Origin of the sequence: Segatella copri (assembly GCF_003465495.1) — a bacterium.
GTDB classification, from domain to species: domain Bacteria; phylum Bacteroidota; class Bacteroidia; order Bacteroidales; family Bacteroidaceae; genus Prevotella; species Prevotella copri_G.
Map to the genome: position 1 here is coordinate 410 of NZ_QSAV01000016.1, position 57,671 is coordinate 58,080.

The 57,671-nt window shown below is 47.1% G+C and carries 49 protein-coding genes and 1 pseudogene (1 of these 50 cut by a window edge); 17 read left to right on the forward strand and 33 right to left on the reverse strand.

Going from position 1 to position 57,671, the window contains the following annotated elements:
* Window positions 1-398: mobilization protein (locus DWV53_RS06245; protein WP_259318928.1), on the forward strand; the 398-nt coding region annotated here is incomplete at its 5' end.
* Window positions 399-490: 92 nt separating this feature from the next.
* Here DWV53_RS06245 and DWV53_RS06250 read toward each other — a convergent pair.
* A complete protein-coding gene (locus DWV53_RS06250) occupies window positions 491-1,456 on the reverse strand; it encodes a CfxA family broad-spectrum class A beta-lactamase (protein WP_004339683.1) in 966 nt (321 codons plus the stop codon).
* 109 nt (window positions 1,457-1,565) lie between these two features.
* Between DWV53_RS06250 and DWV53_RS16440 the strand changes: the two are divergent.
* A pseudogene (locus DWV53_RS16440) lies at window positions 1,566-1,673 on the forward strand (IS982 family transposase); the annotation flags it as partial.
* Between the two features lie 270 nt (window positions 1,674-1,943).
* Here DWV53_RS16440 and DWV53_RS06260 read toward each other — a convergent pair.
* From DWV53_RS06260 to rho, 5 genes are all read right to left on the reverse strand, one after another.
* Window positions 1,944-3,026, reverse strand: a complete 1,083-nt coding sequence (locus tag DWV53_RS06260) for a site-specific integrase (protein ID WP_118119345.1) — start codon at window positions 3,024-3,026, stop codon at window positions 1,944-1,946.
* 124 nt (window positions 3,027-3,150) lie between these two features.
* Window positions 3,151-4,083: a helix-turn-helix domain-containing protein gene (locus DWV53_RS06265; RefSeq protein ID WP_118152420.1), complete on the reverse strand. Its 933-nt coding sequence runs from the start codon at window positions 4,081-4,083 to the stop codon at window positions 3,151-3,153.
* A 310-nt stretch (window positions 4,084-4,393) separates the two neighbouring features.
* On the reverse strand, window positions 4,394-5,794 hold the full coding sequence (mnmE, locus tag DWV53_RS06275) for a tRNA uridine-5-carboxymethylaminomethyl(34) synthesis GTPase MnmE (RefSeq protein ID WP_118152424.1): 1,401 nt from the start codon (window positions 5,792-5,794) through the stop codon (window positions 4,394-4,396).
* 11 nt (window positions 5,795-5,805) lie between these two features.
* A complete protein-coding gene (locus DWV53_RS06280) occupies window positions 5,806-6,678 on the reverse strand; it encodes a nucleoside phosphorylase (RefSeq protein ID WP_006846571.1) in 873 nt (290 codons plus the stop codon).
* Between the two features lie 261 nt (window positions 6,679-6,939).
* Entirely contained in the window at window positions 6,940-9,138 is a 2,199-nt protein-coding gene (gene rho, locus DWV53_RS06285; protein WP_118152426.1) for a transcription termination factor Rho, read from the reverse strand.
* Window positions 9,139-9,288: 150 nt separating this feature from the next.
* Between rho and DWV53_RS06290 the strand changes: the two genes are divergently transcribed.
* The 6 genes from DWV53_RS06290 (at window position 9,289) to DWV53_RS06315 (ending at window position 15,492) form a co-directional block, all read left to right on the forward strand.
* Window positions 9,289-11,112, forward strand: a complete 1,824-nt coding sequence (locus tag DWV53_RS06290; RefSeq protein WP_118152428.1) for an ABC-F family ATP-binding cassette domain-containing protein — start codon at window positions 9,289-9,291, stop codon at window positions 11,110-11,112.
* Between the two features lie 91 nt (window positions 11,113-11,203).
* Window positions 11,204-11,809: a ribosome biogenesis GTP-binding protein YihA/YsxC gene (gene yihA, locus DWV53_RS06295; protein ID WP_022120663.1), complete on the forward strand. Its 606-nt coding sequence runs from the start codon at window positions 11,204-11,206 to the stop codon at window positions 11,807-11,809.
* A 29-nt stretch (window positions 11,810-11,838) separates the two neighbouring features.
* Entirely contained in the window at window positions 11,839-12,822 is a 984-nt protein-coding gene (locus DWV53_RS06300) for a Gfo/Idh/MocA family protein (protein ID WP_118152430.1), read from the forward strand.
* A 155-nt stretch (window positions 12,823-12,977) separates the two neighbouring features.
* Complete coding sequence (locus DWV53_RS06305; protein ID WP_118152488.1) at window positions 12,978-14,051, forward strand: DUF4421 domain-containing protein; 1,074 nt, start codon at window positions 12,978-12,980, stop codon at window positions 14,049-14,051.
* A gap of 18 nt (window positions 14,052-14,069) precedes the next feature.
* The gene (locus tag DWV53_RS06310; protein ID WP_118152432.1) at window positions 14,070-14,930 is read left to right on the forward strand and encodes an N-acetylmuramoyl-L-alanine amidase-like domain-containing protein; all 861 of its coding nucleotides are present in this window, start codon (window positions 14,070-14,072) and stop codon (window positions 14,928-14,930) included.
* A 25-nt stretch (window positions 14,931-14,955) separates the two neighbouring features.
* Entirely contained in the window at window positions 14,956-15,492 is a 537-nt protein-coding gene (locus DWV53_RS06315; RefSeq protein WP_117694203.1) for a hypothetical protein, read from the forward strand.
* 62 nt (window positions 15,493-15,554) lie between these two features.
* On the opposite strand, the gene DWV53_RS06320 is transcribed toward DWV53_RS06315, so the two are convergent.
* The 6 genes from DWV53_RS06320 to dnaN form a co-directional block, all read right to left on the reverse strand.
* Window positions 15,555-17,201 (reverse strand): tetratricopeptide repeat protein, encoded by a 1,647-nt coding sequence (locus DWV53_RS06320; RefSeq protein ID WP_118152434.1) that lies wholly within the window; start codon window positions 17,199-17,201, stop codon window positions 15,555-15,557.
* A gap of 4 nt (window positions 17,202-17,205) precedes the next feature.
* Window positions 17,206-18,879, reverse strand: coding sequence for a DNA repair protein RecN (recN, locus tag DWV53_RS06325; RefSeq protein WP_118152436.1), 1,674 nt, complete (start codon window positions 18,877-18,879; stop codon window positions 17,206-17,208).
* Between the two features lie 98 nt (window positions 18,880-18,977).
* Window positions 18,978-19,907 carry a DUF4835 family protein gene (locus DWV53_RS06330; RefSeq protein ID WP_259297376.1) on the reverse strand — a complete coding sequence of 310 codons (930 nt, stop codon included), beginning with the start codon at window positions 19,905-19,907 and terminating at the stop codon, window positions 18,978-18,980.
* Window positions 19,843-21,099, reverse strand: coding sequence for a bifunctional phosphopantothenoylcysteine decarboxylase/phosphopantothenate--cysteine ligase CoaBC (gene coaBC / locus DWV53_RS06335; RefSeq protein ID WP_118152438.1), 1,257 nt, complete (start codon window positions 21,097-21,099; stop codon window positions 19,843-19,845). Before coaBC ends, DWV53_RS06330 begins: the two co-directional genes overlap by 65 nt.
* Before the next feature lie 81 nt (window positions 21,100-21,180).
* Window positions 21,181-22,044, reverse strand: a complete 864-nt coding sequence (locus DWV53_RS06340) for a 3'-5' exonuclease (RefSeq protein ID WP_118152440.1) — start codon at window positions 22,042-22,044, stop codon at window positions 21,181-21,183.
* A 51-nt stretch (window positions 22,045-22,095) separates the two neighbouring features.
* Window positions 22,096-23,223 (reverse strand): DNA polymerase III subunit beta, encoded by a 1,128-nt coding sequence (dnaN, locus tag DWV53_RS06345; RefSeq protein ID WP_118152442.1) that lies wholly within the window; start codon window positions 23,221-23,223, stop codon window positions 22,096-22,098.
* Window positions 23,224-23,433: 210 nt separating this feature from the next.
* Here dnaN and DWV53_RS06350 point away from each other — a divergent pair, with 210 nt between their 5' ends.
* Entirely contained in the window at window positions 23,434-23,880 is a 447-nt protein-coding gene (locus DWV53_RS06350; protein WP_117727805.1) for a DUF3127 domain-containing protein, read from the forward strand.
* A 112-nt stretch (window positions 23,881-23,992) separates the two neighbouring features.
* Here DWV53_RS06350 and DWV53_RS06355 read toward each other — a convergent pair whose 3' ends face one another.
* The 3 genes from DWV53_RS06355 to DWV53_RS06365 form a co-directional block, all read right to left on the reverse strand.
* Entirely contained in the window at window positions 23,993-25,168 is a 1,176-nt protein-coding gene (locus tag DWV53_RS06355; protein ID WP_259318929.1) for an MFS transporter, read from the reverse strand.
* Window positions 25,169-25,193: 25 nt separating this feature from the next.
* Window positions 25,194-25,967, reverse strand: coding sequence for an NAD(+) diphosphatase (gene nudC / locus DWV53_RS06360; protein WP_022121236.1), 774 nt, complete (start codon window positions 25,965-25,967; stop codon window positions 25,194-25,196).
* Between the two features lie 72 nt (window positions 25,968-26,039).
* Window positions 26,040-27,803, reverse strand: a complete 1,764-nt coding sequence (locus DWV53_RS06365) for a bifunctional metallophosphatase/5'-nucleotidase (RefSeq protein ID WP_118152446.1) — start codon at window positions 27,801-27,803, stop codon at window positions 26,040-26,042.
* Window positions 27,804-27,951: 148 nt separating this feature from the next.
* Between DWV53_RS06365 and DWV53_RS06370 the strand changes: the two genes are divergently transcribed.
* Window positions 27,952-28,767 carry a J domain-containing protein gene (locus DWV53_RS06370; RefSeq protein ID WP_118152448.1) on the forward strand — a complete coding sequence of 272 codons (816 nt, stop codon included), beginning with the start codon at window positions 27,952-27,954 and terminating at the stop codon, window positions 28,765-28,767.
* A gap of 159 nt (window positions 28,768-28,926) precedes the next feature.
* On the opposite strand, the gene DWV53_RS06375 is transcribed toward DWV53_RS06370, so the two are convergent.
* The 6 genes from DWV53_RS06375 to DWV53_RS06400 form a co-directional block, all read right to left on the reverse strand.
* On the reverse strand, window positions 28,927-30,240 hold the full coding sequence (locus DWV53_RS06375; protein WP_118152450.1) for a double zinc ribbon domain-containing protein: 1,314 nt from the start codon (window positions 30,238-30,240) through the stop codon (window positions 28,927-28,929).
* Between the two features lie 116 nt (window positions 30,241-30,356).
* The gene (locus DWV53_RS06380; RefSeq protein WP_118152451.1) at window positions 30,357-31,043 is read right to left on the reverse strand and encodes a glycoside hydrolase family 25 protein; all 687 of its coding nucleotides are present in this window, start codon (window positions 31,041-31,043) and stop codon (window positions 30,357-30,359) included.
* A gap of 116 nt (window positions 31,044-31,159) precedes the next feature.
* Window positions 31,160-31,855 (reverse strand): hypothetical protein, encoded by a 696-nt coding sequence (locus DWV53_RS06385; RefSeq protein ID WP_118080082.1) that lies wholly within the window; start codon window positions 31,853-31,855, stop codon window positions 31,160-31,162.
* A 100-nt stretch (window positions 31,856-31,955) separates the two neighbouring features.
* Entirely contained in the window at window positions 31,956-33,266 is a 1,311-nt protein-coding gene (locus DWV53_RS06390) for a Na+/H+ antiporter NhaC family protein (protein ID WP_118065058.1), read from the reverse strand.
* 19 nt (window positions 33,267-33,285) lie between these two features.
* Window positions 33,286-34,782, reverse strand: coding sequence for a UxaA family hydrolase (locus tag DWV53_RS06395; RefSeq protein ID WP_118152453.1), 1,497 nt, complete (start codon window positions 34,780-34,782; stop codon window positions 33,286-33,288).
* Window positions 34,783-34,873: 91 nt separating this feature from the next.
* Entirely contained in the window at window positions 34,874-35,938 is a 1,065-nt protein-coding gene (locus DWV53_RS06400) for a LacI family DNA-binding transcriptional regulator (RefSeq protein WP_118080085.1), read from the reverse strand.
* 395 nt (window positions 35,939-36,333) lie between these two features.
* Here DWV53_RS06400 and DWV53_RS06405 point away from each other — a divergent pair, with 395 nt between their 5' ends.
* The 5 genes from DWV53_RS06405 (at window position 36,334) to DWV53_RS06425 (ending at window position 42,879) form a co-directional block, all read left to right on the forward strand.
* Window positions 36,334-37,356, forward strand: coding sequence for a sugar kinase (locus DWV53_RS06405; protein ID WP_022121227.1), 1,023 nt, complete (start codon window positions 36,334-36,336; stop codon window positions 37,354-37,356).
* 93 nt (window positions 37,357-37,449) lie between these two features.
* On the forward strand, window positions 37,450-38,121 hold the full coding sequence (locus tag DWV53_RS06410; RefSeq protein ID WP_006846600.1) for a bifunctional 4-hydroxy-2-oxoglutarate aldolase/2-dehydro-3-deoxy-phosphogluconate aldolase: 672 nt from the start codon (window positions 37,450-37,452) through the stop codon (window positions 38,119-38,121).
* Window positions 38,122-38,170: 49 nt separating this feature from the next.
* On the forward strand, window positions 38,171-41,518 hold the full coding sequence (locus DWV53_RS06415; protein WP_181992433.1) for a sensor histidine kinase: 3,348 nt from the start codon (window positions 38,171-38,173) through the stop codon (window positions 41,516-41,518).
* Between the two features lie 20 nt (window positions 41,519-41,538).
* Window positions 41,539-42,264: a DUF5932 domain-containing protein gene (locus DWV53_RS06420; protein ID WP_006846602.1), complete on the forward strand. Its 726-nt coding sequence runs from the start codon at window positions 41,539-41,541 to the stop codon at window positions 42,262-42,264.
* Window positions 42,265-42,291: 27 nt separating this feature from the next.
* Complete coding sequence (locus tag DWV53_RS06425; protein WP_118080090.1) at window positions 42,292-42,879, forward strand: AbgT family transporter; 588 nt, start codon at window positions 42,292-42,294, stop codon at window positions 42,877-42,879.
* Window positions 42,880-42,925: 46 nt separating this feature from the next.
* Here the strand turns inward: DWV53_RS06425 and DWV53_RS06430 are convergent, their stop codons facing one another.
* The 8 genes from DWV53_RS06430 to DWV53_RS06470 form a co-directional block, all read right to left on the reverse strand.
* Window positions 42,926-43,480 carry a hypothetical protein gene (locus DWV53_RS06430; protein WP_006847179.1) on the reverse strand — a complete coding sequence of 185 codons (555 nt, stop codon included), beginning with the start codon at window positions 43,478-43,480 and terminating at the stop codon, window positions 42,926-42,928.
* Window positions 43,481-43,522: 42 nt separating this feature from the next.
* A complete protein-coding gene (locus DWV53_RS06435) occupies window positions 43,523-43,711 on the reverse strand; it encodes a hypothetical protein (RefSeq protein ID WP_040552569.1) in 189 nt (62 codons plus the stop codon).
* Between the two features lie 378 nt (window positions 43,712-44,089).
* Window positions 44,090-44,311, reverse strand: coding sequence for a DUF4248 domain-containing protein (locus DWV53_RS06445; RefSeq protein ID WP_117586186.1), 222 nt, complete (start codon window positions 44,309-44,311; stop codon window positions 44,090-44,092).
* Between the two features lie 16 nt (window positions 44,312-44,327).
* Window positions 44,328-45,347, reverse strand: coding sequence for a CHC2 zinc finger domain-containing protein (locus tag DWV53_RS06450; RefSeq protein WP_118152459.1), 1,020 nt, complete (start codon window positions 45,345-45,347; stop codon window positions 44,328-44,330).
* Window positions 45,344-46,837 carry a hypothetical protein gene (locus DWV53_RS06455; RefSeq protein WP_118152461.1) on the reverse strand — a complete coding sequence of 498 codons (1,494 nt, stop codon included), beginning with the start codon at window positions 46,835-46,837 and terminating at the stop codon, window positions 45,344-45,346. Before DWV53_RS06455 ends, DWV53_RS06450 begins: the two co-directional genes overlap by 4 nt.
* A 299-nt stretch (window positions 46,838-47,136) precedes the next feature.
* Entirely contained in the window at window positions 47,137-47,532 is a 396-nt protein-coding gene (locus DWV53_RS06460; protein ID WP_259318930.1) for a hypothetical protein, read from the reverse strand.
* A gap of 372 nt (window positions 47,533-47,904) precedes the next feature.
* The gene (locus DWV53_RS06465; protein WP_118152465.1) at window positions 47,905-48,369 is read right to left on the reverse strand and encodes a hypothetical protein; all 465 of its coding nucleotides are present in this window, start codon (window positions 48,367-48,369) and stop codon (window positions 47,905-47,907) included.
* A gap of 41 nt (window positions 48,370-48,410) precedes the next feature.
* Window positions 48,411-49,691 (reverse strand): hypothetical protein, encoded by a 1,281-nt coding sequence (locus DWV53_RS06470; RefSeq protein ID WP_118152467.1) that lies wholly within the window; start codon window positions 49,689-49,691, stop codon window positions 48,411-48,413.
* Window positions 49,692-50,126: 435 nt separating this feature from the next.
* Here DWV53_RS06470 and DWV53_RS06475 point away from each other — a divergent pair, with 435 nt between their 5' ends.
* Window positions 50,127-52,202: a protein-disulfide reductase DsbD family protein gene (locus DWV53_RS06475; protein ID WP_118152469.1), complete on the forward strand. Its 2,076-nt coding sequence runs from the start codon at window positions 50,127-50,129 to the stop codon at window positions 52,200-52,202.
* A gap of 462 nt (window positions 52,203-52,664) precedes the next feature.
* Here DWV53_RS06475 and DWV53_RS06480 read toward each other — a convergent pair whose 3' ends face one another.
* A complete protein-coding gene (locus DWV53_RS06480; RefSeq protein ID WP_118152471.1) occupies window positions 52,665-54,263 on the reverse strand; it encodes an OmpP1/FadL family transporter in 1,599 nt (532 codons plus the stop codon).
* 123 nt (window positions 54,264-54,386) lie between these two features.
* Entirely contained in the window at window positions 54,387-55,379 is a 993-nt protein-coding gene (locus DWV53_RS06485; RefSeq protein ID WP_118152490.1) for a hypothetical protein, read from the reverse strand.
* Window positions 55,380-55,650: 271 nt separating this feature from the next.
* Between DWV53_RS06485 and prmA the strand changes: the two genes are divergently transcribed.
* On the forward strand, window positions 55,651-56,523 hold the full coding sequence (gene prmA, locus DWV53_RS06490; protein WP_118152473.1) for a 50S ribosomal protein L11 methyltransferase: 873 nt from the start codon (window positions 55,651-55,653) through the stop codon (window positions 56,521-56,523).
* A 111-nt stretch (window positions 56,524-56,634) separates the two neighbouring features.
* Here prmA and DWV53_RS06495 read toward each other — a convergent pair whose 3' ends face one another.
* Entirely contained in the window at window positions 56,635-57,486 is an 852-nt protein-coding gene (locus tag DWV53_RS06495) for a glycoside hydrolase family 25 protein (RefSeq protein ID WP_118152492.1), read from the reverse strand.
* Between the two features lie 66 nt (window positions 57,487-57,552).
* Window positions 57,553-57,671, reverse strand: the final stretch of a protein-coding gene (locus tag DWV53_RS06500) for a diphosphate--fructose-6-phosphate 1-phosphotransferase (RefSeq protein ID WP_118152475.1). Its footprint extends 1,531 nt past the window's final position; 119 of the gene's 1,650 nt are visible here — the last part of the coding sequence; the start codon falls outside the window, past its right edge; it ends in the stop codon at window positions 57,553-57,555.

The window sequence follows — 57,671 nt, forward strand, 5'->3', positions numbered from 1 at the left end:
GCCCACAGGCAGGGTTCGCAAGCTGTCGAAGTCTGTCACGGCTCGCCAGAATCATAGACAAGGCTTTCAGGTGGTTTCCGATGTTCAGGGAAATGCTGCGCATGGAAAAGTTTTGTGCCATGCTGGGATTCTCTAAAGAAATGACTGAAAGTCTTATAGTCAAAAAAGAAGCCCTGAAATGTAGCGGTAAAATCTATTCCGAGCAACACAGGCGGAACTTTGATATAAAGGATGATATTTTAAGGGTGGAAAATGACCCTGACGATGAAAGCAGGCTGAACCTGACAATAAACAGGAAGCCGATTGCCGACTGGTTCAGGGAGCAATGGCACAGGCTTAGATATGGAGCAAGAGTGCCGCAACAGGAAGAAAGAAAAAGTAGAGGATTCAAATTATAATAGAAGCAATTTGATTAGTAATCTAAAAGCACTCCGATAACGATTAGAGTGCTTTTAGATTGTTTATCATTAATTATCAAAGCAAGTGCAGTTTAAGATTTTACTGAAGTTTGCATTAATAAAGAATATACTACAGCTGATATATGCGCAACATATTGTGACGCTTGTGATTCATTTCCCTTGAAATCCTTAACAAATACCGCTAAGGTATAACTGATATTATTAGGCAGACATATATAGGCAACATCATTGTGAGCTGCAAGAACACCATTTTCATTAACATAACCTGAACCTGTCTTATGCGCTATAACAACCCCTTCTTTATCAAGAAGTGGAGCTGCTATCCTATCTACACCTGTTTTGCATTCTTTTAACGTATTCTTAATGAAACTTTGTTTCTCATCATCGATAAGACCTTCAGTAAACAAACGATTCATCAACATTGCAGCACCAAGAGGAGATGTATAGTTAGAGTAAGCCTTGTTATGGTCAGCCGACATTTCCTCTTCCGTATAAGCTATCTGAAAACTTGAACGAGGAATGAGTGTAGCTATAAAACTATCTGTTTGAGCGACATTAACCATATCCTTAAACATAAGGTTGCTTGCATTGTTGTCACTCTGAGTAAGAGTATAACGCAGCAAATCTCTCACTGTCAATGATATGACTGGCCCTGAATAATCTTTCAGCATAGGACTCCAAGTCTTTGGGTCAAGTTTATCCCTATTTATATTTACTAAGGTATCAAGTGAAATTCCTTTATTGTCAAAGTCATTACAAAGAGCTAATGCCTGATGAACCTTAAACACACTCATCATAGGATAAACACTCTTATTATTGACCTTAACCGTATCTCTGTTATTAACAATAACCGCCACACCAATTTCGCCAGGACAAGCTGAGACAATTTGAGAAATGCTATCAGTCAAAACATTTGTTAAAGGAGGATTTGCGCTATCTTTTGTCGCTGATTTATGGAACAATGAAAATACCAAGATGAAAATGCAAACTAAAGCTATACTCAAAACTACGATTTGTTTTTTTCTGTTTTTTTCCATGTTTATATTATTTATATTTGTTTGACGAGAATATCTTTATTTGCCGACAAAGGTACATAATTTTACGGAAAAAACCCGTTGGCGGAATTAAAATAATAGTTAAATTTATATGAAAGAAAAGTTGTACATACAAGAATTTATTTGTAACTTAGTGTTGCTCAATACATTAAGTTATAAAATCAGTATGCACAACTTATATACAAATTTCGTAAAAATCCCTTGAATATCTGCTGTATTCCGTCGTAATTTAGACAAAATAGAAATATAATCTGCAAAAATGGAACTAAGCAATTGATTTCCCAATATGGGAAGATACATATATGCGTTTATGAATATGTTCTTTTTGCCATACTCTTAAAATGACATTACATGAAAATTACTGTTGGTAACTACTCTTTTACCTTTGCAAAGACTAATCTTAATATTTTGTAAAATCACAGCATAAAATGTTGTTTTTCAGAAATTAGATTTAACTTTGCACTCGAAATCAAAGCGTTCTTTGTATATTGCAAAGTTGTGAAAGAAAAAGAATATAGCTCGTTTCTAAATCGTTAGCAGTCACATTCTTTAAAATACTCAACTCGCTGATATTCAATAAATAAAAGAATTTACTGTGACTCAAGCAATGGAATGAAAATGGCTTGGTGATTCCTGCCTTCTTCAACCATGCTTTAAGGGGATGGTTAATCATGCTGCGCTTCAATCCCTTGAACACGATACCCGTGCTTGGTTCACCACATAGTTCGTATGCCTCGTTGCTGATAGGCAAGGTTGCCTCGGTCTGAGTCTTCTGGGTACGAATACGCAAGCAATAGCCTTGGTCGGGAGCTATCTCGAAGTCTTCCCAACGCAATTTTAAGATGTCGCTGATTCGCAATCCTGTGAGGCAAGCAAAGAGGGAGGCAGACTTCAGTACAGGTATATCGCAAGGAGTAGCTGCCAACTGCTTTACTTCATCGAGGGTAAGAAACTCCTTCTTTACATCTTGTGGCTCAATCTTGTCCAGATAGTCATTGATGTTCTCACGCAGCCACTTGTCACGATAGGCGATTTTTAAGAGACCACGGAAAGTAGAGTAGTAACCTGCTGCAGAGTTGAGAGATACCTTTTGTTTTGTTCGATTCAACTGATTTGCATTCAGAAGATACTCTCTGAACTTTTTGCAAAGTTCCACTGTCACATCCCCAAATGTACAATGACCTTGAACAAATTTGAAGAAATGCTTGTAGACACATGTCCACTTGTCATCTTTCTTATGTGTCATCTTCTCAAAGTATGCCAAAAAATCTGCTTTCTGTCGTGTTTTGTCCAAAAAACCAAATTCTTCATTGATGAGTGATTGGGTTCTGATACAACGGATGGCCTCTGCTTTGTTGAGCATATCTGTATTAAACTCACGTTCCATCTCATTCTTAGGATGAGCATAGATATAGATACCTAAATATTCCCTGCGACTCATTTGCATAGTCTCAGGGTTGCGTACTGGTGGATAGAAATCCAAATAAAGAGAAATACGGTCGTTTTTAATCGCTCTTTGGCGAAGAGAAACTCTTGTACATGTATTTACCATGATGTTTACTTTTTATAATGTGATACTTATGTTTCATATATGATCCCGTATTAAGAGATCTTTGAAATCGATTGCAAAATAATAGAGTTATGTAATGGGGTACAACTTAACCTTTTGATAACCGCTAAATAACCTTAGGCTTGCCGATAGCTTTCTCTAAATCTCGCTTGGAAATCTTGATATACTTGCCAATCTTCACCTTTTCAATAGCGTATTTCTTGATACGCTTATAAATCTGGTCCTGACTTAAACCATACAACTTCATGGCCTCCGGTATTGTATAATAAAGTTGGTCTTCTACGGATTCACCTTTTGCCAATTGTACATGACGCTTGGAATACAGAACATTGTTACCTTCCATTTTTCTTGGAATAGCATTGTGACTAACGAAACTATATACGGCTGTTTTCGTCATACAATATTTCTGTTGAATGTCCATAACAGTCATCCATTCACTGATGGTTGGATCTGGAGACAGGTGTGCAAAATAATCATCCACCTCTTTCTTGTTCCAATATACTCTTCCTTGTATGGATATTCTTGAAATCTTGACTTTCTTGACTATCTCATAGATGGCCGTCTCGTAAGTGTTGTGGACTTCTGCAATTTCCTTGGCAGAGTAATATTCTGGAACAGGTAGCTCTCGGTTTGCATGAACTGCTTCTTTTGAAGCACTCTTTTTTGTGGTGTATGGCAAACTATCAACAAAATAATCTATATCTCGCTTTCTGATTAAAGATAAACGAGAAGTAATCTTGGATGCTCGCAACTTACCACTATACACCATATTATATATGGTCTGTCTGCTTAGTCCCAAAAGTATAGCGACCTCTTGAATAGTGAGGTATTCTTTCATGAGGATTTCAGACATGGATTTCTCGGAAGCTTTTCGGTGGCTCATTGTCTCAGCCATCTTTACTTTCTCCTCACGTCTTGCTGCCTTATAGGCATAACTGTTGCATTGCTTGGAGCAATAACGAGTTGTGGATTTTGATGCATAGAAGCTCTTCCCACAATACTCACAAATTTTTAGAATTCTTTCTTTGCTTGCTGTCATTTGTACGCTTTTTATACTTTTTTACTTAATTTATGGAATTAAAAGTCGTCTGTCATTACCCCGTTTTCTTTCAATAGTCTTATATCATCGTCCATCATTGTCCAAAACTCTCGGCAATCTTGCATTCATTTGCCAAAAATGGAGTCTCAAATTATTACTTTTGAAAAGTGGAGGTACAAGAGCGGTACAAAAAGGTGCTAAAAAAGCCTTACCATTGATTATAACCAATAGTAAGGCTAAAAAGAAAGGTGCTCATTTTGAGCACCTTAACTATCATTTGTTGTCGATATTAATCGTTGTTTATCACGACTTATTTCCCGATGCAAAAGTGCTTGAAGATATTATTTAGCGTTTCCTGGCTACTAATCTGTCCTCCAGTGATTTCGCCTAATTCTTCCAATACCATTTTCAGGTCTTCGGCGATGATGTCGCCGCTCATGCCCATTTCCATCGACTCCAATACTCGGGAGAGGGAATTGTGGGCACGGAGTAGGGCCTCGTTGTGGCGGGCACTCGTTATGATGACGTCGTTCTCGGTAATCTCAGGAATATCAGCGGCTTTTACTAATGCCTGCTCCAGGGATGAAACATTCTCGCCTGTGCGGGCACTGATGAAGAGTGGGGCTTCTGATTCACTGGAATCTGAGCCACAGGAATGGGTGAATTTATCGAACGCAAGTTTATCATTCTCAAGTTTATCCATCTTATTAAATACTACCAGCAGCTTCTTGCCTTGGTTCTTCAGCTTCATCTCCTCGATTTCTGAGGCTGACGGCTGCTCATCTAATAGCCAGATTACTATCTTCGCCTCTTCCATCTTCTGGAAAGTGCGCTCTATTCCGATGTTTTCTACCACATCATCCGTCTTGCGGATTCCGGCTGTGTCAATAAAGCGGAAGGTGATTCCGTCGATGAGGGTGGTGTCTTCGATTACATCTCGGGTGGTTCCGTGAATGTCGCTCACGATTGCCTTCTCCTCGTGGAGCAGACGGTTGAGCAGGGTGCTCTTGCCCACATTCGTCTTGCCTACGATGGCTACGGCTACTCCCTGCTTCAGGGCATTGCCGGTTTCGAAGGAGTGGGCGAGGGTGGTAATCTTGTGATTGATTTCTTCGGCTAGTGCCTGGAGTTCGCTGCGGTCGGCAAACTCCAGTTCTTCGTGGTCGCTGAAGTCGAGCTCCAACTCCAGGAGCGAAGTCATCTTTAATAATTTTTCGCGAAGGAGGGAGAGTTCGTTGCTGAAATGGCCCTTCAGTTGGCTGAGCGCCATCTTGTGGGTTGCCTTGTTGGTAGAGGCGATGAGATCAGCTACGGCTTCTGCCTGAGAGAGGTCCATCTTGCCGTTGAGATAGGCACGACGGGTGTATTCGCCCGGTTCTGCCTGGCGACATCCTACCTCCGTAAATCGATGGAGAACCTGCTGAAGAATGTATCGGCTGCCATGACAGGAAATCTCGGTGGAGTTCTCGCCTGTATAACTGTGGGGTGCACGGAACACGCTCACCAGTACATCATCGATGGTGTTGCCATCCTTATCCTTGATTTCGCCATAATGCAGAGTGTAGGGCTTGGCTTCTTCCAGGGATTTGCCGTTGGCAGACTGGAAGATTTTGTCGGTGAGGGTAATGGCGTCGGAGCCACTGAGTCTGATAATTCCGATAGCACCGCTGGCTGGGGTTGCCAGGGCGCAGATACATTCTTCTTGATTCATTTTTTTATTGTTTAAATTCTATCTAATACAACCTTGATGAGATTGTCGATGGTGCTCTTGTAGCCGGTGTTGGCGCTGAGGGCACGGCGGTTGGCGATGACCATGCAGCAGGTTAATGCCTTATGACCGAGGAGAAGGGAAAGACCGGCGAGGGCAGAACTCTCCATCTCGAAGTTGTTGACGCGCAGACCGTTATACTCGAAAGCTTCAATCTTCTGATTAAGTTCCGGGTCGGCAAGTGGGGCACGGAGTTCGCGGCCCTGAGGTCCGTAGAAACCGCCACAGGCTATGGTGATTCCACGAACCATATCATCGCCGGCTATCTGGTTGAGCAGTTCCGGATTGTTGTCTACACAGTATGGGTTGCCAATCTGGTCGTTCCATTTTACCTGGCGCTTGAATTCTGCCTCTGTTTCGAGGTCGCAGATTTCGTTGCGACGGGCATAGAAGTTGATGAGTCCGTCGAAACCGATGCTCTTCTGCGAGGCTACGAAGGTTCCGGCAGGGCAGTTGAGCTGCAGGCCGCCGCAGGTTCCGATGCGCACGAGGGTGAGCGTGGTGTGCTCGGGTTTCTCGGTGCGGGTTTTGAAATCGATGTTCTTCAGCGCATCGAGCTCGTTGACTACGATATCGATATTATCGCATCCTATTCCGGTGCTCTGCACAGTGATTCGCTTGCCTTTATATGTGCCGGTGATGGCGTGGAATTCCCGACTTGAAACTTCGCATTCCTTCTCATCGAAATGGGAGGCTACGAGGGCTACGCGACCTGGGTCGCCAACGAGGATTACTTTATCAGCCACTTGTTCCGGGCGAAGATGAAGGTGGAAGCAGCTTCCGTCTTCATTGATAATCAATTCTGATTCTGCAAAATATTTGCTCATGGTTCTTTTGATTTTAAGTTATACATTATTTATATTGGGGCTTTGCGCCCCCTCTGTGTTTAAGATAAGCAAAGATACGAATAAAAAATGAAATGCGATATTTTTTTAATGATTTTAAACAGTAAAAAAACACGAAGGGCAAATCCCGAAACTGGAACTTGCCCTTCTCTTTCAAATCTCTCTTCTTTTATATCTAGTAAAGACTGCCGATGAACGGAGCCTTTTGCCGGATATTCAGATATGGTAAACCCGGATGAGGGGTTATGAATTCATAGAGAGCAGGAACTCGTCGTTGTTGCGAGTATGCTGCATATTCTTGTGGATGGTGCTCATCGCCTCGATAGAATTCATGTCGGACAGATACTTGCGCAGAATCCACATGCGGTCGAGCGTTGTCTTGTCCTGCAGCAGATCGTCGCGACGGGTAGACGAAGAAATGAGGTTGACAGCAGGGAAGATGCGCTTGTTGCTGAGTGAGCGGTCGAGCTGCAACTCCATGTTACCGGTTCCCTTGAACTCCTCGAAGATGACTTCATCCATCTTACTACCTGTATCGATGAGGGCAGTAGCGATGATGGTGAGCGAACCGCCGCCTTCGATGTTACGCGCAGCACCGAAGAAACGCTTAGGCTTCTGGAGGGCGTTTGCATCCACACCACCGGTGAGCACCTTACCAGATGCAGGAGCTGTGGTGTTGTAGGCACGGGCGAGACGGGTGATAGAATCGAGGAAGATGACAACATCGTGTCCGCATTCTACCATTCTCTTAGCCTTCTCGAGCACGATTCCGGCAATCTTGACATGGCGCTCTGCTGGCTCGTCGAAGGTAGAGGCGATAACCTCTGCATTCACGGTGCGGGCCATGTCGGTAACCTCCTCAGGACGCTCGTCGATGAGCAGCATCATGAGGTAAGCCTCAGGATGGTTGGCTGCGATGGCGTTGGCAATATCCTTCATGAGGATGGTCTTACCGGTCTTAGGCTGAGCCACGATGAGCGCACGCTGACCCTTACCGATTGGCGAGAAGAGGTCTACGATGCGGGTGCTGAGATTGGTGGTGCGGCGGTCGCCACAGAGATTGAACTTCTCATCAGGGAAGAGTGGGGTGAGGTGCTCGAAAGGAACACGGTCACGAACCTCTGACGGGTCACGGCCATTGATCTTGATGATGCTGGTGAGCGGGAAGTATTTCTCGCCCTCGTGAGGCGGACGCACCTTGCACTCGATGACATCGCCAGTCTTCAGACCGAACTTCTTGACGAAGTTGGATGCTACATAAACATCGTCCGGTGAAGAAAGGTAATTGTAATCGCTGCTGCGCAGGAATCCGTAGCCCTCTGAAATCACTTCGAGCACACCGTTGGATTTCACGAGATTGCTGAAATCGTAGGCTGGTGCTTCCTGCTTGTTCTTGGCTGCAGGGGCAGCAGGTGTGTGCTGGTGAGAAGTCTGCGGAGTGGTAGGACGGTCGAAGATATCGACAGTAGGAATGGCAGCCTGGTCTTCGATAGGAATGTCGACTACCAGGATGAAATCGGTTCCATCGCCCGGATCACCCTTCCAGGTTCCGTCTGCATCGAGTTCTACCTTCATACCTTCAGTATAGTGGATAGGAGCTGACTCCTGTTTCTTATCGGTTGCAGTTTTTTCAGTAGCTTTTTCCTTTGCCTCCTCAGCTGGAGCCGGAGCTGCTGCCGGAGCCGGAGCTGCTGCGTTCTGTGCATTCATCTTAGCCTGGAGCATCGCCTGCAAATCGCCGCTGATGTTAGCGCTCTCAGCGTTTCCGGCAGAGAACTGCTCTTCAGGAACGGCAACTTGCTCAGGAGCAGTCTGCTGGTTATCGGCTGTTGCCTCTTCCGGCTGTTCTGCCTCAGTAGCAGCCTGCTGGTTAGCCGTCTCCTGTGCATCTTTCGCCATCTGCGCTTCTAGCTCGGCTTTTACCGCCTGATGCTTTCTGATGGCAGCTGCTCTGGCTTCTGCAATGGCTTCGAGTTCTGCCTTACTTCTTCTGCCGCGGTGTTTCGGGAAGTTGGCAAGTACCTGAGCCTCGATGTCTTCGCCTGATTGGTTTAGAGTCTGCTTCTGGGCAGCTGATTGTAAACTCTGCTCTGCCGGGCTGAACTGGATTTCTTCCTCAACCGCTGGGGCTGGGGCAGTTTCGCTCATAGCCTGAGGAGCAGTCTCGCCGCCGTTAGGACCCAATACCTGGTTCTTCTGCACGTCGAAATTCTCTCCTTCATTACCGTGTACGGAATAAACACGGTCTTCTTTCTTGGTTGCAATGCGGGTGCGCTTGCGCTTAGGGGCTGCTTCAGGAGCTGGCTGTTCTGCCTGGGCGTCGAGAATGGCATAGACGATAGTTTCCTTGTTATCGCTCTTCTTTACCTTGACTCCCAGTTCCTTGGCAATGTCCTTCAACTGAACGACACTCTTTGCTTGTAATTCTTCTTTGCTATACATATATTATATATTGTATATTAATGATTTTTTTCTGAAATGTCGCGTTTCTGAATGGAAACACGGTATTGATTGATAAATTCGTGTGCAAAGATAATTAAAAAATTTGTTTCTGCCAAATATTTTGCCTATCTTTGCACAAAAAAAATAAAAATGGCTAGTCAAATACCCTATTTAGACGTTCAAAACCTCACCAAACGCTTTGGTGCACAGGTTCTTTTTGATAATATTTCCTTCTCTATCGCTGAAGGACAGAAAGTGGGACTCGTGGCGAGAAACGGCACGGGAAAGTCTACGCTCATGTCGGTGCTGATGGATAAAGAGGGACACGAGAGCGGAGACATCATCTACCGACGCGACTTGAAGGTGGGCTATCTGGAGCAGGCGCCGCAGTTTGATCCGGAAGAAAGTGTGCTGCAGGCGTGCTTCAATCATGAGGATGATCCGGAGAAGGTGCTGAAGGCGAAACAGATTCTCACCCAGCTGCACATTACCAACCTGGAACAGCCGATGGGACAGCTCAGCGGCGGACAGCAGAAGCGAGTGGCGCTGGCGAATGTGCTGATTACGGAACCCGACTTCCTGATGCTGGACGAGCCGACCAACCACCTGGACCTGGAGATGATAGAGTGGCTGGAAGGTTATCTGAACCGCGGCAACAAGACCATCTTCATGGTTACGCACGACCGATTCTTCCTGGACAAGGTGTGCAATACGATTCTGGAACTCGACGACCGCACCATCTACACCTACCGCGGCAATTATGCCTATTATCTGGAGAAGAGGCAGGAGAGAATGGACAATCTGAGAGCCGAAATTCAGCACTCGAAGAATCTCTACCGCAGGGAACTCGACTGGATGCGCCGTCAGCCTCAGGCTCGCGGACACAAGGCAAAATACCGCGAGGATGCTTTCTACGAGCTGGAGAAGGTGGCGAAGCAGCGCATCGAAGACAGGCAGGTAAGGCTGAAGGCTTCTACCGTTTATATAGGTTCGAAGATTTTTGAATGCCAGTATGTGAGCAAGGCTTTCGACGACAGGGGACAGAAGAAGGTGATTCTCGACAACTTCTACTACAACTTTGCCCGCTTCGAGAAGATGGGTATTGTGGGTAATAACGGAACGGGAAAATCGACCTTCATCAAGATGTTGCTGGGCGAAGTTCAGCCCGACAGCGGCAAGTTTGACATCGGCGAGACGGTTCGCTTCGGCTATTTCTCGCAGGAGGGACTGAAATTCCGTGAAGACCAGAAGGTGATTGACGTGATTACGGAGATTGCTGATTATATAGATCTGGGCGGCGGCAAGCACATGACGGCTTCGCAGTTTCTGCAGTTCTTCCTCTTTACGCCCGAGGAGCAGCACAACTACGTTTACAAGCTGAGCGGCGGCGAGAAGCGCAAGCTTTACCTCTGTACGGTGCTGATGAGGAATCCGAACTTCCTGGTGCTGGACGAGCCGACCAACGACCTCGACATCCAGACGCTGCAGGTACTGGAAGAATATCTTCAGGATTTTGCGGGTTGCGTCATCGTGGTGAGCCACGACCGCTATTTCATGGACAAGGTAGTAGACCATCTGCTGGTTTTCAAGGGCGAAGGCGAAATACAGGATTTCCCAGGCAACTATACGCAGTACAGGGAATGGAGCCGGATGCAGGCGAAGGACGAGGCGGAACAGGCGAAACCGGCAAAGAGCGGAAATGCAACGGCAGAAAACGACGGAGCTGGCACGGCCAAGCGCGACGCCAATTTTGAGAACAAGCGCAAGATGAGCTACAAGGAGAAGCGCGAATATGAGCAGCTGACCCAGGAAATAGATGCGCTGACCGAGGAACAGAAGAAGCTGGAAGAGGAACTCTGCAGCGGAAATCTATCGGTTGAGGAACTGACAGAGAAAAGCAAGCGCCTGCCTGAAATCAAGGATGAACTTGATGAGAAGGAAATGAGATGGCTGGAACTGGCTGAAATGCTCTAGACTTTGAGCTTTGAGCGTTGAACATTGAACTTTATGATCAGTTGATGTGTGGCCGTTAATAATAAATATTTATAAAAGAAAAATAGAAAGAATGGAAATTAAGAAATCAGAATTTACAATATCGGCTCCACGAGTGAGCATGTGTCCGAAAGATACGAAGGCTGAATATGCTTTCATTGGCAGAAGTAATGTGGGAAAATCGAGCCTTATCAACATGCTCTGCAACCACAAGGGTTTGGCTAAGACTTCAGCCACACCGGGTAAAACGCTGCTTATCAACCACTTCATCATCAACAATGAATGGTATCTGGTTGACCTTCCTGGCTATGGCTTCGCCAAGCGTTCGAAGACCGTACAGAAGCAGCTGGAACAAATGATAAGCAGTTATATTCTGCAGCGCCAGCAGTTGGCTAATGTCTTTGTGCTCATTGACGTGCGCCACGACCAGCAGAAGATAGACCGCGAGTTTGTAGACTGGCTGGGCGAGAGCGGCGTTCCTTTCTGCATCGTCTTTACCAAGGCCGACAAGTTGGGTCCGGTCAAGGCTCGCATGAATGCGGAGAAATGGATGCATGCGCTGGAAGACCGCTGGGAAGCACTTCCACCTTATTTCATTACCAGTAGTGAAAAGAAGATGGGACGCGACGAGGTGCTCGACTATATTGACGAAATCAACAAATCGCTCGCCGGAGAATAATCTTTCGGGAGAGAATAAACCAACAGAGAATGAAACAGATTAATTGGGGATTTATCGGCTGCGGAGAAGTAACCGAAAAGAAAAGCGGACCGGCTTTCAACGAAGTGGAGGGTTCGCAGGTGGTGGCTGTGATGAGCCGAAGCGAGAACAAGGCACGCAGCTATGCTGAGCGCCATCATGTGCGCAAATGGTACACGGATGCATCGGAATTGATAGAAGACCCCGATGTGAATGCTGTTTACATCGCCACGCCACCTTCTTCTCACGCCATCTTTGCCATCATGGCGATGCGTGCGGGCAAACCCTGCTATATAGAGAAACCGCTGGCAGCGAGCTACAACGACTGCATCCGCATCAACCGCATCAGCGAGCAGACGGGTGTTCCCTGCTTCGTAGCTTACTATCGCCGTTATCTTCCTTACTTCCAGAAGGTGAAGGAGATTATCGAGAGCGGAACCATCGGTAACGTGGTGAATGTTCAGGTGCGCTTCTCGGTTCCTCCGCGCGATCTCGACTTTCAGAGCGGCAAGGAAATGCCTTGGCGACTGCAGCCGGATATTGCTGGCGGCGGCTATTTCTACGACCTGGCTCCTCATCAGATAGATTTGCTCCAGAATCTGTTTGGTGTGATTACCCGTGCGCACGGCTATCCTGCCAACAGAGCGCATCTTTATCAGGCTGAAGATACGCTCTCGGCGTGCTTCTTCTTTGAGAGTGGAATTCCGGGCAGCGGAAGCTGGTGCTTCGTGGGACATGAGAGTGCGAAGGAAGACTGCATCGAGGTGATTGGCGAGAAAGGTTCGCTCTCATTCTCGGTGTTCACTTACCAGCCGATAGAAGTGATTACGAGCGAAGGAAAGAACTTGATTACGGTTCCGAATCCGCCTTATGTGCAGCTGCCGCTCATCAAGAGTGTGATTCAGCATCTACAGGGAATAGGAAAATGCGACTGCACCAGCGTTTCGGCTACGGCTGTCAACTGGGTGCTGGACCGAGTATTGTGGAAGAACTGATTTTTTACAAAATCATCATCAGGATTAGAGCGTAAGTTATGAAGAGATGTTTCTGTATAGTAGGATTTATCTGTTCCCTTGCCTGCACTTCGGCAAGGGCAGGGGAGTCCGTGGATTCTACCATGCTGGGAACGCTCTTCAACAAGACGATGTTCATGTCCAATTCCCAGGACAGCCTCGTGAAAGAGCGCCATCGCAAAACCTTCTTCCATCAGGTGGGAGATGTGTTCACCCGGTTCTTCAGAGAATTCAACAGTACGGATTCGGCTTATATAGAAGACCAGCATTACAATTATACGGTGATGCTGCAGAACACCAATACCTACGAGGAATATACGCTCAGAAACAGCGAAGGACAGAGCATTTCCTTCTCGCCTGATCCTTCTTACCGCCTGGGGCCTTATCTGGGCTGGCGATGGGTGTTTCTGGGTTATACGTTCGACCTGAAGCACATTAATTTCAGGAATAACCACACTAATAAAAAGGAGTTTGACCTGAGCCTCTACAGCAGTCTGCTGGGAATAGACCTGTTCTGGCGACAGACGGGAAATGACTATCATGTTCAGCGGATGAATCTGGGTGAGCACATCGATTGTGCCCCTATCCGCAAGGCTCCTTTCGACGGTTTCAAATCGAGCATCAAGGGATTCAATCTTTATTACATCTTCAACCATCGCCGCTTCTCTTATCCTGCTGCCTATTCGCAGAGTACGGTGCAGCGGAGAAGTGCCGGTTCCATGCTTCTGGGAATAGGTTACACGGAGCATGAACTGGAGGTGAACTGGGATAAATTGACCAATCTTGTAGATGAAAAGCTGAATAAAAATCTGACAAACGGGGGAACTCCGGAAGCCAAGATAGATAGTTCGCTGATGTTCAGCAAGGTGAAATACAGCGATGTGAACGTAACCTGCGGCTATGCTTACAACTGGGTTTTCGCCAAGAACTGGCTCTTCAACGCTTCGCTCTCGGTAGGTGTGGCTTACAACCGCTCGAAATCGGATAATGAAAGGGAACATCTGGATATTACCAACTTCAGTTTCAAGAATGTGAACCTGGATGGAATAGGCCGCTTCGGTATTGTGTGGAACAACACGCATTGGTACGCGGGCGCCAGCACCATCATCCATTCCTATAACTATAAGAAAAAACAGTTTTCTACCAACAATTCGTTTGGCTCACTCAATATTTATGTGGGTGTGAACTTCGGCAGGAAACGTCATCATTAACATATAAAAAGAGAAGAGATGAAAATATTTACGAAAATGGCAGCTGTCGTGCTGGCTTGCGTGCTGGCTGTTCCGGGAGAAGCCAGGGTGAATGTGGTTTATCAGCGGCAGGACAGTCTGCGGATTGTAGGACTGCTGCAGCAGGCAAGGGCGATGAAGAAGAAACCAGCCAGTTGGATGCTCTGGTTCGGCAAGCAGATGGCGGGCGTTCCTTATGTGGGCGGCACGCTGGACCGAACGAAGGAAGAGGTGCTCATCGTGAACACCCGTGAGCTGGACTGCACCACATACGTAGAGATGGTAACGGCGCTCACCCTATGCGCCAAGAAGAATGAGACTTCTTTCTCGGCTTTCTGTGAACATCTCCGGAATGTGCGTTATGTGGGCGGAGAGGTTTCCTATGTGAAGCGCCAGCATTATTTCACGATTTGGATGGATGCAAACGAGCGCGAGGGAATCGTGATGAATATTGCGCCCAATCCTCCTTTCTCGGCCGTTCAGACCGTGAACATCAACTGGATGAGTACGCATGTTTCGAGCTATAAGATGCTTAAGGCTCATCCGGAATGGAAACCGGGAATCAGAAAACTGGAACAGAGTGTGAACGGCAAGCGTTACCGTTATGTTCCGAAGGGCAAGATTGCCAACACGGCAGTTTTCCGCAACGCTATTCATGATGGTGACATTATCGCCATCATTACCAACAAAAAGGGTCTCGACACGACCCACATCGGTATTGCTTCCTGGCACAAAGACGGATTGCATCTGCTCAACGCAAGCAGCATTCACAAGAAAGTGATTGATGAACCGATGACACTTTATACTTACATGCACAAACATCCGGTGCAGATAGGAATCAGGGTTTGCAGAGTTCAGTAAAAAAATATTAGAAAAGAAAAGATAAATGGAAGAGAAAAAGAATTTTGAAGCTATCTTCAAGGAAGATCTTTATCAATATCTGCTGGGTATTGATAAGGTAGATGCTCATTTGCCGGAAGCTCCGGATTTGGAAGAGCTGTGGCAGAAAGTAGGCGAGAGTTATCTGCCTGATGCGATTCGCGAGTTTGCCAAATATCCTACGGTTTCATTGGGTTGGATCATGTATGTAGGAATGGCGCTTGCCAAGTATTGGGATGAGGATTGGGAACTCTACAGCAAGGTAGAGAATCATTATGAATATCTTCGTGATAGAATAGATTTCGACCACATGGATGATTACATCTGCGAAAAGGTTCTGCTGCTGAATGAGGAAGCGCATAAGGCTGTTACGAATGTAGTGGCAGAATGTGCTTCGCGCTCTTACAGCAAGCTGATTCATCTGAATCTGCAGCCTGGAAGCGAGGAAGCCTTCCGTGGTTTCGTTGCTGCCCTTCACCAGATGTTCCTCATGGGAATAGCCGTAGAGCTAAAAATGCTGGGTTACCACATGACTAAAATGTAAAAGAAAGTCCGTAGGCGTTCTGTTAAAATGCCTACGGACTTTCTTACTTATTACTAAAATAATTACTTCATTTTCTTGAGATATTCTCCAGCGCGGGAATCGCCGAGTTCCTGGGCTTTCTTCAGGTTCTTGATGGCCTCTTCCTTATTTCCTTTCTCCTTCTGGAGCAGTCCTAAGAGAAGGTAGCCGTCAGCATATTCAGGAGCCAACTCTATGCAATGGGTGGCTGCGCTGATTCCTTCATCATAACGCTTTACACGCAAGTCGAGACTTGCCCATTCTGCAAAATAAGTAGGCTCTTTAGGAGCCAGGTAACAGGTGCGGGCAATATCAAGCAGGGCTGGCTGCCACATGCGTAACTTGGTTTCGCATTGGTAACGGGTGTAGAAGAAGGCTGGCGAAACAGGACGGGCAATGGAATCGTACATATTATAATCCTGAATAGCGCGGCGGAATTCACCCTGCTCCTTCAGAAATTCTCCACGTGCCAGATAATAATTCGCAACCATTCCGATCTTGTTTCCAACGCTTACCGCACTATCGAGCAAAACCTCAATCTCCTTGGCTGGAGCCTTGAGATTCTTCTTAGCCTGGGCAGCCTCAAAATAGAGTTCGCCGCTGAGAAGTGAAGTATTGGTCAAATCCATGAAAGTATCGTACGCTTTCTGATACTCACCCTTTACAAAATTAATCTGCGCTTCCTGATGGCGGTAAATAGGCTGAGCCTTGATTTCGTATGCCTTTTGAGCCTCAGCTATGGCCTTATCAAGCGTCCAGTCCTTATAAACAGAATCGCCCTTGTAAATAATCTTCTGATAAATCAGGTCGGCATAGTTGGAATGAGCCTCATCCTTGGCAGCCGATTTCTTAATGCCTTCTTCCATCAGTTTGGCAGCTGCATCATATTCGGCCTTATCCGTCAGATAAGCGGCTTTCTCCTTGTAACCGAAGGCTGAAGTAGGGAATTTGCTGATAAACTCATCGCTATATTTCGCATACTCATCAGCTGTAGTCTGGCCTTTCTTCAGAGTCATCATCGTCATCGCTTCGTTCTCTGTATCAGGAAGAGCTGTACGGATGGTGGTTTCGCGAAGTGCTGCATCAAGACTCGAAAGACCGGTTACCTTCAGCTGCTTGGCGTAGTTGGCGTCGATGGCCGTTACCTGACCATTGCTGTGCATCAGACCGATGACCTGGCCGTTCTTGTTGGCAAACGGACAACCTACTGCATTTTCGGGAGCACTATTCGAGAAGATGTAATAGTTGTACGTAGTCTTGAATTTCTCCACGCTGCTGATGTCCTCCTGCTGGTAAGCCGGCTTTTTGATAGAATAAGGAACCAGCCAGACCTTGTCGCCAGCAGCCGATTCCTTGGTTGCAATAGGGGCAGCAACTGTAGAGGCGTTGATGCGGAATTTTGCCACATCGTAGAGTTCGTCGGCTCCCATGATGGCCTCAACAGGAATCGATTTGCCGGAAGCGTCAACAACGCTAGCCTTTACAGCTCCGACAAATGGCTTGAAGGTGCTGATAGCCGTTCCCTTGTTGTCGATAAAAACACCTTGGGTAGAGGCGATAATGTCGCCTTTCTGATTGAAAGTAGTCAAGGTGAAAACGCTCTTAGCCAGTTTCTGGACCGAACCCGGCTGGGCATAGAGGGACGATGCTCCGAGCATCAGTCCCATCATGATCATATTTATTTTTTTCATAATCTTATTTGTGTTGCTTGTGTTTATTGAGCAACTCCTTAGCATTTGCCAGGGCAGCAGGCGTAATGTCGCTTCCGCTGAGCATCTGGGCGATTTCTTCTATGCGCTGCTGCTCGTTGAGTTCCTTCATGTGAGAAAGAGTTCCCTCTTCGGTTTCTTCTTTCAGAACCTTGTAATGATGGGTTCCCATGGAAGCAATCTGAGGCAGGTGGGTGATGGAAATAACCTGACGGTTCAGGTTGCCCATCTCTGTCATGATTTCCGCCATCTTTTCCGCAATCTTACCGCTTACTCCCGTGTCGATTTCATCAAAGATGATGGTTGGCAGTTTTACGGCGCCGCTGATCATGGCCTTCAGAGAAAGCATGACGCGGGCGATTTCTCCACCAGAAGCAACCTGACTGACCGGCTGGAGAAGCGTGCTCTTATTGGCGCTGAACAGGAAATTTACCTTGTCAACACCATCAGAACTGAGCGGCTTGGCGGAGAATGAAATTTCGAAGCGGACGTTTGGAATTCCCAGAGGAATGAGACGTTTCTTCATTTCTTCTTCTATCTTTCTAGCCGATTTTGTTCGGATGGCAGTCAGTTCGGCAGCCTGCTTTTCTGCCTTGGCAAGCAGAAGGGCAACTTGCTTTTCCAGCTCTTCTATGTCTTCATCTCCATTATCGATGTGCTGCAACTGTTCGTTGATTCGCTCGCGCGTGGCGATGAGTTCTTCTACATTTTCCACATGGAATTTCTGCTGGAGCGAGTAGAGCTGGTCAAGCCGGGAATTGATGGTTTCAAGCCGGTTCGGGTCAAACTCTATATTGTCAACGCTTCCGCTTATTTCCTGGGCAATATCCTTGAGTTCTATATAGCTGCTCTGCATTCGTTCAGCCACCTCCTTCACATCCGGATAAACCTCCTTGATGTTGTCAATCTGCTGGGCAGCATTCTTCAGTTTGTCAAGAATGCTGCCGTCTTCGCCCGAGAGTGCATTATCTGCTTCATAGAGCGCAGTCTTGATGTCTTCAGAATGGCTCAGGGTTTCTGCTTCCTGTTCCAGTTGCTCAAGTTCGCCTTCCTGCAGGTTTGCGTCATCCAGTTCCTTAAACTGGAAGCGCATGAATTCCTCGTTCTCCCTGTTCTTTGCGATTTCCGCTTTCAGGTCTTCCAGCTGTTGCTTAGCCTTTTTATAGTTCTTGTATTCGGCAAGATAAGCCTTCTTCTGCTTTTCATCGTGGGCAATAATGTCGACCACGCTGAGCTGGAAGTCTTCCTTCTGCAGCAGGAGGTTCTGGTGCTGCGAATGAATATCGACGAGCTGTTCGCCCAGTTCTCTCATCTTGCTCAGGGGGACGGGCGTGTCGTTGATGAAGGCACGGCTCTTTCCGGCAGCAGTCAGTTCGCGGCGGATGATGGTGTCTTCTGCATCATAATCAATATCGTTAGCATCGAAGAAATCCTGCATTCCGTATTTTGACAGGTCGAAGTGGGCTTCAATCACGCATCGGTCTCTTCCTGCCTTGATGGCCTTGCTGTCTGCACGGCTGCCCAGGAGCAGTCCGATGGCTCCGAGAATGATGCTCTTTCCGGCACCCGTCTCGCCCGTGATGACTGAGAATCCTGGATAAAGAGGAATGTCCAACTCGTCAATCAACGTGAAATTCTTGATGTATAATTGCTTGAGCATAATTTCTTATCTTATTGTTTTAAAGGAACTTAACCTACCTATGAAGATTCCTTGCTTTATCGTCCGGGAAGTTGCCTCGAATCATTCTGCATGTAGCCTTATTCCTTGATTTTGTCCCAATATGAGTTTTGAGAAGGATTAATGGAGAAGAGCAGCTCATAAATGCTTTCTTTCTCTTTCTGAGTGCCATGTTTCTGATAGATGTTAGCAAGCTCGTCCTTCTTATAGTCGGTCCAGATTTGTGGCAGCAGACTGAGCGGTCTGTCTGTACGTGCCTTCTTCAGATCCTGGAGCAGGGTGTTGGTGATTTCAGTTCTGCCTCGTTCCACATTATTCGCCATTTCATCGAGCCCTTTTCTGTAATAGTTGTATTGCAGCATTCTGAAAGGTTCCATGGCTCCGTCGAGATAATCGGAAATAATGGCGAACCGGTTTCTGTTGTCACTAAACGCTTTCCAGCCCGGAAAATCCAGATTTTGGGCGTTGTTGGTGAGGTTCATGCAACGTTGCAGAATGTCTTCACCACCTTTAGGCGCAAAACTGTCAAGATCTAAACCGATGATGAGGTAAGCATAGTAGGCGAGCAGAGCCGTTAGCTGGTTGTCAATCCGCTCTTCGGTAAACTCCAGCTGGTCGAACTCGGCAAACTTGAACGTGAAGTTTTCATCCACATTATTATATAAGGTGGACGTATAGGCTGAATTGTAGACGGGACGGTTGGCCTGGATGAGCGCCTTGCAGGTAAAGATATTCTGGTCTTTATCATACTTGCTTACCGTGATATTGAAGTTGCACACGATGCGCTCGTTCTTCCTGAATTGAAGATTCGTCCATTGCCTGTCGTTCACAAACTGCTCAAGAGTTTGCTGCAGATTATCGAATACACGTTTTTCCGTGCCCTGAATCTGGGCATGGTTGATGGTAATCTTAGCCTGTAACTCCTGAGCGGCTGATGTGATGGGACTACAAGAGATGAGCCAGCTCGTTAATAATGTCGCGAGCCACTTCAGTTTTCGGTTTCTTCTCATATTCTTTCTTACCCTCTTCAGAAATAATCGTTATCTGGTTGTCATCCGTACGGAATGTGGTTCCTGGATTGCGAGTAGAGTTAAGCACGATGAAATCGGCATTTTTCTTTTTGCGTTTTTTCTGTGCGTTAGCCTCTTCGTCGTTGGTTTCCAGGGCAAAAGCCACAATTCGCTGATGTTTTTGTTTTATCTTGCCAAGAGCTGCGGCAATATCGTGAGTAGGGACGAGGCGGAGTTCCAGATCATCTTTCTCGCGCTTGATTTTCCTGTCTGCAATCTCGCTTGGTTTGAAATCAGCAACAGCAGCACAGAGAATGGCTGCATCGGTTGAGGCGAAGGCTTGTGTGGCTGCCTGATACATTTCCTCGCAACTTTCTACATCGATGCGATGAATGGCTTCAGAACAGCTGAGCGAAACCGGACCTGCAACCAGCGTAACCTCAGCACCCCGACAGCAGCACTCTTCAGCAAGGGCAAAGCCCATTTTGCCGGAAGAATAATTGCCGATAAAACGTACCGGGTCAATCTTTTCGTAAGTTGGTCCGGCTGTAATCATGATCTTCTTGCCTTTCAAATCGAGCTTATCGCTTTCTTTTTCCTTGCAGTTTTCTGATGCAGCTTCATCGGTCTCTGCATTCTGCTGAGCCTGTTTATCGAAGAATCTGTCAAGGCATTCTACGATAATATCAGGTTCTTCCATGCGTCCCTTTCCTTCCAGTCCGCTTGCCAGGAATCCCACTTCGGGTTCTATGATGTGATTTCCATAGCCCAGAACTGTTTTCATGTTGGCTTGGGTAGATGGATGCTTATACATGTCGAGGTCCATGGCTGGAGCGATGAAAACAGGCGCTTTCATCGACAGATAGGTTGTGATGAGCATGTTGTCAGCAATTCCGTGAGCCATCTTTCCCATGGTAGAGGCTGTGCAAGGAGCGATGAGCATGGCGTCGGCCCACAGACCTAAGTCTACGTGCGAATTCCAGGTTCCATCGCGCTGCGAGAAGAATTCGCTTACTACAGGCTTATGCGTAAGAGCCGAAAGGGTGATGGGAGTGATGAACTCCTTTCCTGCAGGCGTAATGACCACCTGCACTTCGGCTCCGCGCTTGATGAGACCTCGTATGATGAGGCAAGACTTGTAGGCTGCAATAGAGCCCGTAATGCCCAATACGATTTTCTTTCCTTTTAACATGAATTTTTCTAACTGTTAAGAAATAAATCCGAGTTTCGCAAGAGGTTTGTTCTTCAACCGCTTGCGAAAGTCCGGTAACAATTATTTTCCCATTCTCTTGTTGAATTCACGAAGGCGGATGCGGGTAAGTACCTGCTTGGTATTGTTGGTGAAATCGCTTCCCAAGACCCATGTAAAATAACCCGGGTCTTTGGTCAGAATCTCAGCCACATCCCATCCTTTGTATTTGCCGAAGTTGAATACTTCGTGCTTCAAAGGATTTCCGTTCTCATCGTTTACAACGTTGCCCTGGGCGTCTTTTACCTCTTCCCAAACGATGCGTCCGGCGAAATCTACATTATCCTTTTGCTTAGAGAAATCGGCAAGTTCATCCATATTGTTGTTGAGCACGCGCTCAGGTTCGTCCTGCACGCCTGGAGCATACTTGTCGAGCTCGCCCATGAGCACGCGGTAAGTAGCCTCTGTATCCTGATCTGCACGATGAGCTTCGAAATCTTCCTCCATCTTTCTGCCGCAATAGAACTTGTAGGCAGCAGCCAGGTTACGGCGTTCCATCTTCATGAAGATGGTCTGCGCATCGATGAGACGGCACTTGTTGAAATCGAAGTCGATTCCAGCACGCAGGAATTCTTCTGCGAGCATCGGTACATCGAAGTGGTTGGAATTGTAGCCTGCGAAATCGCAACCTGTAAATTCCTTCTCTAATGTGGAAGCCAGCTGCTTGAAGGTTGGCGCATCTTTTACATCTTCGTTGCTGATGCCTGTAAGGGCAACTACTTCGGCAGGAATCTCCTTGCAAGGATTTACGTAGAGGTTCTTGCGGTCTTCAGTTCCATCAGGCATTACCTTGATGTAAGAAATCTGTATAATACGATCCTTGATCATGTCAAGACCCGTTGTCTCCAGGTCAAACACGATCAGAGGCTTTGTCAAATTGAGTTTCATTTTTGTAGAAATACTTTTCTTTTTGTTGTTTCAGAGAAAGCCCGTGCTCCTTTAGTCGTTAAGGAGCATAGGCATGATGAGCATCAGAATATCTTCGTTCTCAGGCTGTTCTGCTGGTACGATGATTCCGGCACGGCTTGGGTCTGCCAGCTGGATGATGATGTTGTCGCTGGTGAGATTGCTCAGAATTTCCATCAGACTGCTTCCCTTGAAGCCGATGCTGATAGGAGAGCCGTTGTATTCGCAAGACAACTGTTCCTTTGCAGATGTTGAGAAGTCAATATCCTCAGAAGAAACCTCGAAACGGCCTGACTCGATGTGGAAACGGATGAGCTGGCTGCTCTCGCTTGCAAATGGCAATACGCGGCGCAAAGCACTCTGCAAGCCTCTGCGGTCTACTGTAACCTCGTTAGGGTTGTTTGGAATGACAGAGTTGTAGTTAGGGTAGCGGCCATCAATCAGTCTGCATCTCATAACGCCATCAGTAAACCGGATTTCTGCGCTTCGGTCATCAAACTTGATGATAGCGTCGTCGCCGTCCTTGCTCAGAATGTTCTTCAGCAGAGAAGCTGGCTTCTTAGGCAAGTTGAATGCTGAAGGAGATTCGCTCTTGATAGTGAAGTTCTTGCTGCGAACCAGCTTGTGACCATCGCTTGCTACGATAGCGAGAGCATCTGCTGTCAGGTCGAAGTAAATACCGTTCATGACAGGGCGCAACTCATCGTTGGCTGTAGCGAAGAGCGAGCGTGAAATGTTGTTGATCAGCATTTCTGTAGGCAAAGAAACTGTGGTGCAAGCATCGTTCATGCTCTGTGTGCGAGGATATTCCTCTGCGCTCTGACCTGTGAAGTTGTAAAGACCGTTCTGGTAAACAATCTTGATGGCAACGGCTTCTCCGGCAGTATCCACATCGAAGTGAAGAGGCTGCTCAGGCAGTTCCTTCAACGCATCGAGGATAACGCGGTTAGGCACACAAAACTCACCTTCTCCATCGTGGTCGGTAAGAGCGAGTGTACTCTTGATGACATTATCACTATCGCTAGCCGTGATGCTCATTTCACCGTTAGCAACTTGGAAAAGGAAACAATCGAGGATTGGCAACGAATTCTTGCTTCCAATCACTTTTGCGAGCATGTTGAGCTTGCTGCTCAATGCAGAACTTGATACTGTAAATCTCATGAGTATTTTATTTAAATTTTATTTTGTTTTCTGTTTCACCTTAATTTAATTAGGCAATATCACCTAATTGAGCACAAAAATACAAAAAATATCGCTGATAAGCAAAAATAATTGGAGAAAAGTTCTAGTTTTTGAACTATTTTTAGTAATTTCGCAGTCAGAAAGAAAAAAACACCCTTTAAACAAAGGAAAAACTTTAAATATTATCATATGGAATTACAAGGAAAGGTTATTGCCGTTTTGCCTGAAAGAAGCGGCGTCTCTGCAAGAGGAGAGTGGAAAGCTCAGTCGTTCGTAATTGAAACTCACGAGCAGTATCCAAAGAAATTGTGCTTTGATGTTTTCGGAGCTGACCGTCTGGCTCAGTTCAACATTCAGAGTGGTGAGGAACTCCTGGTTTCTTTCGATATTGATGCTCACGAGTATCAGGGCCGTTGGTTCAACAGCATCCGTGCCTGGAACATCCAGCGTGTTGACCCTAACGCCGTTGCTGGTGCTATGGGCGGAATGCAGCCAGGTGCGTTTCCTCCAGTAGGTGCTCCTGTAGCTCCTGCTCAGCCAGCAGCTCCTGCTAATGGCGCAACAGCAGCATTCCCTCCAGTTCAGCCTGCAGCACCTGCAGCAGAGGGTGGTAGCGCAGATGATCTTCCTTTCTAAAAACAGAAAAGTAAGATAAAAATAAGAGCACTTCGCCTGAGACTTTCTTCTGTCTCGGATGAAGTGCTCTTTTTTTATTCATAATCTTATATTTCTCTTTATCAACTGTTTTCTATTCTCTGCGTCTCTTCTCAAAGAATTGTTTCGAAGCGGCAAAGAAGAGGAGAACGGAAGCTGCATTTTCTATAGCAACCATCCAGAATGTTCCGTTGTAACCGAAATGTTCTGCCACAACTCCACCTAGCAGACAGCCGATTCCGAAGCCCAAATCCCAACCTGTAAGAATGCTGCTGTTTGCCGTTCCACGCTGGTTGTGACGAGCCACATTAATAAACATGTTGAGGAAGGCTGGGTAAAGATGACCGTTGCCCAGGCCGATGAGACAAGCCGAAAGATAATAGGCTACCGGGTGCTTGACGGCAACAAAGATGATGAAACCAACAAGCGAAAGCAGCATTCCTTCGGCCGCATTCTGGGTAAGTTTGCCCTGACTCAAGGCTTTTCTTCCCTGCAATCTTGACAGGAACAGACCCATGGAAAGAAGGGCGAAAAAAGTGCCCGTTCCGCCCGTAATTCCGAGTTCCTCCTTGCTGTAGATTGCGAGATAATTGCTCAGAACGCCCCAGCAGAAACCGAACATGGCGATGTTGATGGCAAGGAGCCAGGCACGCGTCAGGAAGAAGCGGTCGAGAGAAAGCTTCTCCTTATTCTTAACGATTTCCTTTTCGGGGAGGCGGATGGTTCCTGCAATCACAACTGAGGCAATCGCCACGATGAAAGCTATCCAGAAGAGAATCATGTAACTGTCTACCGCATTATGGAGATAGATTCCGATGGATGGAGCAATTGCCATGGCAAAATTGTTGCTCAGTCCGTAGAGTCCGATTCCTTCATTTCTCCTACTTGCCGGAAGAACGTCGATGGCGCAGGTGCTGTTGGCAACCGTTACGGCTCCGAACGGACCTCCGTGCAGGGTTCTGCAGATGGCAAACATCAGGATGGTGCTGGCTGCAATATAGCCGGCAAAGAAGATGGCGAAGGCCGAGAGACAGACCATCAGAACCTTCTTGCGCGAAAAGCTGTCAACCACATATCCGCTGAATGGACGAATGATGAGGGCGGCAACCGTATAACCGCTCAGCACAATTCCAATCATATCTTTCGTGGCTCCAAAATTTTCGCTCAGATAGAGAGGGAGCAAAGGTGTGAGCAGATAGAAGGCGAAATACAACAGAAAGTTGGTAGTCATCACCTTGATGTAGTTTGCATTCCAAAGTTTCTCTTTCATCATTTTTTAGAGTTTGTCCTCATTATTAGAGTTTGTCCGCCAGCCAGGCGTCGATGAGTTTTCGGGCGATGGAAAGTTTCTCTGGGAGAATAGGGAGATTCTCTTTCGTGAACCATTTACCACGAGAGAGTTCTTCTTTCTGAAGATGAATTTCTCCATCTACATATTCTGCCGAGAAGCCAATCATCAGACCGCTCGGATAAGGCCAAGGCTGGGAGCCGAAATATTTCAAGTTCTTGATAGTCAGACCGGTTTCTTCCATTACTTCACGATGAACCGCCTCTTCCAGATTCTCGCCAGTCTCTACGAAACCAGCCACGAGACTGTCGAAATTTCCCTTGAAATTGCGAGCGTGAACCAGCAAGACCTGATCATCTTTCTTAATCAGAACGATGATGGCTGTGGCAAGCGAAGGCCAGACCTGTTTGCCGCATTCTGTACATTTCTTACTGATGTCGGTTGCCATTTTCATCGGAGCTCCGCAAACGCCGCAGAATTGGGTATTCATGTCCCAATAGTTGAGTTCCTGACACTTTCCTGCTTTCTGGTAAAGGGCAGGAGAGAGTTTGTAGAAACTAGGGCGCAAGCCGCACATTTCGTATTTCGGATTGCCGGTAACGGGCTCAGGAATGGTGAAGGTCTTCACCTCTGTTCCGTCTTCCATCGGGGTAATATTGAGAATGTGAGTCCAAGGCTTTGTTGGGATTGGACTCTCTTCTGAACAAGGAATCGTATAGGTTCCGTCTTCTTTCTTTTCGAGCAAGAGATCAGTCTTGCAAAATATAAACCAATACTTCATTCTTTATTTTGAACTTATTTACTTTTTTACTTTGAACTTTATAATATGCTTTTCCAGAAGCGTTTCGAGGAACTATTTCTTCTTTCCGAACAGCAATTCGAAATCGCGCTGGGCAGCTGGCTTAGTCCATGCTTCCGGCACAAACTTCCAGTTGTTGTTTGGTTTTGCATCAACCGTTCCCATCTTTTCAATTTCTTCCATCAGATAGTAACGCTGGTCGCGCTTGCTGCGATAGATGATTCGGCTTTCAAGACTGTCTTTCGGGATTCCGGCACCCTTGGTAAGGAGTTCGCCGCCGCCATTTCCACGATAGCTGTTAACGGCTACCTTGTACCATTTCTTCTCATCGAAAGGTTCGCCGTTGCTCATGCGCAGAATCTTCACCTTCTCGCCATCTGGCTTGGTTACGTCAACTTCGTAATCGATTCCCGCAGCACTATCAAAGTTGAACGAGAGATTCTTGAAACCGAGGCGTTGCTGGTCGCCAACGGTCTTCTCATCGAGCAGCAGGAGATGGTCGTCCGGGCTCTTCATGGTGTTCACCCAGAGGTCGTAACTCATTTCCAGATGCTTTCTGATTTCTTCGCCCGTCATGCGCATTACGTAGAGCTGGTTCTCATATTTATAGAGATTGAACATGTCGCTCACGTAGATTGGGCCGGCTTTCAGAACCGCGTTGAACTGAAGAGGAGCGTTGAACGAAATGTCGGCTTTTGTAATCTGCAACTGGAGGTTGAGGATGAAATCGTTGAAGGCTGAACTGCCGAAGAACTGGTCGCGGCTGTAGATGGTAGTCTTGAAGTTGCCAATCTGCTTGCCCACATATTTCTTTACTTCTGCAATCTGAGGTTCGAAAGTCTTCATGAAATCCTCGTCGATAGGACAATCTGTCACATCCACAATCTTGCCTGTCACTTTTTTGTCAGTTACCACCAGCTGCTTCTTTCCGTTCACCTTTTTCTTGTTGAGTGTGAGGGTTATTTCAGCATCAGCCACGCTGATGGCGTTGTTGGCAGGATCCAGGCAAACCACCTGCTTTCCATCAGTATTGGTTACGGTTTCGTTGTCGCGCGTATGGTCGTGGCCGAAGAGAATGAGGTCGAAGCCTGGCACTTCTTTTGCCACCTTGATAGAGGCGTCTTCATCATATTCGGCAGTCTGAATGCCTCCGTCTTTTCCGCTGTGGAAGAGGCCGATGATAACATCCGGTTTTTCATTCTCCTGGAGATACTTCACCCATTTGCGGGCGTTTGTTACCATATTTTCAAATTTCAGTCCGCTCCAGAGATTCTCCGTGAGCCAGTTTGGAATGGCAGGAGTAATCATTCCCAAGACTGCCACCTTCACGCCCTCGCGGTTCAGGATGAGATAAGGCTTAACGTATGGCTGGTCTGTAGAAGTGCTGATGATGTTGGAACCAAGAACTGGGCAATTGAGTTCTTTTATCCATTTGTCGTAAACTGGATGACCCGTTTCAACATCATGATTGCCAAATACTTGCGCATCATACTTCATGTAGTTGACCACATCGGCAGCCACGTTTCTAGCCTCTGTGTTTACATAATTATAATAATAGCAGGTAGGCTGTCCCTGCAGAATATCGCCATTCTCCAAGAGGATGAGGTTATCCTTGTAGTCTTTTCGCAAATTATTGACGTAGGAAGAAACGCGCGCCAAGGTTCCTGCTTTTGGCTTACGGTTGATGAAATCGTAAGGGAAGAAAGAGCCGTGCACATCGCTTGTCTCTATCACTCTCAGTTTTACGGTACGTTGTTGTGCCATCGCTTGTGAATTGAAAGTTAGCGCCAGAAGAAGCGCAGCAAATAATTGTTTCATATAAATTAATGTATTACTTTTGAGTAATGAAAGCCCATCAGTTGAGCTCTGTTTCTTATTTTCTCTGCAAAAGTACAAAAAAGAACTTAAATAGGCATACTTTTTGTTGGATATTTTTTAAAAACTAAAAAATAGGAGGTTTTATAATATGGCATTTGTTGATTATTACAAGATTCTCGGCGTAGACAAGAACATTCCGCAGAAGGATGTGAGAGCTGCGTATCGTAAACGTGCAAAACAGTTTCACCCAGATTTGCACCCTAACGACCCGAAGGCGAAGGCTAAGTTCCAGGCGCTGAACGAAGCGTATGAGGTGATTTCTGACCCAGATAAGCGTGCTAAATACGACCAGTATGGCGAACAATGGAAGAATGCTGATGCATTCGGCGGTTTCGGCGGAGCTGGTGGTGCAGGCGGTTCCGGAAGCTATGGTGGAGCAGGTGGAAATCCATTCGAGGGTTTCGACTTCAGCCAGTTTGGCGGAGGCGGAGGTTTCTCCAGCTTCTTCGAAAATCTCTTCGGAGGTCGTGGCAGAAGCCAGCAGTCGGCTGGAGGATTCGGTTCCGGCAATTTTGGCGGTTTTAATGGTTCTGCCGGTTATGGTAGCGGCTTTAATGGTGCTGGCTACGGAGCTGGTGCTGATTTCGGTACTGGTGGTTGTGGCGGCGGTTGCGGCCAGAATGGTCGTGCCAATAACGGCGAAATGAACATGAATGTGAATATCGACCTTTATACGGCTCTGCTGGGCGGCGAAGGAATCATTAAATTGAGTAATGGTTCTAAAATCAAACTGAAGATTAAGCCGGAAACGCAGAATGGCACGAAGGTTCGTGTTCGCGGAAAAGGATACGACCGGGGTGACGGAACCTTTGGCGACCTGATGATTACTTACAACGTGAAGTTGCCAACCGGGTTGAATGATAAGCAGAAAGATTTGCTCCGTCAGATGAAGGATGCAAAGTAATTTCTAAAAGAAGGGAACGGGTTCTCGGACATGAGAACCTTCCCGAAACATGAAGGTAAAAAGAAACGCCCTGCAAGAAGGGAACATTCAGAAATGAAGTTCCTGATCTTGCAGGGCGTTTTTTATTCTATTTATTAATCTTGCAGGGCGTTTTTTATTCTATTCTGCGGCATTAATCTTCGACATGTTGAACGCAGAAACCTTGCCGTCTGGCGAAACGGTTGCGTTGATTTTGAAATGGTTGGTTTTCTTAGTACCATCGGTAAGCTGAACTTCCTCCCGTGCTGAGAACTGAACCTGATATTCATAATCTTCATCACCCACCTCGCGCTTTTTGATCTTATAATCGTTGGTGAGGAACCAGTTCAGGTTGGTCACATCTTCCTTATAAAGCTTATTCATAAAGGTTACAACATCTGCCTTGGTAGCAGAATTCTTACCCAGAAGCGAAGAGAGAATGTCCTCGCATGAAGCCTGCAAACCATCAGCATCGCGGGTATTGATGCTTTGGAAGAAATGGCGGAACAGACTGCTTACCATATCTTTCTCTTCAGGCTGCAAATCTCTGCTCTTGGCTTTCTTCATCGCATTCTCAGCCTCTTCGATATGCGAACCGTCAGCATGAGCGGCGAGATAAGCCTGGTAAGCTTCTACATTATCAGCATTCTTTGCCACATTCCAGTCGATGGAATCTATCTTGTTCAAAACCTCCTGCTTGTGTGGACTGTTTGGGTATTTGTCGAGATAAGCCTGCAGGGCCTCTTTCGAACCGCTTACTACGGCGTTGGTCCAGTCCTGATCGGTCTGTTTCAGAAGTTCGAGGTGAGCCATGATGGAATCACGATGCGCCTCGTCAGCATCTTTGTAAGTATCTAGGTAACTCTGCAGAACCATCGGGTCGCTACTCTGCATCGCATACTCGTAAGCTTCCAGTTCCTTATTCTTATTGGCACTATCATAGAAATAGTAGAAAATGCCACAAACGAGGAAGGCGAAAATCAGAGAGATGATGATGACGCCACGGTTGCTTTTTTTCTTTTCCTGGGTTCCCTCGCCGTTACCGCCGTTCTGAGAATTAGATTGCTGTGGGCGAACCGGAGGAACGGGTGGAGTAGGAGGTGTTGCTGTTCTGACAGGTGTCTGAGGACGAGCCTGCTGCCTGAGAGCCTCCTGGCGGCGAATTTCTTCTTGCCTGATTGCATTCTGTCTGGCTGCGTTTTCAGCTTCTTGCTGCTGAGTCATAGAAGCCTGGCTGGCAGGAGTCTGCTGGCTCATTCCTGTCGGAGGCGTCATTCTTGTGAGCGAAGGATTCAGCTCATGGCAGTTAGGACACATTTCAAGGTTGCTGAAATAAATCTCGCCACAATTTGGGCATTTGGTAATTTTGCCTGCTATTTCTACTCCGCAACTAGGGCAGGTAGGTGCTTTATCGCTAATTTGGCGTCCGCATTCCGGACATTTTATAATTGCCATAATTCTATTTTGTGTTTATTAATTTACTTATATAATTCATGCTTCTCTACTTCCAGACCTTATCCACTCTTTACCTTGAAGCTAATCATAAAGTTCCAAGTTCAGGGTTCCAAGTACTATCGATGTCTGAATCTGATTTCTCTGAGCTTGTGGCGCCCCATGAAACGGCTTTTGTCAACATAGCCGTTTATTCCGTTGAGTTTGCCCTTACCCGTATATTGCCACATTTCGAAATCTCTACCATCGCGCAATACAGGGATGCGCTTCGTATACTGGGCAATCATCAGCTTGTAGCTGTCTAGCTTGCCTAGAAGATAGTTGTCATAGAAATTGGCTCCCGTATAGATGAGGGGTTTCTGCTTATATGCTTTCTCGACGAGATGCAGAAACTTAAAGAGCGAATCGCAGAATTCTTCTGTATTCATGCCGCTTTTCGTCTCCACATCAATCATAGGCAAGAGGTCCTGATCTCCCGGACGGCATTGGGCCATGAAATTTTCCAACTGCGTCTGCTGTGGGATGCGGGGTCTGTAGAAATGATAAGAACCTACTTTCATTCCGTAGCGATGAGCCAGGTCGATATTCTTCTTGTATTTGCTGTCGATGTTGGTTCCGCCCTCGGTAGCTTTCAGATAAACGTAAGCCATCTTAGAGTTGTCGCCCACGGTTTCCCAGAACACGTTGCCCTGATAATGACTCAAGTCGATGCCGTGAACGTGCCGACAAGTGTCTTCGCATTGCACCTGGGCATGGGCTCCCAAGGCAATAATGGATGCTATAATAGAGATAAATAACTTTTTCATAGATGCAAAGATACGAAAATCAGATGAAAATCGTACTACTAAGAGATTAATTTTATAGATATTTTACTCTTCGTCCTGATGAATCCCAGGTTATCCCCTTCAATCCTTACTGAAATTTACTCTTCAATCTCAGATAATGACCGGAAGAAATTGTTCATGAAATTGCTCATGGTTTCTATCGGAGCGTATTGCAGATAGCGCATGCTGCGGCGCAGATTCTTGCGCATGGTTCCCCCCGTGGTGCGTACAAAGCCGCTGCTGGTCTGCTCAAACTGAATGGCCTGCTGGTCCATGATATTATAGTAGAGCGAACGGAGCGTCAGCTTGTAGGCGCCTCTTTCTATGTGATGAACGAATGGGATTTCGTCCTGTTCAAAATCGAAGAAGGTGATGAGCACGCTTCCTTCCAACTGGGCGATGCGCTGGATGCGGAGCTTGGCAAGCCACTTCTCCAGTTTCACGAAATCTACCTTGTCGCCTCGGGTTCTCAGGTAGTCTCCCAACTGGATGATTCCTCTGAGATTGATTCCGTTAGCCAGCATTCCATTTACGTTTGCCACGATGATGCGCAGCAGATAAATAGTCTCGATAGAGGTATCGATGGCGTGGCGTTCATCTTCCTGAATCTTGCTGAGCCGTCGGTTCAGAAAACCGTTGTTCATCTTCACCTCTCCGGCAGGAACATCATTCACGTTCTTGAGCATCTGAGCTATCTTTTTCTTCTTAAAGGTAGTCATCGGTTCCATTTCTTCCTTGATGCCGAAGTTGTCGGCACGGAGCTTAGTAAAAAGGTTGCGCTGAAGAAAATTCATATGCCTTGTTCTTATTAATAGTCAATAATAAAGTTTTGTTCTTCCTGTCAAGAAATCTCTAACGCAGAAGGAGACCCTCCTCTGATTTTTAGAAGTCTTCCTAACTGTATCTCTTAGGATAGCGCAAGAGGATGGCCAGCAGGGCTGCCACACCTATCGCCAGCGGATAGTAGAGATAAGGAAGAATGTCCATCGGACTGAGATTGGCCAGGCCGGCTGCCAGGAGCATCTGCACGCCATAAGGAATCAATCCCTGAACCATGCATGAGAAGGTGTCGAGAATGCTGGCTGCCTTGCGGTTGTCTACGCCAAACCGGTCGCCTATCTTTTTCGAAATATTTCCTACTGTCAGAATCGCTACCGTATTATTTGCTGTACAGATGTTTACCATCGAAACGAGGGCGGCGATAGAAAGTTCGGCTCCACGCTTGCTGTTTACGTGGGCTGTAATCTTGTTGATGATGAAATCGATTCCGCCGTTTTCGCGGATGATTTCGAGCATACCACCTGCCATCATGGCGATGATAATGAGTTCGCCCATGCCGATAATGCCGTTGCCCATGGCTGAGAACCAGCCAAAGAGGTCGTAGCTTCCGGAGGCACCCAGAAGATGACTGCCTATGCCGATGGCGCCACAGAGTAGGGTGCCCAGAGTGAGAACAGCCATTACATTCATGCCGGCAATAGCGGTAATGAGGACGATGAGGTAAGGCAATACTTTCATGTATTCTACCTCGTTGATGTGGGTTGGGGCCTGAAGACCGACTCCCATGACAGAATAGGCGATGAGCACGAGTACGGCGGCCGGAACCACAATCATGGAGTTGACCTTGAACTTATCGCTCATCTTGCAGTTCTGCGTCTGCGTAGCAACAACCGTCGTATCGGAGATGAACGAGAGGTTGTCGCCGAAATAAGCGCCACCTACGATGATGGCGGTCATCATGCCTACGTTAGCATCCATCGAGTGGGCCAGTCCGGCGGCTATCGGAACCAGAGCCACTACGGTTCCCACACTTGTTCCGATAGATACGGAGATAAAGCAGGCAGCCAGGAAGAGTCCTGGCAGAATCATGCTGGCTGGCAGGATGCTGAGCGCCAGGTTGACGGTTGCATCAACGGCTCCCATCGCCTTGGCTGATGCGGCAAACGAGCCAGCCAGCACGTAAATCCAGAGCATGAGCATCAGGTTGTTGGCGCCGGCACCCTTGCTGTATGTGTCCACTCGTTTCCTGACAGGCATTCCGCCGGAAATAGCCACGGCATAAATGCTCGAAATCATGAACGCTACTGTGAGCGAGAGGCTGGTGTCCTGATGGCTGCTGTCTACCGAATATACGGTAAAAGCCACGATGAGAACAATCAGCAAAAATAATGGCGACAACGCCAGCAAACCTTTTTTATTACTCATACTTCTTTTTTCTTCTTAATTAAAGAGTTACTCCATTCTTGAAGATGGAGATTTCACGATAGCCATTATACTCGTTGCGAGCCTCCTCGCCACTTGCTACGGCTATAATCTTATCAATAAACTTGCTTACCAAGTCTTTCATTTCTACACCTTCTACCAGAGCGCCGGCGTTGAAGTCAATCCAGTTTGGCTTGTTCTTTGCCAGATTGCTGTTGGTAGAAATCTTCATCGTTGGCACAAAGGTTCCGAATGGGGTTCCGCGACCTGTGGTGAAGAGAACGAGCTGGCAACCTGCTGAAGCCAGAGCTGTGGCTGCTACAAGGTCGTTACCCGGAGCTGAAAGCAGGTTCAAACCGGTTGTCTCCAGACGGTCGCCATACTGGAGCACGCCGCTTACCGGAGCACGGCCGCACTTCTGGGTGCAACCCAAAGCCTTATCTTCGAGGGTTGAGATACCACCTGCCTTGTTACCTGGAGAAGGGTTCTCGCCAACAGGTTCACCATGGCTCAGGAAGTACTCCTTGAAGTCGTTAATCAGGTGAACGGTCTTGTCGAAGAGTTCCTTATTTTCGCAACGGTTCATCAGAATGGTTTCTGCGCCAAACATTTCCGGTACCTCTGTCAGGATGCTTGTACCGCCCTGAGCTACGAGCCAGTCGCTAAATTCACCTACCAATGGGTTGGCTGTAATTCCGCTGAAGCCGTCAGAACCGCCACACTTCAAACCTACGCGCAGTTTGCTTACCGGAACTTCCTCGCGCTTGTCTTCCTTAGCCTGGGCATAGAGGTTACGCAGAATCTTCATGCCTTCCTCGAGTTCATCGCCTTCAACCTTCTGTGTTACAAGAAGTTTGATGCGGCCGTGATCATAGTCGCCGAGCATCTTCATGAAATCATCTGGCTGGTTGTTCTCGCAGCCGAGCGAGAGAACGAGCACGGCACCTGCGTTTGGATGCAGACAGATATCGCGAAGCACCTTGCGGGTATTCTCATGGTCGCCCGAGAGCTGTGAGCAACCGAAGTTGTGATGCCATGCGTGGATGGCGTCGATGCCTTCGCAGCCTGTTTCTTTCTTGAGGAGTTCTACCAGTTTCTCAGCCACGCCGTTAACGCAGCCCACGGTTGGAACTACCCATACTTCGTTTCTTACGCCTACTTCGCCATTCTTGCGAACGTAGCCCTTGAAGGTGCGGTTTTCCTTAGCGATGTTCAGCTGCTCGTTAACCGGGTTGTAGGTATATTCGAGCGTACCGGCAAGATTGGTCTTGAGGTTGTTCTCGTTTACCCATTCGCCCGCCTTGAGACCGGTCTTTGCATGACCGATAGGGTAGCCATACTTCAGGATATCTGTACCCTCGGCAGCATCGTTGATGAGCACCTTGTGTCCTGCAGGAGTATCCTGCAATAATGTGATGGTCTTGCCATCTACTTCAATCGTTTCACCCTTCTTCATAGGGCGCAAGCAAACCACTACCGAATCGGCAGGGTTAATCTTGATAAAACTTGATTGTTCCATACGTAGTCTGTCTTTTATTTATTGTTTATAATTTATAATGTTTCTGTATGAATTGTCTTCCATCGCGGAAACCCTGTTCTGCCCGATAGCCTTAGAGCTGGGTTCTGCGATAGAAATCTACGTTTTCCTTCATCAGCAGCTCGATAGGCATATAGTTTACCGGCGTAACTTTCTTCTTCAGCACGATGGCCTGGAAGAGCGTGTCTACGCAGGAGTAACCCTGCATGTAGGCGTGCTGGGCGATGAGGAAGGAAATGCTTCCTTCGCGCAGACAGCGGGCGTTTTTCTCCACCATATCATAGCCCATGATCTGAACGTCGCGGCGGTTGGTCTTCAGCAGGAAGTCGCCCACGATGTGCGCCTTCGAAGTCATGGTGATGCAATGGTGGATGTTCGGATGCACGGCAAAGAACTTCTCCAGCATTTTGACGAATTCAGCACGTGTGCCGCTCAACGGCAGGTCGAGCAAGGTAATCTTCACGTTAGGGAAGTGGTCGTGCATGTAATGGCGGAATCCTACCTCTCGGTTGTCCTGCTGCTTGCTGACCACTCTTCCGTCTTTGGTCTGCCTCATGAGCAGGATTTCATCTTCCTTTGCAGCAAGCATCATCAGCATCTTGGCTGCGAAGAAACCGGAACAGAACGAATCCTGACCGAAGAAAGAGAGCGGACGGAGATCGGGCATGTAGGAGTCGAGCAGGATGAACGGGATGCTTTTGTGATGCAACGCCTCGGTAAACTCGCGGGTTACGTCTAGCGATGAAGGCACCACGATGACTCCTTCCGGACTGGCCTCAAGAATCTTGTTGCCTTCTTCGCGGAACGATTCCTCGCTGGAACGCTCATAGAAACGAATCTCTACATCGATATGGAAGTCACGTCGGGTATCTTCACATTTTTTTGCGCCTTCCTCTATTTCCTCCCAGTAAGCCTCCGATTCATGTTTCGGAATCAGCAGGTAGAAGGTATAGGATTTGTTGTAAGCCAGAGCGCTGGCGTACACATTAGGCTGATAATTCATTTCCTTGAGGGCTTTCTCGACCTTGTCGCGTGCAGGTTTCGACACGTTTGGACGGTCGTGCAGAACTCGGTCTACGGTTCCAACGGATACGCCAGCTCTCTCGGCAATATCCTTGATTCTGATTTTTTCGGCCATTGTTTTTTAGCATTACGGGTCTGGTTGCTTCGCGTGTACTTATTATATAAGGAGCCTCTCCTGGGGGCTACGATAGATAAAACGTCGCAGGTACTTCCTAGCTGTGCACAGACCACAATTAGTATTAAGCAATTCTGTTGTGTGCGACCACAAGTGCGAATTTTGCCGCAAATATACAACAATTTTTTGAATTGTGCGAAGACACAGCAACTTTTTTTGCACGGAAAACAAAAAAAAATGCGATTTTATTTCGTTATTCGAGAAATTATGGTTATTTTTGCCCTCGAAATTGAACGACAACTGATAATTGTACTTCATTTCTCTACTGAAAAGTGGAATTTAATTTGTTACTCATAACAAACAAAATAAAAACAAAAAAATTAAAACTATCAAACATGGCAAAAATTGTAACATTAGGTGAGATCATGCTTCGTTTATCACCAGAAGGCAATGATCGTTTCATTCAGAGTGAATCACTTCGCATCATCCCTGGTGGTGGTGAGGCTAACGTAGCTGTAAGCTTGGCTAACTATGGTCATGATGCTTACTTCGTATCTAAGCTCCCTAAGCACGAGATCGGTCAGATTGCTGTCAACGGTCTCCGTCGTTACGGCGTTAACACAGAGTTCATCGCTCGTGGTGGCGACCGCGTAGGTCTCTACTATGCCGAGACTGGTGCTTCTATGCGCCCATCCAAGGTAATCTACGACCGTGCACACAGCGCAATTGCTGAGGCTGACCCATCTGATTTCGATTTCGACAAGATTATGGAGGGTGCCCAATGGTTCCATTGGAGCGGTATTACTCCAGCTATTAGCGACAAGGCTGCTGAACTTACCAAGTTGGCTTGTGAGGCTGCTAAGCGTCACGGCGTAACTGTTTCTGTTGACCTCAACTTCCGCAAGAAGCTCTGGACTTCAGAGAAGGCTATCTCTGTTATGCGTCCTCTGATGAAGTATGTTGATGTTTGCATCGGTAATGAGGAAGATGCTCAGCTCTGCCTGGGCTTCAAGCCAGATGCTGACGTAGAGGGCGGTAAGACTGATGCTGAGGGTTATTACGGAATCTTCAAGGGCATGATGAAGGAGTTCGGATTCAAGTATGTTGTTTCTACTCTCCGCGAATCTCTCTCTGCTACACACAACGGCTGGAAGGCTCTTATCTATGATGGTAAGGAGTTCTATCAGAGCAAGCACTATGACATCAACCCTATCATCGACCGCGTTGGTGGTGGTGACTCTTTCTCTGGTGGTCTGATCCACGGTCTTCTTACTAAGGAGACTCAGGGCGAGGCTCTTGAGTTTGCGGTAGCTGCTTCTGCTTTGAAGCATACTATCCCTGGCGACTTCAACCTGGTATCTGCTGACGAGGTAGAGAGCCTGGCTGGCGGTAACGCTAATGGTCGCGTTCAGAGATAATTATAGTTTAAAGTTTATAGTTGATAGTTTATAGACAGTCTTGCTTACGGCGTAGCCTCCTATAAACTATTCATTCTTAATTAATATAAGGTAATGGCAAAGTTTAGCAAAATGCAGGTTATGGCAGCCATGAAAGAGACTGGTATGGTACCTGTTTTCTTCAATAAGGATGTTGAAATCTGCAAGAACGTCATCAAGGCTTGTTACGAGGGTGGCGTACGTGTTTTCGAGTTTACTAACCGTGGTGACTTCGCTCACGAGATTTTCGGAGAGTTGGTAAAGTGGGCCGACAAGGCTTGTCCTGAGATGATTCTGGGTGCAGGTACAGTTGTTGATGCCGGTACAGCTTCTCTGTATCTCCAGCTCGGCGCTAACTTCATCGTAGGTCCTAACTTCAACCCAGATATTGCTCCAGTTTGCAACCGTCGTCTGGTTCCTTATTCACCAGGTTGCGGTTCTGTAACTGAAATCAATAATGCTCAGGCTGCCGGTTGCGACGTAACCAAGGTATTCCCAGCAGGTAACGTAGGTGGTCCTTCATTCGTTAAGAACGTAATGGCACCTTTGCGTTGGAGCAACATCATGGTAACAGGTGCCGTAGAGCCAACAGAGGAGAATCTTACTCCTTGGATCAAGGCTGGCGTTCTCTGCGTAGGTATGGGCTCTAAGCTCTTCCCTAAGGAGACAGTTGCTGCTGGCGACTGGGCTGCCATCACAGCCAAGTGTCAGGAGGCTCTCGGTTACATCGCGAAGGCTCGCGCTTAATTTAGACTATTTTTCATTCGAGATGCAAATTTCAGCATCCTTCTTTTTCATGTCGCCATCATCAATTCTGGTGGTGGCGGCTCTTTTTCTTTCAGCTTGTTCTCCTGCGAATAAGGCAAGGGTAGACGAGCTGAACGAGCAATCCTATGCTTATCATTATCGCAATCTCGATTCTACTAAAGTGCTGGCTGAGAGGGCTTTGAAGCTTTCAGAAGATTATCCCTCAGGCCGTGCCGAAGCCTATAACAACCTTGCCTTCGTATGTATAGCCAAGATGGATTACAAGGGTGCCAAGGGATGGCTGAGGAAAGTTGAAGAGGAGAGCGATAATCAGATAGAACTCGCTATTGCCGATGTTCAGAACATGCGACTCTGCCAGAGAGAATCGCACAACAAAGATTTTTATGCTTATCGCGAAAAGGCGATGAGGCGTTTGCGCAGAATTCGCGAAGAGGTGAATTCCATGCCCCCGAGGGAAAGCAAACGCGTGATTTATGCGAAATCTGAATTCAGTATTGTGGCCGCCACCTATTTTTATTATGTGGGCTTAGACGAGCCGATGTTTCAGGAGCTTAACCGTCTGGACCCAGATGAGCTGGAACAGGATTCGGCACAATATCTCAACTATCTTTATAATATAGGTTCGGGCGGAGCTATCGTCAAGGGAACCGAAAACGAAATCAATCAGGCGGAATTCGACCGGCTGATCAGCTGCTACATGCTGGCTAGCGACCCTGCCCATCCTTATCCTTACTGGCAGGCTAACGCCCTGCAATCTATAAGCGAGCACCTCAGAAAAGGAGAGGTGGGCGATTTCCTCATACGCAACAACCTGCCTGCCTTCCAGTATCTCAACATCGAGCAGATGCCAAACAATCTGCTGGCAGGCAACTTTGCCCAGCGTGCCCTCAACATCTTTTCGAGCTACGGAGATGTTTATCAGACTGCCGGAGCCAACCGTACGCTGGCAGAATGTTTCTGGGATATCCATGATTATTCTTCTGCGCTCGACTGCCTGAATCATGCCCTGAACGACAACAAGGCGATAGAGCAGGCCCCCGACCTCGTAGCGTCGATACGTGAAAGACTCTGTCTGGTTTATTCGGCTATAGATGATAAGCAGCAGAGCGATTACAACCGCAATATCTATCTGGATTTGCAGGACCGTTCGCGACAGGACCGCCAGCTGGAGGCACGTGCGGCTGCGCTCGACGAAAACGCCCAGCAGCTCAACCTGATGATTGCTGCCGTGCTGGCGATGATTGTGCTCGTGGTGGTTCTACTCTACGTTTTCGACCATATGAAGCGCAAGAAGATGAAGAACCAGTCGATGGATGAACTGCTTGCACCTTTGCGTGAGTGGAGCGAGAATAACACAAAGAAAATCAACGAATTAAAAGATAAGCAGGAGGAGGTTCAGGATGAACTGAACGTAACCCGACTGCATATCGAAGAAAACAAGAAACGCAATCTGGAACAAAGGGCTAAGATTTCGCTCGTAAACAGTATTACGCCTTTCATCGACCGCATGATTCACGAGGTAAACCGACTCTCCGAAGGGGGCGAAAGCGATGAGGTGCGGCAGGAACGTTACCAGTATATCGCCGAACTCACAGATAAGATAAACCAATATAACAACGTGCTTACAGAGTGGATTCAGATGCGCCAGGGCTCACTCAGCCTGCGTATCGAAAGTTTCCCGCTCCAGCAGCTTTTCGATATTGTAAGCAAGGGCAAGATGAGCTTCCAGATGCAGGGCGTGAAACTCGATGTAGAACCTACAGATGCCGTGGTCAAGGCCGACCGCATCCTTACGCTCTTCATGATCAATACCATAGCCGATAATGCCCGCAAGTTTACACCCGAAGGCGGAAAGGTAACCATTAGCGCCAAGGTTTCTGACTTCGTGGAAATCAGCATCGCAGATACCGGAAAGGGTATGGACGAGGAGCAGCTGGCGCATGTCTTCGACCGGACCTATACGGGCGGTCACGGCTTCGGACTGCTCAACTGCAAGGGCATCATCGAGAAATATAAGAAGGTGAGTTCGCTCTTTGCCGGCTGCCAGATCAAGGCAGAAAGCAAGTTGGGCGAGGGGAGCCGCTTCAGTTTCCGTCTGCCTAAAGGTATCGTCCGTCGAACCCATCAGTTGTTGGGCATCATCATCATGCTCTTCGTGCTGCTGTCGGCTTCGGTCCAGCCTTGCGAGGCTAAGAAGGCCAACGACATCCGCCAGCGCCACAATCATCACAAGACGAACGTCGATGCCAATCTCCAGCGTGCCGACGATTTTGCAGATAGTGCCTACTTCAGCAATATCAACCGTACCTACCAGCGCACCCTTGCCTTTGCCGATTCTTCGCGCCATTATCTCAACGCGTTTTATCTATCGAAATATCCCGACGGCAAGTATCTCATGGTGGCTCATCCGGAGGTGGGAATGGCGGCAGAACTCTTCTGGATACGCTCCGGACTGCCAACCAATTATCACGTCATCCTGGACCTGAGAAACGAGTGTGCCGTGGCTGCCCTAGCGTTGCACCAATGGTCGCTCTACCAGAGCAACAACAAGGTTTATACCCAGCTGTTCCGCGAGATAAGTGCCGATAATACGCTCGCTAATTACGTGCACACGATGCAGCAGAGCGAGAACTCGAAGACCGTGGCCGTGGTGCTGCTCATCCTGTTGCTGCTGCAGTTGCCGCTGGCTTATTATCTGCTCTATTACCGCCACGTGCTGAGCTACCGGTTTGCCATGATTGAACAGACCAAGGCTAAGCGGACCGACGAGGCTGAGCAGGAATCCCTGAAACTGGAGCTGATGACCGATGAGCTGCATAGGGCTGAATATGAGAACGATAAGCTTCATATCTCCAATTCCGTGCTCGACAACTGTCTGTCTACGCTCAAGCACGAAACGATGTATTATCCGTCGCGCATCCGCCAGCTTATCGATTCGCAGCCCGATGATGTAGATTCGCTCAAGGAACTGGTAGATTATTATAAATCGCTCTATTCTCTGCTCAGCGCCCAGGCGATGGAGCAGGTAGAAGGCAACATCAAGGCAGATGATTTCCTGAACCGCTATCTTGTTTCTCTGATGCGCGGCAATTCCAAGGATTACCATACCGGAGTGGCTGAGATTCCGGGTTCTGCCTACGTGAGATATTGGATTGACCAGCAGGATGTGGTCTATGATGCTGCGCTCCATGCCCAGCTCTTCACCCCTCTGACGGGCGATTTGCGCTATCTCCTGTGCCGGCAGATTGTGAGGGAACTGGGCGAGATTACCAATCTGCGCGGCTGCGGCATCAAGGCCTGCCAGAGCGATAAGGGTTGCCTCAGGATAGAGGCCGTGCTGCCGGCACGCATCAAATGGAAAAGTTTAAAATCATAAGAATATAAAAATATCAGAAAATGGAAAATTTTAAAGTCATCATAGTAGAAGACGTGCCCCTGGAACTGAAGGGCACAGAGGGTATCTTCAAGAATGATATTCCAGAGGCTGAAATCATCGGTACTGCCGAGAGCGAAATAGCCTATTGGAAACTCATCAAGCAGCAGTTGCCCGATCTGGTTCTGCTCGACCTCGGACTGGGCGGTTCCACCACGGTAGGCGTAGAAATCTGCCGCCAGACCAAGGAACAGTATCCTGACGTGAAAGTGCTCATCTTTACAGGAGAAATTCTGAACGAAAAACTCTGGGTAGATGTGCTCGATGCGGGCTGCGACGGCATCATTCTGAAGAGTGGCGAACTCCTTACGCGTGGCGATGTGGCGAGCTGCATGGGAGGTAAGAAACTGGTGTTCAACCAGCCTATCCTTCAGAAGATAGTAGACCGTTTCAAGCGGAGCGTAAACAGCCAGCTGATGCGTCAGGAGGCTCTGGTGAATTATGAGATTGATGAGTATGACGAGCGTTTCCTGCGCCATCTTGCGCTGGGTTACACCAAGGAGCAGATTACCAACCTGCGCGGAATGCCTTTCGGCGTAAAGAGTCTGGAGAAGCGACAGGCAGAACTGGTTCAGAAACTCTTCCCTGACGGCAACCACGGCATGGGCATCAACGCCACCCGCCTGGTGGTAAAAGCCTGCGAGCTCCGCATCCTCGATATCGACCATCTGCAGGCAGATGAAGAATAACTCGTTTCAATAAGCGCTTTTTAAAGAATGTATAAGAAAGTATTGGCCTATCTGGCATTATCGTTGGGAATAGCCGAAGTAGTGGTGATTCTGGTTTCGTGGCTGCTTACAGCTGCGATGCCCGAGTCGTTCACCCATTCGCTTACCAGCCCCGAGGGCATCCGCTGGTTTATGGGCCATTTTGTAGACCATCTCACCTCAGTATGGCTCGTATGGCTGGTGCTCATCAGCATCACCATCGGGGTGGTAAAGCAGAGTAGGGTGCTCCATTTCGACCATACCCAGTATCGCCAGCGCACGGCCTTGCGCCTGATGCTCATCGAGTTGTGCATCTCTGCAGGTATCATGCTGGCGCTCACCCTCTTGCCCCATGCCATTCTGCTGAATGCCGTAGGAACCCTCTTTCCGGGTCCGTTCACGCATAGTCTCATTCCGTACATCTGTTTCTCGGTCATGGTGATGAGCATGAGTTACGGCATCATGAGCGAGAGCATCAAGGGCATCAGCCAGGTTTATGATGCGATGAATCAAGGCATCCGCCTCCTCTCGCCCTGCTTTCTTTTCTACATTCTCGTGATGCAGCTCTATACATCCATCCTCTATGTAATGGAGTAAGATAAAAGCCCCCGATGCTCGTTTCCTTGCATCAGGGGCTCTTTTCTTACTCCAACCCGTCGCCCTCATTACCGCCGGTGGTTCCGCCGCCTTCGGTATTTCCGCCGCCCGGGGTGTTATCCGAACCGCCGCCACCACCTGGGGTGTTGTCTGGGTCTTCCACATCGCCCTTATCGTCGGAAGTAACGTTTTTCACCACCTTGCCGTTGCGGTCGTAACAGGTAATCTGGATGGAGGTTTCCTGCAGCTCGCGCTTGATGTCAACGCTTGGGGTGAAGATAACACGGCGGTTGGTAATCAGACTGGTAGCCACTTCGCCTACGGTAGGCACACTCTTGGCTCTTACGCCGAATCGCATGGTTCCCAATCCCGGAACGGCTACGGAATGGCCTTCGGTACACCACGCCTTGATAACCTCGCCTGCTGCATCCCAGCAAACCTGCATCACGCCCACGCTAACGCCGCTTCTGATAGCCGCCTCCTTGATAACCTTGCTCTCTGAGAGCTTGTTGTAAAGTTCGGTACCGAGGATGAATCTGTACTGACCCTTCATTTCGCCTACTTGGATAAGGGTCTCCTTTGCTTTCAAATTAATTGCCATAATCTTTTGAATTTTAAATTGTTATAAACTATTAACTCTAAACTACCGGATGGTGATGGTTGGCACATAGTAGGTAGAATCTACTTTGGTGGAGATGTTGTTCTCCTGATGTTGCCGCTGGTTCTTTCCGATTACGAGTCCTGCCGTGCAGGAGCTGGATAGGAAGGTGACGATGGCTGAGCAAATCGCCACGATGAGATACCGGATGAATGCCTTCATGTTCTGGTTCATGATTTTTTCTGCCCCCTGCTAAGTTTCGCTTTTTCCTCTTTCCTCAGATTTCTCTTAGAAGAAGTACTTTGCGAAACGACTCGTTTCGAGGCTTGGAGTCTTGTTTTCATTACTTTTTTATTTTCCCAATTAGGGAAATATTTTTCTCCAACTGGGCAAGTGATTTTGCGCGCTTTCTGAATCACGATGCAAAGATACGAAATCCCGATTTATCAGGTGTGCGATAGCGTGCGATACCATGCGATACCGGAACATTTTCTTCAAAACACTCAACATTTAACACTTAACATTCAACATTAAAAAAGCCTCCGTTCCCAGCGATTCTATCGCTGGTCCGTCACCCGCCAAGTTAACATACTAAACATTAATCACTAACCCTTATCCCGGTTCCCCGAGGTTGTCGATAATAGCCTTCACCTGCTTGGGCGTGAACGACTTGCAAGTCTTTTCATACCCCATCTCCTGCAATTCATCCCAGAGCGGCTGGCAACGCCGAATCCAACTCATGAGATGATTCACGGCCGTGCGTGGCATACTCTCAGGAAAGTACATCAGCCCCAGTTCCTTCTTCGTATACGTGCGGTTTATAAAATCTTCCATAATCTCAATTTTTAAATCATTTGTTTTTCGGCTCCTTGCTTCCGGAAGTTGCAGCAGCCCCTAAAAGATAGTATTCGCTAAAATCCTTGCAGCCCGGTGGCAACTGGTGGTGAACCAGCTGGGGGAGCATCTCCCTGAGTTGCATGAAGAGGCTTTCGCCCGGCACATCCTGATCAGGAAACATATGGAATTCCACCTGATACAGTCTTCCGATATCCGTCAGCAGCTGCTTATCCTCGGGTTTGAGGAGCGTGGCAGAAGGGATGGCAATCGCCTTATGTCCGGCAGAAAGCATCGCCCAGCAGTCGCTACATCCCTCCGTAATAAACAGCCTATCGCCCGGTTTCAGTCTCTTCACAACCGGCAGGTTATAAATGCTGCATCTTGCGCCGTAAGGGAACCGGAAGCGGGGAGCATCCTGCTCCTTCTTGTAATCCAGGTTCCGGTTCTGGATTCCGATAAGCCGCCCATCGTTATCGAAGTAAGGAATCTGCAGCCAGTTGATGCCCTTCTTATCCGTCCAGGAAGTCAGTCGGCACCAGTTTACCACTCTCCAGTCAATCTTCCTCTCCTCGAAGAGAAATCTCCGAGCTGCCTGGTTGAGCCAGGGATGTTCGAAGAACCTAGCATACCTGCTTGCATCGAAGGAAGATTTCCCCGAATTGTCACCCGAAGAAGAACCATCGGATGAAGAGCCCGAAGAAGCCTCTCTGCCCGAAGAGCCCCCAAAGGAAGAGTTTTTCCCCGAAGAAGAATCCTCCTCCAGCTGAATCTGATGTTCCCCAGCGAGCCATCGGCAAGCCGCCGGAAAATCCTTCCCCAGGTATCGCATCACCAGGTCGATGGTGCCGATGGAGTTTCTCATGCATACATAGCATCTGCAGCTGTTCTTGGTCTTGCTGAACATAAGGCTGGCGTGGTGGTCGTCATGGAAGGGGCAGAGCGCCTTATGGTGCTCCACCTTCATCCCCATCTCTTTCGCAACCTTCTCTATCGGAAGCTCGCGCAGTTTCTGAATCTCATATTTCTCCATCATATCCCTTTCCCTTTCTTTTTCTTGGCATCAGCAGCCATCTCCTTCTGCCCGTCATCAGTAGCCTCTTTTTGTCCAGCATCAGCAGCCTCTTTCTGCCCGTCATCAGCCTCTTTCTTCTTTCTTTCAGAGCCGCCACTCTTGCCCCCGTTCCGAGCGATTCCATCGCTCGTCCCGCTTCCTGTCAAGTACTCCTCAGTCTTAGTATAAAGCCCCGTTTCTGCCGAAAAGGTGATAAACTTGCGAAACACCCATTTCCTGATTTGCCCCTTCGTGCCATCTTTCGATTTCCCCAGCTGCAAGCGGAGCGATTCCAGCTGCGCCTCGTTGAAAGGGTTTGGCAGGTCGTCAAGCAGGTTCTTAGGCCCTCTTCGCTGTGCCTCGCTTACCGAGTCAGCATCCTGGTTCAGCAGGTCGGCGAATAGCTGCATCTTGCTCCAGATATCATGATAAACCAGCCACTCCACAAGCTCACCCATCGCCTTCGTCCAAGTCTGGTCGTTCAGCACCCAGAGCAGGCAGCCCGCCTTCCATGCCGACACGATGGAGCGCTTTGAGATATCCCACAGCACATCATCATCCGTCAAGTCAGCAAGCGTAGCCATATCTGCCGCCAGACGGTCGGTAAGCGAGTTCAGAGGCTTGATGATAAACCGTCCCTTACAGATGCTGAGTTTCACCAGATACTCATCCAGCTTTTCAAAGAAACCGGCATCATATTCACCCTGTCTTGGAATCTTTCCCACTCGCGCCTGACGCGCCTTATAAGAGAATACCATTCGGCCGAAAGTACCATTGAAGAGCTCGTTCTTGTAAAACTTGCGGGCTGCAAATGGGGTAGAAGAGAGCGTGAGATTGGCGCGCAGAACCGGATTACCTGTTATGCCGTCTGCCGTTGCTCTCAGAGCTCCGGCTCGCTGGCGGTCGTAGATATTGCGCAGCATCTGAGATATCTGCTTATGTCCGCCACACATCCGGTCCGCCATCTCCACCTCGGGCAGATTGAGGTATTGCGTTCTCTCGCCCAACTTCTCGCATCCCATGGCATTCTGGATGAAGGCGGCGTTGGTGACATCTGAGGGTGGAAACCAGAAACTCACATCCGGGCGTGCCGGTTTCTCTTTGTTGGCAGACTTCGTTTTCATCTGTCTTTGCCATTCCACAAGCTTATCAAGTTCCTTCTCATCATGTTCACGGAAGTTGTGACAGATAGCTTCCACGATGTTGGACAGTTGTCCCTTATTACAGCCCGAATCGGCCACGAGATTGGCCATCATGCCACATAATTCCTTCCAACTGAGGTCGGGATATTGAAATTTCGCCTCACTTACCTGCGCTCCGAGTATCGGAAAGAGCATCGGAACTAAGGGCTCATGCATGTCTTTTGATACCTGAGAGAGCAAAAGTTGTACACATTCGGTGCCTTTTCCCAGCTTTGGCATCGCCGGAGCGGTTGAAATTGTGATATTATACTTCAAATTTTTTGTCTTCATTTCTTCTTAATTTATTGATTATGAGCTTTTTAGAGAGAAGTGGGGTTGGGTGGAGCGTTCCAGTTCCAGTTGTTCCAATTAATTTTTTGAGCGTTCCATTCCACCTTCTTATATATATAACTATCTATATATTAAGTAGTTATAGAGTCTCTATAAAGGGATATTGTCCTATGGAAACCTATTTGGAACAATTGGAACAACTGGAACAACTGGAACGCTTGCCCGAAAATCACTTCAGTTTTAATCCTGTTACCAGCCTCCCCGAAGTCCCCATTTCTTCTAGAAAGCCTCAACTCCGTTTATCTGTCATCACTCTTGCCGCTAATGATGCGCAGCTCGTCGGCGGCTCCCTGGCAGAAGTCCTGGAAGGTGAAGTGCTCTGAGAACTGCGGGCGGTTGAAGGTAGGGTAGAGCGTACCGTCTTTCTTCCGGTTCACGTTGATGTACTTTCCTTCATACACGTGCGGATTTCTCTGCACCACCTTCTGCAGCTTCTTCTCCTGGTCATTCTGCACAAAGGTGAAGTGGTCTTCGCCGTCGTGCGTAATGGCTCCATCCAGATACTCGCCAACGGCCATGCGCCCTGGCTCCTTAGTCATCAACTTGAGGTCGATACCCAATTCTGTGTTTGGGTAGAATCCCTTTCCTGCCTTACTTGAACTTTCGTTCATATTGCCATTTAATACTATATTCATTTTTACTTGAGTATTAAATAAGCCTCTCTGGTACGATGACGTTCGAAGAGGTTTCCCTGCCATCTTTTCTAGTACCATCATTCCCCATTTTGTGATTTGCAACTCGCCTGATGGGTAGTCATCCTGTTGTCAGATGACGGGTGCAAAAGTAAGAAGAAAAAGCCTGGCACAGATGCTTTTCCAAAGTGCCGTCTCCAAAGTTCTCTGAATTTCTCCGATTTTCTCTGTTTTTCTCTGATATTCTCTCTACGTATAGTCGCATTTTTGACTTAGGGGTACAAAAAAGCGACCGATACCTGAACAAAAATCAAGTATCGGTCGCTATCAGAAGATATAAATCTCTATCAGGAAAGCACTAGTCGCTATCGTCTTCTAGTCCTTATTATAATATTTACAGAAAGTCTTGTATCCGAACCCACCTTTCTCAATCGGCATACCCATGCGTATCAATTCTTCATGGGCATTTTTTGTGTTTTGTGGCAGCAGCACCTTGCCCTCCTTTTTCAGTATGTTCAGTCTCTTACAGATTTCCTGTACGTCAAATTGTTTTACCAGTCTCTCCACCTCTTTATGCACTTTCCATCCTTCGTCTTCATCGAGTGCAGGATGCACAAAATGGAAGAGTTCCTTCTGAAAACCTTCTCCTGCTGCTTCATTGGTTTCACTAGCTTTTTCTGTCACCTCTGCCTCGTAATTCTCCTCCGTCACCTCTGTTTCTTCAGCAAAAAAATCCTTTGCAATCTTCATCATCTGCTGTGCAGACAGATTGCCCTGGATAGTCAGTTCTTTGTGCTGGTTGTTGTAAATAACATTGCCTGCATAATAATTATTACTCATATTTCTTCCTTTTTTTATATTCTTGTAATATTTTTGTATGTCTATAATTCTGATGGCAGCAGAGCAGAATTCCCTTCTTCCTGGTGGTCAAGATGCAGATGCTTACTATGAACATCAAATGTAGAATCTCCTGCATGATAGTGCTCTGCCTGAATCGTAGGCTTCTTTGCCACCTCTTTTAAAGCCTTCGTCTGTTCCTTGATGGCATTAATCTGTATACCTTCTCTTGCCTCTTCAGAAAGGAAACGCTCAGTCATATTGTCAACCCGAAGTTTATACTCTGGGGGTAAATATGAAATCTCGTGGTAGATGAATCTCTGCAAAACCTCAACATCTTCTCGTCTGACTAGAGTTTGGCTGTACTTGATGATTTTATCAATAAGGTAGTCTTCCTTCTGGCTTGTTAGAGATGGGGTAGGAGCAAAGCTGTTTGTTGGCAGCCCCAAACGCATGCGCAGACGGTCTCTAATCACGAAAGCAGTAAGCAATTGGCGATACTTATCCAAAGGAATGCGTGTGTAGTGAGCGCGTATGAGCATGGCTATCTTATCATCATTGGAATAAGGAGCCAATGCCGGAATATTGGAAAGTTCTGTCTCTATATCTTCCAACCATGACATCATTTTCAAATTATCTGGTTTATGACAGTCGGCACCTTTTAAGTGCAACCAGTCATGCCATGCCCTTTCTGCTTCATGGGTGGATAGTAGATGGGGGAGCCAGCTTTTGCGGAGCTTCTTCTGGCGACCCTCATTGCATAAACCGCTCAATAAGTGTTCTAGTTCATTCGCCATATAGCGCATCTTGTCGCCCTTTTTTGCTTCCATAGCTTTTATGACATTCTCTATTCCCTCCTTCGCTTCGTACCATAGAGCGTATTTTCCCATTGCTATTAAAGTCTCTGTGTATTCCTGAAGCTCCTCTTCTTCATCAGAAGTTAACGTCTCATGTCTCAGAATATCTAGCATCATCATCGTAGCATCTTCTACGCATAAAAACTCCTCTGTCATAGGAAATAAAGGCAGGGACGGCTCCCATTCTTTCCAATGGTCTTTATGCAAGATGGGCACAATTGGAGTAGAATCAGTTTCTGCTTCAACAAAAAAATAGCCCTCTGCAGAAATTATAACCTCCTTAACCCGAGCGCGGAAATAACCCCGTCCGCTGGTTGTCAATGCAGCCTGAGCCAATGATTTGTATTCTTCTCTATTACGTACATAGCCTGCCTTCCGACTCGCAAAGCGCGCAACAAAAGCTTCTTCATCAGTTTCGTTAGTAGGTTCGGGTTTTACCGAAACATAGGGGTGCTTTCTGGCCAGCATGGTCAGAAATTCTATTAACGGAATATTTCCTCCTTTTTTTACTTTCCTCTTTTTAATTCTAACCGGTATTATGGTAAATAGGTGCTATAAGATAAAGAAAGAGGTGAAATTTGGAGCCTGAAAATGGAACCGGTTCACCCCTTTCTGATCATTACTTCCTTTCTGCCTGTTCTGAGATTAATTCTCATTTCAATCAAATAGAAGAAAGCACGGAAACAAGTATAGTTTCTTCTTTGCCATTTTATTCTGTTTCAAAATTTTAGGATTGCTTTATTCTGTCGGCAAAATTACATTAAAAGTACGAAATAGCCAAGTAAAACTAAGAAAATTAGCATATTTTCTTAAAAAAATTAAAACCGAGTACCCTTAAAGCCATCTGAATACGTAATATGATTAGTTTTTAGTAACTTTGCAACATAAAATTAAAAAATAGAAATGAAAAAAGTATTTTTAATCTTTCAATTACTCCTTGTAGTAATGCTGGCTCAGGCGCAGATGATGAACCCTGTGAAGTTCACCAGCTCGCTGAAAACAGACGGAAGTGCTGTGGCCGAAATCGTGTTTAGCGGAAAAATCCAACCGGGATGGCACGTCTACTCTACCGGTTTGGATGGCGATGGTCCGATTTCCGCTTCGTTCAACGTAAACAAGCTTGAAGGAGCTGAGCTCGTAGGTAAACTTCAGCCACGCGGCAGAGAGATTGCAAAGTTCGACCCTCTCTTCGAGATGAAACTCCGTTATTTTGAAGGTAGCGTTACCTTTGTACAGAAGGTGAAGTTTACCCAACCTAATTATCATATTGATGCCTATCTGGAGTATGGCGCCTGCAACGACCAGAACTGTCTGCCACCAAGCGAGGCAGCATTTAAGCAGAGTGGTAAATCGCCAGCCGTTGATACTCCTGCAGCTGGGGCAAAAGATGCGAAGGCGATTGATCCTGCCCTTGCAGCCAAGATGAAGGCCGATTCGCTTGCCAAGGCTGCAGCCCTGGCTCAGACCGATAGTGCTACTCAGCCCGTAGATTCCGCAGCTTTGGCATCTGCTATGGAAAATCTGAACGTCAAGGACTTATGGAAACCGGTTGTTAAAGAACTTCAGGCTTTTGGCGGAGCTAACGACATCGCCAACCATTCGCTCTTCTATATCTTCTTCATCGGTTTCGTGGGCGGTCTGCTTGCGCTCGTCATGCCTTGCATCTGGCCTATCATCCCGATGACCGTAAGTTTCTTCCTGAAGCGTGCTAAGAACGATAAGAAGAAAGGTATCCGCGATGCGATTACTTATGGTTTGAGCATCGTAGTCATCTATCTGGTTTTGGGTCTTGCCGTAACAGCCATCGCAGGTCCTAGCACCCTGAATGCGCTCAGCACAAGTGCCGTTTTCAACATCATCCTCTTCCTCCTGCTTGCCGTTTTCGCCTTCTCGTTCTTCGGTTGGTTCGAAATCAAATTGCCTGACAGTTGGGGAAATGCGGTAGACAACAAGGCTTCCAGCACCACGGGTATGATTTCTATCTTCCTGATGGCTTTCACCCTGGTATTGGTCAGCTTCTCCTGTACAGCTCCAATCATCGGTTTGCTGCTGGTTCAGACCGTTACTTCCGGCGACTGGCTCGCTCCTACCGTGGGAATGTTCGGTTTTGCACTTGCTCTGGCGCTCCCATTCACCCTCTTCGCCCTCTTCCCATCATGGTTGAAGTCGGCTCCTAAGTCGGGTTCGTGGATGGAGACTATCAAGATTGTGCTCGGCTTCATCGAGCTTGCCTTCTCTCTGAAGTTCCTCTCTGTAGCCGATCTGGCTTACGGCTGGCACATCATGGACCGCGAGGTATTCCTCTCTCTCTGGATTGTCATTTTCGGTCTGTTGGGTCTCTATCTCATCGGCAAGCTGAAGTTCCAGGTTGATGCAATCGGGGGCGACATCAACAAGCCTATGCCTGTAGCCTGCATCATGTTGGGTCTCTGTTCTTTGGCATTCTCGGTTTACATGATTCCAGGTCTCTGGGGCGCTCCTTGCAAGGCTGTGAGCGCATTTGCTCCACCTATTAATACACAGGACTTCAACCTCAACACCAAAACCATAGAGCCTGCTTACAAGGATTATGAGTTGGGAATGGCTGCTGCCAAGGCTGCCGGCAAACCGGTATTGCTTGATTTCACGGGTTATGGTTGTGTAAACTGCCGCAAGATGGAGGCTTCTGTCTGGACAGATCCATCGGTTGCCGATAAGCTGGCAAAGGATTATGTTCTCATCTCACTTTATGTAGATGACAAGACTCCTCTTCCTGAGCCTATGGAGGTAACGTTTAATGGCGAGAAGCGCACCCTGCGAACCGTTGGCGACAAGTGGAGTTATCTGCAGGCAAGCAAGTTTGGAGCTAATGCCCAGCCATTCTATGTGGCTATTGACAACGATGGCAATCCTCTTGCAGCAGCCTTCAGTTTCAAAGAAGATGTTAGTGCTTATCTCGACTTCCTGAACAAGGGTCTGGATAATTACAGAAACAAATAATATATGATTTAATAGTTCAAATAAGGCCGGTATTGGTTCATTTAAGTAGATTTATGAAGGATAAATTTCAATAGATTAGTTTATTCAAGGTAGATTTATTTAGGATTATTACTCCCCCGACAGATATGGTTTCCAAGCCATCCTGTTGGGGGATTTTTTGTATAGGCACCCAAAAATAAAGGCACAAAAAAATAGGGCCTGTTTCACAACAGACCCTAAACATACTTACTAAAACTAAATTAACCACTAAAAAAACTAATATTTTTTAATCCTAGAAAATAAGGTGATTAACACCTTTAATCTAAAAACCTAATCTATGACACGAAATCATCCCGATTTCTTGATTGCAAAGATAGGGCTTTTATATGAAACCGCCAAACTTTTTCCCAACTTTTTTTCTATGAGTGGGCTTTTTTATCGGGATTTCACATTATTTAATCAATAAGCCCCCTACTTCACATTTTAGAACCTATAGCCAACGGTCATCAGCAACTGATGGCGCTTGTTGTCAACCTTTGTTGCAGGAGCTGCATTCGCACCAAGCTCCTCCCAGGCTGCAAATGGATAGAAGTCACCATTCTGACAGCTGTACTGGTAAGCCACATCAATAGACAGCTTCTCGTAGTTGAAACCTACGCCGGCTGTAAATCGGTTAGTCGCCTTCCAGTTGGTATAATCTGTAGAGGTGGCGTAGATTGTTCCCTGAGAAGGAATAGTCTGGTCACGGTCTGCGCCCTCCTTGAACATCGGAGAAACGTAATTATAACCCAGGCGGAGCGCCAACATACTGACAGGCTTGTATTCCAGACCCAGCTTCAGCGTGCTCACGCCCTGCAACGACTGTTTGGTGTGGTCATTCATGAGGTCGTCGCTTGAACTGGTTTCATAATATTCGTCCCAATAACCATCATAATAACCGCCATCCTTCACACGATTATCCATGTGATTGTACCATGCATACTCGTAAGTAGCACCCAGGGCAAGATTGCTGCCAATGGTATGCCCCAAGCTAATACCCGTCTTCCAAGCCGTATTCAGACGATAATCGAGGCTGGAACTGTTCGTATTGCTAGCCTCAGCATAATTGCCCTTATCGTCCGTTATATTCTTGTCAACGAGTTCCAGGTCAGCTGTTCCATCCATCGACAAATCATAAAATACTGGCGAATTGACATAAGCACCAATACGGAAAGGAGAATCTTCTACCGGACGGAAGATAATACCCAGTTTTGCATCATAACCCGTACCCGTAATACGCTGGCTTTCCCAAGCTGTTCCGTAAGCCTCCTTATCAGCCACATAATTCTCTGTATAAACAGAATTGCTGCGGTAATGAACATCATGAATGCCCAAGGTGAAGCCCAACCATACGCGGTCGTTGAAACCTACGCTAATGTTGAAATCATATTCGCCTATGTAGCCCTTCTGATACTGGCCAAAAAGGAATGAACGGCCATCGTAGGTCATCTGGTTTCCATTCTCGTCTTTGCCCATCAACGCATTATAGTTAGCATCTACCGCATTCCAAATCTGATCGCCTGCATCTTTACCATGTTCCTCATCCAATTTTTTAGCGTAAGCCGTCTTGGCAGAAGCCCATTTGGTTTGAGATGCTCCGTTGAGATAATTGGCTGCAGAAAGAATCTGAGAGAAATTTGTGCTCTTGTGATAGTTAAAACCGAAGTTGAGTTTTACATTCGAATCGCCATTTGTAGCAGCCCAAACGAAACCAATCTGGTCGAAACTAGGAACCGATTTCTTTCCGTCGAAGCCAAATGGAGTTTTATCGAAATTGAGTTCCGTATCAGCTCCAGGCTGAGCCACAACGCCAGCCGAGAAACTTGCCATGCTCTTTCTGAACAGACCCAAACCGGCAGGGTTGCTGGAAATGGTAGAAATATCTGCGCCCAAGGCTTCCATAGCTCCACCCATACCTACATAGCGTGCAGTACCCGTGAGGGAATTTTCTGCAAACTTAGTATCCTGATAAGTTTCCTGAGCCAACATTGGGGCTGACATGAGTCCCAATGAAGCCAGGAATAAATATTTTAAATTCTTCATAATCTCTTAATTCTTAAGGTCTTCATTCCCAGATGAAAGTTTTCATTTTCGAAAATTGTCTTCATTTTCAGAACAAAGCCCAAGCTATTAACTATAAACTATTAACTATAAGCTGAAAAGCGACTATCTTCTTCCACCAAAGCCGCCGCCACCTGAGCGACTGCCGCCTCCGAAGCTACCGCTTCCTCCGCCAAAGCTTCCACCACCGGAATGCGATCCGCCTCCGAAACTGGCTCCACTACGGTTTCCGAATCCGCCAAAGTTGCTGCGGTCGAAGTTGTTGGTATTATTATTGTTGCGAACGCTATTGTAACGGCCATTACCGTTGATGCGACCGCCGAAATTGCGGTTTCTGTTGCTTCGGTAAGTACTGTTGCCAGCATAGCCTTTATCGCCATTATAACGATAAGTTCTGCTTCCTGCATAACCGCCCGAATTGCGTCCACCATAGCTAACATGTCCGATTACCGGACCGCCCCAATACCAAGGATTATAGCAGCCGCCCCAGCCATAATACCAAGGGTCGTACCAGCCACCATACCAGCCGCAGTAACCATAATACCATGGATCATACCAAGGGTCGAACCAAGGATCATACCAGCCGGCATAATAGCCGTAGCGCCAAGGATTGTGCCAGCTCCACATGCGGCTGCGCCAGTAGTAAGGACCGTAACCATAATAATCGTAGAACCACGGATCATAGAATCCGTCCCATCGGCTCATCTCGCGTGTGCGTACGAAATCTTCATCCCTGTCAGCATACTTCTGGGCGAAGTAAGCATCATCATAAATGCTGTCTGGCGCCACACCCTTGCCCACATGGAACTGAATAATGTCGTTGCCCAGGGAATCTTTCCCTACATTCTCATAATGGCTGAAGATTCTGCCGCCTCGATTGTATTCATCAACCGAACGGTCGCTTCCGCTCCAAAACAGCCGATAAACACTATCTCTACGTGCCCGCTGTTCAGCATACTGGCGCTGGAGCAGAGCCCGTCTTTCAGCCTTTTCTTTGGCCTCCTTCTTCGGATTGAAGTAGAGGTCATCGTCCTGTGCCATCGAAGTGAGTGGCATCGCAGCTGCGATAAGGACTGCAAGAAGATACTTTCTTTTCATATTCTGTTCTCCTATTATTTTTTTCTCCATTTTTCTCTTTCCAGATCCATCATAAACCATCAGGAAAAATACTCCCGAAAGAGCCCTTTTCTGATTATATAATAATCTGAATGCAAAAATATTGCTTATCTTTATGCAAAAATACAGAATTTCCCTAAATAATTGTAGGTTTTCCCCTATTTTTTTATAATTTTGCAGAAGATTTAAAACAAATCTAGCTTTTTTGAACATTCGAAGGCGTTTTTAGACAAGAAATTAATACAAATTAAATATGAAATATTTAGTAGCAACATTCACAATTGAAACGACTGCCGACTTGATGCAGGACTGTCAGGATCTGCTTGCCGATGGTGCAGCCGAAGTCGGATTTGAATCTTTTGAAGAAACAGAAACCGGACTGAAAGCGTATGTGCAGAAAGAACTCTTCGACAAAGAGCTGCTGGATGACCGTCTTTCTGATTTCCCTATTGGGGATGCGGAAATTACCTACGAGGTGAAAGATGCAGAATACAAGGATTGGAACCAGGAATGGGAAGAACAGGGATTCGAACCAATTTATGTGGACAACCAGGTGGTGATTTACGATGCGAAACATCCCGAACTCTATCCCGATACGAGCAACAGACCCGACATGATAGAAATAGGTATTGAGGCGAAACTGGCGTTCGGAACAGGAAACCACGAAACCACACGCATGATTATTTCGCAGCTGCTCCACATGCCTATCAGAACCAAGCGCATCCTGGATTGCGGAACGGGTACGGGAATACTTGCCCTCACCTGCTCAAAACTCGGAGCGAAAGACGTGGTAGGCTACGATATTGACGAGTGGAGCGTAGAAAATGCCAAGCATAATGCCGTGCTCAACGGCGTAACTAACATGGAAGTACTCTTTGGCAACAGTCAGGTAATCAACCACATCAGCGGCGTTTTCGACCTGGTTCTAGCCAACATCAACCGCAACATTCTGCTCGACGACATGCGCGCTTTCCGTAGCGTGATGAACATCGGCGGAACCCTGGTTTTGAGCGGCTTCTACGAAGAAGATATTCCTGTACTCCTGGAGAAAGCTGAAGAACTGGGAATGCATGAAATAAACAGACAGATTGACAACAATTGGGCCTGCCTTGTTTTAGGTTCATAAAGATTCTTTTCTGATTCTAAACATTCAGAACAAAAAATCTGAAATCAGAAATATCAGATTAAAACATACGAATAAAGGTTGGATTTTCGCATATTGCCAAAAGTCCAACCTTTATTCCATGAATTTCTTCTCATTATTATTGCTTCCTATGCAGAGCTGCTTGAGCTCATAATAACTGCCGTTGTAAATATTGAAATCTACGTAGCCTTTAATGCCCGGCAACTTGCCCACATCCGTATGCTGCCAGAACTTCCATTTGCCCTTATACTGAACCTTGTCAACATAATAGTGGGCTATCCAGTAAGGATAATCTTCGAAGACAGGCGCACTCAGATATTGCTCCTTGAATTTATAATAGGTGTAGATGATAGGTTTAACATGATACTTATCCTCTACAATATGCAGCCAGGTAAGCACATCACGCTGGAAATCCTCCACACTCTTATCTGCCGGCTTATGTTCTATATCCAGTACCGGAGGCAAATCGCCATCCGTAAGATGAACCTGGTCTAGGAAATAATAGGCCTGTTTTCGGGCTGTCGACTTATTGCTCCAGAAATGATAAACACCCCGGATGAAACCGAAATCGCGAGCCTGATTAAAGTTCTCGCGAAAATTCTCATCGAGCCGTGAAGAACCTTCCGTACTCTTGATGATGACGAAGCGCACAGGACACCCCTTGATCATCGCATTCTTGAGCTGTTCCCAGTCTATCTTGCCCTGATAATGCGAAATGTCGATTCCATGAATCTCGTAACCTTCAGGATATTCAGCATCGCCATAAAGCGCACGCCATCGGAAACCAGTTGGCCCTACAAAGAAATGATAGAACAGAAAGACATAGAGCACGATAACCGCCGTTCCGCCTATCCACCACGCCCAACGGGGATAGCGTTGCAAAAAAGAAGACGAACGCCTTCTACCACGGGAGCCGCCACGCCGAGGAGTTTTCTTTCTCGCCATGGCACTCTTTTTCTGTGAAGAAGCCGTTCGTCTTGTTGACATATTAAAAAATATTTATTCTATTTTTTACTTAGCCTGCTCCAACTGGAGAGTCTTTGTGGTCTGGTCGCAAACCTCAGAAGGACCCCAGTACTGGATAGGACCTGGATAAACGTAAGCTGTTTCCTTAGCCCACTCATCACGCT

What these genes read in the sequence shown, in the direction of transcription:
- DWV53_RS06250 (WP_004339683.1), bottom strand. Translation starts at nt 1,456, where the DNA reads ATGGAAAAAAACAGAAAAAAACAAATCGTAGTTTTGAGTATAGCTTTA.
- DWV53_RS06260 (WP_118119345.1), bottom strand. Translation starts at nt 3,026, where the DNA reads ATGGTAAATACATGTACAAGAGTTTCTCTTCGCCAAAGAGCGATTAAA.
- DWV53_RS06265 (WP_118152420.1), bottom strand. Translation starts at nt 4,083, where the DNA reads ATGACAGCAAGCAAAGAAAGAATTCTAAAAATTTGTGAGTATTGTGGG.
- mnmE (WP_118152424.1), bottom strand. Translation starts at nt 5,794, where the DNA reads ATGAATCAAGAAGAATGTATCTGCGCCCTGGCAACCCCAGCCAGCGGT.
- DWV53_RS06280 (WP_006846571.1), bottom strand. Translation starts at nt 6,678, where the DNA reads ATGAGCAAATATTTTGCAGAATCAGAATTGATTATCAATGAAGACGGA.
- rho (WP_118152426.1), bottom strand. Translation starts at nt 9,138, where the DNA reads ATGTATAGCAAAGAAGAATTACAAGCAAAGAGTGTCGTTCAGTTGAAG.
- DWV53_RS06290 (WP_118152428.1), top strand. Translation starts at nt 9,289, where the DNA reads ATGGCTAGTCAAATACCCTATTTAGACGTTCAAAACCTCACCAAACGC.
- yihA (WP_022120663.1), top strand. Translation starts at nt 11,204, where the DNA reads ATGGAAATTAAGAAATCAGAATTTACAATATCGGCTCCACGAGTGAGC.
- DWV53_RS06300 (WP_118152430.1), top strand. Translation starts at nt 11,839, where the DNA reads ATGAAACAGATTAATTGGGGATTTATCGGCTGCGGAGAAGTAACCGAA.
- DWV53_RS06305 (WP_118152488.1), top strand. Translation starts at nt 12,978, where the DNA reads ATGTCCAATTCCCAGGACAGCCTCGTGAAAGAGCGCCATCGCAAAACC.
- DWV53_RS06310 (WP_118152432.1), top strand. Translation starts at nt 14,070, where the DNA reads ATGAAAATATTTACGAAAATGGCAGCTGTCGTGCTGGCTTGCGTGCTG.
- DWV53_RS06315 (WP_117694203.1), top strand. Translation starts at nt 14,956, where the DNA reads ATGGAAGAGAAAAAGAATTTTGAAGCTATCTTCAAGGAAGATCTTTAT.
- DWV53_RS06320 (WP_118152434.1), bottom strand. Translation starts at nt 17,201, where the DNA reads ATGAAAAAAATAAATATGATCATGATGGGACTGATGCTCGGAGCATCG.
- recN (WP_118152436.1), bottom strand. Translation starts at nt 18,879, where the DNA reads ATGCTCAAGCAATTATACATCAAGAATTTCACGTTGATTGACGAGTTG.
- DWV53_RS06330 (WP_259297376.1), bottom strand. Translation starts at nt 19,907, where the DNA reads ATGAGAAGAAACCGAAAACTGAAGTGGCTCGCGACATTATTAACGAGC.
- coaBC (WP_118152438.1), bottom strand. Translation starts at nt 21,099, where the DNA reads ATGTTAAAAGGAAAGAAAATCGTATTGGGCATTACGGGCTCTATTGCA.
- DWV53_RS06340 (WP_118152440.1), bottom strand. Translation starts at nt 22,044, where the DNA reads ATGAAACTCAATTTGACAAAGCCTCTGATCGTGTTTGACCTGGAGACA.
- dnaN (WP_118152442.1), bottom strand. Translation starts at nt 23,223, where the DNA reads ATGAGATTTACAGTATCAAGTTCTGCATTGAGCAGCAAGCTCAACATG.
- DWV53_RS06350 (WP_117727805.1), top strand. Translation starts at nt 23,434, where the DNA reads ATGGAATTACAAGGAAAGGTTATTGCCGTTTTGCCTGAAAGAAGCGGC.
- DWV53_RS06355 (WP_259318929.1), bottom strand. Translation starts at nt 25,168, where the DNA reads ATGAAAGAGAAACTTTGGAATGCAAACTACATCAAGGTGATGACTACC.
- nudC (WP_022121236.1), bottom strand. Translation starts at nt 25,967, where the DNA reads ATGAAGTATTGGTTTATATTTTGCAAGACTGATCTCTTGCTCGAAAAG.
- DWV53_RS06365 (WP_118152446.1), bottom strand. Translation starts at nt 27,803, where the DNA reads ATGAAACAATTATTTGCTGCGCTTCTTCTGGCGCTAACTTTCAATTCA.
- DWV53_RS06370 (WP_118152448.1), top strand. Translation starts at nt 27,952, where the DNA reads ATGGCATTTGTTGATTATTACAAGATTCTCGGCGTAGACAAGAACATT.
- DWV53_RS06375 (WP_118152450.1), bottom strand. Translation starts at nt 30,240, where the DNA reads ATGGCAATTATAAAATGTCCGGAATGCGGACGCCAAATTAGCGATAAA.
- DWV53_RS06380 (WP_118152451.1), bottom strand. Translation starts at nt 31,043, where the DNA reads ATGAAAAAGTTATTTATCTCTATTATAGCATCCATTATTGCCTTGGGA.
- DWV53_RS06385 (WP_118080082.1), bottom strand. Translation starts at nt 31,855, where the DNA reads ATGAATTTTCTTCAGCGCAACCTTTTTACTAAGCTCCGTGCCGACAAC.
- DWV53_RS06390 (WP_118065058.1), bottom strand. Translation starts at nt 33,266, where the DNA reads ATGAGTAATAAAAAAGGTTTGCTGGCGTTGTCGCCATTATTTTTGCTG.
- DWV53_RS06395 (WP_118152453.1), bottom strand. Translation starts at nt 34,782, where the DNA reads ATGGAACAATCAAGTTTTATCAAGATTAACCCTGCCGATTCGGTAGTG.
- DWV53_RS06400 (WP_118080085.1), bottom strand. Translation starts at nt 35,938, where the DNA reads ATGGCCGAAAAAATCAGAATCAAGGATATTGCCGAGAGAGCTGGCGTA.
- DWV53_RS06405 (WP_022121227.1), top strand. Translation starts at nt 36,334, where the DNA reads ATGGCAAAAATTGTAACATTAGGTGAGATCATGCTTCGTTTATCACCA.
- DWV53_RS06410 (WP_006846600.1), top strand. Translation starts at nt 37,450, where the DNA reads ATGGCAAAGTTTAGCAAAATGCAGGTTATGGCAGCCATGAAAGAGACT.
- DWV53_RS06415 (WP_181992433.1), top strand. Translation starts at nt 38,171, where the DNA reads ATGTCGCCATCATCAATTCTGGTGGTGGCGGCTCTTTTTCTTTCAGCT.
- DWV53_RS06420 (WP_006846602.1), top strand. Translation starts at nt 41,539, where the DNA reads ATGGAAAATTTTAAAGTCATCATAGTAGAAGACGTGCCCCTGGAACTG.
- DWV53_RS06425 (WP_118080090.1), top strand. Translation starts at nt 42,292, where the DNA reads ATGTATAAGAAAGTATTGGCCTATCTGGCATTATCGTTGGGAATAGCC.
- DWV53_RS06430 (WP_006847179.1), bottom strand. Translation starts at nt 43,480, where the DNA reads ATGGCAATTAATTTGAAAGCAAAGGAGACCCTTATCCAAGTAGGCGAA.
- DWV53_RS06435 (WP_040552569.1), bottom strand. Translation starts at nt 43,711, where the DNA reads ATGAACCAGAACATGAAGGCATTCATCCGGTATCTCATCGTGGCGATT.
- DWV53_RS06445 (WP_117586186.1), bottom strand. Translation starts at nt 44,311, where the DNA reads ATGGAAGATTTTATAAACCGCACGTATACGAAGAAGGAACTGGGGCTG.
- DWV53_RS06450 (WP_118152459.1), bottom strand. Translation starts at nt 45,347, where the DNA reads ATGATGGAGAAATATGAGATTCAGAAACTGCGCGAGCTTCCGATAGAG.
- DWV53_RS06455 (WP_118152461.1), bottom strand. Translation starts at nt 46,837, where the DNA reads ATGAAGACAAAAAATTTGAAGTATAATATCACAATTTCAACCGCTCCG.
- DWV53_RS06460 (WP_259318930.1), bottom strand. Translation starts at nt 47,532, where the DNA reads ATGAATATAGTATTAAATGGCAATATGAACGAAAGTTCAAGTAAGGCA.
- DWV53_RS06465 (WP_118152465.1), bottom strand. Translation starts at nt 48,369, where the DNA reads ATGAGTAATAATTATTATGCAGGCAATGTTATTTACAACAACCAGCAC.
- DWV53_RS06470 (WP_118152467.1), bottom strand. Translation starts at nt 49,691, where the DNA reads ATGCTGGCCAGAAAGCACCCCTATGTTTCGGTAAAACCCGAACCTACT.
- DWV53_RS06475 (WP_118152469.1), top strand. Translation starts at nt 50,127, where the DNA reads ATGAAAAAAGTATTTTTAATCTTTCAATTACTCCTTGTAGTAATGCTG.
- DWV53_RS06480 (WP_118152471.1), bottom strand. Translation starts at nt 54,263, where the DNA reads ATGAAGAATTTAAAATATTTATTCCTGGCTTCATTGGGACTCATGTCA.
- DWV53_RS06485 (WP_118152490.1), bottom strand. Translation starts at nt 55,379, where the DNA reads ATGAAAAGAAAGTATCTTCTTGCAGTCCTTATCGCAGCTGCGATGCCA.
- prmA (WP_118152473.1), top strand. Translation starts at nt 55,651, where the DNA reads ATGAAATATTTAGTAGCAACATTCACAATTGAAACGACTGCCGACTTG.
- DWV53_RS06495 (WP_118152492.1), bottom strand. Translation starts at nt 57,486, where the DNA reads ATGGCGAGAAAGAAAACTCCTCGGCGTGGCGGCTCCCGTGGTAGAAGG.